Origin of the sequence: Salinicola endophyticus, from assembly GCF_040536835.1 — a bacterium.
GTDB classification, from domain to species: domain Bacteria; phylum Pseudomonadota; class Gammaproteobacteria; order Pseudomonadales; family Halomonadaceae; genus Salinicola; species Salinicola endophyticus_A.
This window is the reverse complement of sequence record NZ_CP159578.1, coordinates 225622-281810: the sequence shown is the minus strand read 5'-3', so window position 1 is coordinate 281810 and position 56189 is coordinate 225622. Positions and strand designations below refer to the sequence as shown.

Here is a 56189-nt window from a genome sequence, read left to right as displayed (position 1 = left end):
CCCTGACCATCGAGGGGCGCGGCTTCGACTCCAAGGTCGCCGCCGGGCAGAACGAGCCGTTCATGGACTCCGAATGCGTCTCCTGCGGCGCCTGCGTGCAGGCCTGCCCCACCTCGACGCTGATGGAGAAGAGCGTGATCGAGCAGGGCGTGCCCGAGCACAGCGTGGTCACCACCTGCGCCTACTGCGGCGTCGGCTGCTCCTTCGAGGCGCAGATGAAGGGCGATCAGCTGGTGCGCATGGTGCCCTACAAGGGCGGTGACGCGAACCACGGCCACTCCTGCGTCAAGGGTCGCTTCGCCTTCGGCTACGCCACCCACAAGGATCGCATCAAGGAGCCGATGATCCGCGACTCGATCGATCAGCCGTGGCGTGCGGTCTCATGGGAAGAGGCGATCGGTTTCGCCGCTCGGCGTCTGCGCGAGATCCAGACCCAGTACGGACGCGAAAGCGTCGGCGGCATCACCTCCTCCCGCTGCACCAACGAGGAGACCTATCTGGTGCAGAAGCTGATCCGCGCCGCCTTCGGCAACAACAACACCGATACCTGTGCGCGGGTATGCCACTCGCCCACCGGCTACGGGCTGAAGACCACTCTGGGCGAATCCGCCGGTACCCAGACCTTCGATTCGGTGATGAAGGCCGACACCATCCTGGTGATCGGCGCCAACCCCACCGACGCCCACCCGGTGTTCGCCTCGCAGATGAAGCGCCGCCTGCGCCAGGGCGCGACGCTGATCGTCGCCGACCCGCGGCGGATCGACCTGCTCAAGACACCCCACGGCGGCAAGAGCCTGCACCTGCCGCTCAAGCCCGGCACCAACGTGGCGCTGGTCAATGCCCTGGCCCACGTGGTGGTCACCGAGGGGCTGGAGGATCACGACTTCATCGCACGGCGCTGTGAAGACGGCGCCTACCAGCAGTGGCGCGACTTCATCAGCGAGCCGCGCAATGCCCCCGAGGCGCTGGAAGCCGAGACCGGCGTCGCGGCGGCCACGGTCCGCGAGGCCGCCCGCGCCTATGCCACCGCCGGCAACGGGGCGATCTACTACGGCCTCGGCGTGACCGAGCACAGCCAGGGCTCGACCATGGTGATGGGCATCGCCAACCTCGCCATGGCCACCGGCAACATCGGCCGCGAAGGGGTCGGCGTCAACCCGCTGCGCGGTCAGAACAACGTCCAGGGCTCCTGCGACATGGGCTCCTTCCCGCATGAGCTGCCCGGCTACCAGCACGTCGCCGACCCGGCGGTGCGCGAGAAGTTCGAGGCGGTCTGGCACACCCCGCTGGACGACGAGCCGGGGCTGCGCATCCCCAACATGTTCGACGCTGCGATCGCCGGCACCTTCAAGGCGCTCTACGTGCAGGGCGAGGATATCGCCCAGTCGGACCCCAACACCCAGCACGTGGAGTCGGCGCTGCGCTCGCTGGACTGCCTGATCGTGCAGGACATCTTCCTCAACGAGACCGCCAAGTACGCCCACGTGCTGCTGCCGGGAGCCACCTTCCTCGAGAAGAACGGCACCTTCACCAACGCCGAGCGGCGCATCAACCGGGTGCGCCGGGTGATGCCGCCGGTGGCCGGCAAGGAAGACTGGGAGGTCACCCAGGACCTGGCCAACGCCCTGGGCTACCCGATGCACTACACCCATCCGTCCGAGATCATGGACGAGATCGCCAGCCTCACGCCGACCTTCACCGGGGTCAGCTACGCCAAGCTGGAGAAACTCGGCAGCATCCAGTGGCCGTGCAACGATGCCTTCCCCGACGGCACGCCGACCATGCACGCGCTGGACTTCCCCATCGGCAAGGGACACTTCGCGATCACCGAGTACGTCGCCACCGAGGAGCGCACCAGCCGCCGCTACCCGCTGCTGCTGACCACCGGGCGTATCCTCAGCCAGTACAACGTGGGTGCCCAGACGCGGCGCACCGCCAACAGCGCCTGGCATGCCGAGGACGTGCTCGAGATCCACCCCAGCGACGCCGAGCTGCGCGGTATCGCCGATGGCGACTGGCTGGGCATCAGCAGCCGCGTGGGCCAGACCGTGCTGCGCTGCCGTATCAGCGAGCGCATGGCACCGGGGGTGGTCTACACCACCTTCCACCACCCCGGTAGCGGGGCCAACGTGATCACCACCGACAACTCCGACTGGGCCACCAACTGCCCCGAGTACAAGGTGACTGCGGTCCAGGTGGAGAAGGTGTCGCAGCCCTCGTCGTGGCAGCAGCACTTCCAGCACTTCGACGCGCGCCAGCAGCACTATCTGGCCGCCGCCGACGACGCCCCGGCCGCGCTCAAGTGAGCGCGGCAGGATTCGACCAACCGGGGAGAGACGGACATGAGCGATAACACGGCGTCGCTGATCAAGATGATCAATCAGATCAGCCTCAACAACCGCCATCACGGCGACGATGCCCAGGCGGCCGAACAGGTCGCCACCCATCTCAAGAAGTTCTGGGCGCGCCCCATGAAGCGCGACATCATCGCCTACGCCGACGAGGACGGCAGCCAGCTCGATCCGGTGTCGAAGCTGGCCGTCGACCGGCTCAAGGCGCTCTCGAGTACGGTCAAGGACTGGGAGGAGACCTCGGACGCGGGCTAGCCGCCGCGATCTGCGGGTCGGCACGACAGCGCCACCAAGACATCGCCACCAAGACAAAGCCCCCGTCGGACGAATCCGGCGGGGGCTTTCTCATGGACCTGCGAGCGGCGCCGAGGTCAAGGCTTCATGTCTTCGAAGAAGCGTTTGACGCCGTCGAACCAGCCCTCTTTCTTGGGCGAGTGGCGGCTGGCACTGCCCAGGCTCTCCTGGAACTTGCGCAGCAGCTCTTTCTGCTCCTCGGAGAGATTGACCGGAGTCTCCACCACGACCTTGCACAGCAGGTCGCCGGCGGGGCCGCCGCGCACCGGTTTCACGCCCTTGCCGCGCAGCCGGAACAGCTTGCCGGTCTGGGTCTCGGCGGGGATCTTGAGCTTGACCCGGCCCTCCAGGGTCGGCACCTCGAGCTCGCCGCCCAGGGCAGCGTCGACGAAGTTGATCGGCACTTCGCAGTGCAGATGACGCCCGTCACGCTCGAAGATCGGGTGGGACTTGATATCGGCCTGGACGTAGAGGTCGCCCGCCGGCCCGCCGTTGAGCCCGGACTCGCCCTCGCCGTTGAGACGAATACGGTCGCCGGTATCCACCCCGGCGGGGATCTTCACCGACAGCGTGCGCGTCTCGCGTACACGGCCCTCGCCGTGGCACTTGCGGCACGGCACCTTGATCACCTGGCCGCTGCCGTGGCAGGTCGGGCAGGTCTGCTGCACGGCGAAGAAGCCCTGCTGCATGCGCACCTGACCCTGGCCGTGACAGGTCGGGCAGGTCTCCTTGCTGGAACCGGGCTCGGCGCCATTGCCGTCGCAGTGCTCGCACTCGACGTGGCGCGGTACGCGGATATCGACCGTGGTGCCGAAGACGGCATCCTCGAGATCGAGCTCCAGGTTGTAGCGCAGATCGCTGCCGCGCTGGGGCGCGTTGGGATTGCGCCGACCACCGCCGCCACCGAAGATATCGCCGAAGACATCGCCGAAGATATCGCTGAAACCACCGGCCCCGGCACCGCCGAAACCGCCGCCACCGAAACCGCCGCCGGCCTGGCCGTCGACCCCGGCATGACCGAACTGGTCGTAGGCCGCGCGCTTCTGGTCGTCGGACAGCACCTCGTAGGCATCGGAGACCTCGCGGAATTTCTCCGCCGCCTGCTGATCGTCCGGATTGCGATCCGGATGGTACTTCTGTGCCAGCCGGCGATAGGCCTTCTTGATCTCCTTGCCGTCGGCGCCCTTGTCGACGCCCAGCACTTCGTAGTAGTCACGCTTGGACATGACGTTGTTCGCCTCCGTATCGATGCCGTGCAAACGACAACGCGGGAGTCGTGTCTGGCTCCCGCGCTGCTGCCGTCACACGACGTCAGACGTCGTGATTATTGCTTTTTCCGATCGTCGTTGACTTCCTCGAACTCGGCGTCAACCACGTCATCCTCTTTCTTGCCGCTGGCCTGGGCGTCGTCGGCCTGGGCACCCGCTTCCTGATCGGCGCCTTCGCCCTGCTCGGCGTACATCTTCTGCGCCAGGTTGCCGGAGGCTTCGGTGAGCGCGTCGAGCTTGGCCTGGATGGCGTCCTTGTCGTCACCCTTGAGCGCTTCCTCGAGCTCGCCGATGGCGCTCTCGATCTTGCTCTTCTCGTCGGCGTCGACCTTGTCGCCGGCCTCTTCCAGCGTCTTGCGCGAGGCGTGGATCATGCCGTCGGCCTGGTTGCGCAGGGCGACCAGCTCTTCGAACTTCTTGTCCTCGGCCTCGTGCGCCTCGGCATCCTTGACCATCTGATCGATCTCTTCGTCGGAGAGACCGCTGGAGGACTTGATCACGATCGACTGCTCTTTGCCGGTCGCCTTGTCCTTGGCCGTGATGTTGAGGATACCGTTGGCATCGAGATCGAAGGCGACTTCGATCTGCGGCACGCCGCGCGGTGCCGGCGGAATGTCGGCGAGGTCGAAGCGGCCCAGCGACTTGTTCTGCGCCGCCTGCTTACGCTCACCCTGCAGCGCGTGAATGGTCACGGCCGTCTGGTTGTCTTCGGCGGTCGAGAAGGTCTGGGTCTTCTTGGTCGGGATCGTGGTGTTCTTCTCGATCAGCGGCGTCATCACGCCACCCAGGGTCTCGATGCCCAGCGTCAGCGGGGTCACGTCGAGCAGCAGCACGTCCTTGACGTCACCGCCGAGCACGCCGCCCTGAATCGCGGCACCCATGGCCACGGCTTCGTCCGGGTTGACGTCCTTGCGGGCGTCCTTGCCGAAGAACTCGGCGACCTTCTGCTGCACCATCGGCATGCGGGTCTGGCCGCCCACCAGGATGACGTCGTGGATCTCGCTGTTGGAGAGACCGGCGTCTTCCATGGCGGTCTTGCACGGACCCAGCGAGCGGCTGACCAGATCTTCGACCAGCGACTCGAGCTTGGCCCGGGTGACCTTGATCGCCAGGTGCTTGGGACCGGTGTTGTCGGCGGTGATGTAGGGCAGATTGACTTCGGTCTGCTGGGCCGAGGAGAGCTCGATCTTGGCCTTCTCGGCGGCTTCCTTCAGACGCTGCATGGCCAGGCTGTCACCGGACAGGTCGATGCCCGAATCGCTCTTGAACTGCTGCACCAGGTAGTCGATCAGCTTGAGGTCGAAGTCCTCGCCACCCAGGAAGGTGTCACCGTTGGTGGCCAGCACCTCGAACTGCTTCTCGCCGTCGACGTCGGCGACTTCGATGATCGAGATATCGAAGGTACCGCCGCCTAGGTCGTAGACCGCGATGGTACGGTCGCCGGTGGAACGATCCATGCCGTAGGCCAGCGCGGCTGCGGTCGGCTCGTTGATGATGCGCTTGACCTCGAGACCGGCGATACGGCCGGCGTCCTTGGTCGCCTGACGCTGGGAGTCGTTGAAGTAGGCCGGCACGGTGATGACCGCTTCGGTCACTTCTTCACCGAGATAGTCCTCGGCGGTCTTCTTCATCTTCTTGAGCACTTCCGCGCTGACCTGCGGCGGTGCCAGCTTCTTGTCGTTCACCTGCACCCAGGCGTCGCCGTTGTCGGCCTCGACGATGCGGTAAGGCACCATCTTGATGTCCTTCTGGACGACGTCGTCCTTGAACTTGCGGCCGATCAGGCGCTTGACGGCGTAGAGCGTGTTGGTCGGGTTGGTGACCGCCTGACGCTTGGCCGCCTGGCCGACCAGGGTCTCTCCGTCGTCGGTGTAGCCGATGATCGACGGCGTGGTGCGAGCGCCTTCGGCGTTCTCGATCACGCGAGTCTTGTCACCGTCGAGCACGGCGACGCAGGAGTTGGTCGTACCCAGGTCGATACCGATGATGCGTCCCATAATTCCTCACCTCTAACAATTCGTTGACGATTCGATACGTTGTCTTGGCGGCGCGTGTGGCGCGATTGACTGCTATCTGGGGGCTTTCGGGCGCCTTTCAAGCCCCGTCGGCCCAGATTGCGTCAGGCCGACTTGCTGACGATGACCATCGCCGGCCGCACCAGACGCCCGTTCAGGGTGTAACCCTTCTGCATCACATCCATGACCGTGTTGGGGTCGAGCTCCGGATTGGGCACCATGCTCATCGCTTCGTGGAACTGCGGATCGAACGGTTCACCCTGCGGGTCGATCTGCTCGACGCCGAACTTGGCGAGCACGTCGAGCTGCATCTTCAGAGTCATCGACACCCCCTCACGGTGGGTCTCGTCGACCTCCTGCATGCTCTCCAGCCCCTTTTCCAGACTGTCGACCACCGGCAGCAGCTCCTTGACGAACTTCTCCAGGGCGAACTTCCGAGCCTTCTCGGCATCCTGCTCGGCGCGCCGGCGGGCATTCTGGGCCTCGGCGGCGGCACGCATCGACTGATCCTTGGCCTCGGTGAGCGCCTGCTCCAGCTCTTCGACCCGCGCGGCCAGCACTTCTGCCTCGGGGTTGGCGTCGCCGCCGGTCTCGCCAGGCTCATGCTCGAGTTCGTCGGCAACCGCGTCGAGATCACCCTCGAGCGGCGCCTGGGTCGGCTGCGGTTCGCCGTCGCGCTCGGCGCGCTCGATCTCTTCGTCGACGGGCTTCTGCGGATCTCTGGCCATGAGTCTCTCCCGATATGGATGTAATGAAAGCACCAGTATAAAGACGGCGTCGGCGTCATCGACGCTCGCTATTGATATCCAAGTGACTTCCTATATGGGGCTGCCCGCGACGATCTCAAGCGTTGGCGCGCTTTACGTGAATGCCGGAACGCACCACCCGCCTTTCAGGCACCGCGGGGTGGATTGAAGCGTCGAACCGACTACTGTATAAACGAACAGACTACTGTATGGCCGCCATCGATCCTCGGGAGGCAGCATGCTGATCCAACTCGCCATTCGCGACTTCGCCATCGTCGACACCCTCGATCTGGAGTTCCAGTCCGGCATGACCGCCATCACCGGTGAGACCGGGGCGGGCAAGTCGATCCTGCTCGGCGCCCTCGGGCTCTGCCTGGGCGAACGCGCCGATGCCGGCGGCGTGCGTCATGGCGCCGAACGCGCCGATCTCAGCGCGCGCTTCGACCTCAGCGGCCGCGCCGAGGCGCGGGCCTGGCTCGCCGCGCGCGAACTGCCGAGCGAGGATTGCCTGCTACGCCGAGTGGTCACCGCTTCCGGACGCTCCAAGGCGTGGATCAACGGCCAGCCCTGCACCATCGCCGACCTGCGCGAGCTCGGCGAGTGTCTGATCGACGTCCACAGCCAGCATGCCCACCAGGCGCTGCTCAACGAGGAGACCCATCGCCGCCTGCTCGACGACGCCGCCGGCCAGCGCCGCGCGGTCGACGATCTGGCGGCGCTGTACCGCCAGTGGCAGAGCCTGCGCAAGCAGTATCGTCAGCGCAGCGAGAACGACGAGGAGCGCGAGGCCAAGCGCCAACTGCTGCGCTATCAGGTGGAGGAGCTGGATCAGCTGGCACTGCAGGCAGACGAACTGGAGGCACTGGAACAGGAGCAGGAGACCCTGGCGCATCTGGAGGAGACCCTGCGCGAGGCGCAGTTCGCCGCCGACTGCTGCGACCACGACGAAGGCGGTGCACTGGGCCTGCTACTGCAGGCACACACGCGCCTGTCGCGTGTGCCGGGCAGCGACCGCGGCAGCCTGGCGGAAGCGCTCGGCATGCTCGGTGATGCCCAGATCCAGCTCGAGGAGGCGGCCCGGGAGCTACACCACTTCGTCGAGTCCACCGAGCTCGATCCGCAAAGACTGGCTTGGGTCGACGAGCGCCTCGGCGAGATCCACCGCATTGCGCGCAAGCACCACGTCATGCCCGACGAGCTGGTCGCGCTGCACCAGCGCCTGAGCGCCGAGCTGGCCGATCTCGATGGCGGCGATGACGACCTCGACAGCCTGCGCGCGCGGCTTGAGGAGACGCGCCAGCACTACCGCGACGCCGCCCGCCAGATCAGCGAGGCGCGCCAGACCAGTGCCACCGAATTCGCCCGTCAGGTACAGGAGCAGCTCGCTTTCCTGGGCATGGAGAAGGCGCGCTTCGCGGTCGAGGTCACCCCGCTGGAGACGCCGCAGCCCCACGGGGTCGACCGCGTCAGCCTCTTGATCAGCGCCAACCCCGGCCAGCCGCCGCGGCCACTGGCCAAGGTCGCTTCCGGCGGCGAGCTCTCCCGCGTCAGCCTGGCGATCCAGGTAGTCGCGGCCAGCCACAGCACCCTGGCCACGCTGGTGTTCGACGAGGTCGATGTCGGCATCTCCGGCGCCACCGCCGAGATCGTCGGCCAGCTGCTGCGCCGGCTGGGCCAGAAAGCCCAGATCATGACCGTGACCCACCTGCCCCAGGTTGCCGCCCAGGCGCACCAGCACCTGCACATCGAAAAGCAGTCCAGCGACGAGGCCACCCGCACCCAGATGGCGCAGCTCGACGAAGCGGGCAGAGTGCGCGAGATCGCGCGCATGCTCGGCGGCGTCAAACTCTCGGAGCGCACCCTGGCCCACGCCCGCGAGATGCTGGCGGCGAGCCAGACCGGGGCGCACTGAGCATCGCCAGCGCCTCGCGAGCGCACTCACCACACTGCACACAACGCAAAACGCCGACCCCTGGGGGTCGGCGTTCTGGTGATATCGCTTGTGCCCTGCAGGCGGGCCAGGGAGTCACTTCTTGCTGCTGTCCTGGCGCGTCGCCTTGGAGCCGCGCGGGCGGACGTAAAGCACCAGCGCATGCTCGACCAGCTCGTAGCCGTGCTCTTCGACGATCTCACGCTGGCGCCGCTCGATCTCTTCGTCGTAGAACTCGACGATATCACCGGACTCCAGGTCCACCATGTGGTCATGGTGCTCTTCCTGGGTCATCTCGAACACGGCATGGCCGCCGTCGAAATTGTGACGCACCACCAGGCCAGCGGCCTCGAACTGAGTCAGCACACGGTATACGGTAGCGAGGCCGACGTCTTCTCCCGACTCCAGCAGCGCCTTGTAGACGTCCTCGGCGCTCATATGGAGCTCTTCTTCCATACGTGTCGCTTCGAGAATCTGCAGGATCTTGACACGCGGCAGAGTGACCTTGAGTCCCGCCTTGCGCAATTCTTGGTTTTCGTCTGCCATGGTCGCTCTTCGCAGTGGCGTCCCGTGTCGGGTATGATCAATCCACGCAACGATAGTGAAAGACGGACTCAAATGCAAAACCTGATCAGAACGGCCGTACTCGTGCTCGCAGCGTCTCTCATCGCTGGCTGTAGCTACTTTGGCGTCTACAAACGCGACCTCGTCCAGGGCAACCTCATCACCCAGGACATGGTGTCTCAGCTCCATACCGGCATGAGCCGCGCCCAGGTCGTTCAGGTCATGGGAACGCCGCTGATGGAAGCGCCCTTCTCCTCCGACCAGTGGGACTACGTCTTCTATCTCGACAAGGCCTACGGCGGCACGGTGGAGAAGCGGGTCACGCTCACCTTCGCCAACGACCAGGTGGTCGACATCCAGAAGTCCGGTGACATGAATGCCGACGTCGAACTCGACCAGGACAGCGGCCCGGGGCCGGCGGTCGAAGGTGCCGGTGAAGGTGCTGCGGTGCCGCAGGTCGGCCCCACAGGCCTTTAACCCCTCTCTTTACCGAGTGCGAATCAGCGCGGCGGCCTGCGGGCCGCCCGCTCGCGTCGCGCCTGCTTGGGGTCGATGTGCAGCGGGCGGTAGACCTCGACCCGCTCCCCCGGCAGCAGTTCGCGCTGCTCGGGGTGGACAAGACGCTCGCCGAAGATCCCCAGCGGCGCACTCGCCAGCCAGGCCTCGTCGAGGTCGGCGAAATAGGTCGGCAGATCGGCACGCATCACCGCCTCCCGCGCGGTCAGCCCCGCCGACCACGCGAGCGTGACGATACGCTGATGCGCCGGCGTGGCGTAGGCCACCTCGACCAGCGCACTGTCTCCGGCCGGCGCCTCGCCCGACTCGGTACCGCTAATCTCGCGGGCATCGGCTGCGGGAGGCATGGCGTCAGCGCCCATAGACCTGATCGGCGCGCCGGGTGAAAGCGTCGATCAGCTGCCCCGCGACCTGCTGGAACAGACGGCCGAAGGCCATGCCCAGCAGCCGGTTGCTGAACTCGAACTCCATCTCCAGCTCCACCTTGCAGGCGTTCTCGCCCAGATCACGGAACAGCCAGCATCCCTCGAGGCGCTTGAACGGGCCGTCGACCAGCGACAGATCGATGCGCCCGGGGCGCTTGAGATCATTGCGCGTGGTCACGGTCTGCTCGACGCCGCCCTTGGCCAGGGTCATGCTGCCGATCAAGTAATCCTCTCCGCGTTCGATCACCCGGGCCCGACGGCAGCCGGGGAGGAATTCCGGGTAGCGTTCGAAGTCATTGACCAGCTCGAACATCTGTTCCGGGGTATGCCGGACAAAAGCAGACCGGTGCACGCTTGGCATGTAGCTCTCCACTGATTTATCGCCCCGATGCGCGTATCATGGGGGCTATTTCTCACATGCTTGAATGGTAGCACGCTCGCCCCCAGGTCTGCGGGCGTACCGGATATCGCCGCGAAGAGGTGTCATGGGTAAGAAGAAAGGCAACGCGCCCGGCAACAACACGATCGCCCAGAACAAGAAGGCTCGTTTCGAGTATCACATCGACGAAACCTTCGAGGCGGGTCTCTCGCTGAGCGGTTGGGAGGTCAAGAGCCTGCGTGCCGGCAAGGCCCAGCTCACCGACACCTATATCCTGATCAAGAACGGCGAGGCCTGGCTGCTGGGCAGCCACATCACGCCGCTCAACACCGCCAGCACCCACGTGGTGGCCGAGCCCGACCGCACGCGCAAGCTGCTGCTGCATCGCAAGGAGATCGCCAGGATCTTCTCGCGGACCCAGGAGAAGGGCCACACCTGTGTGCCGCTCAAGCTCTACTGGAAGAAGAATCTGGTCAAGTGCGAGCTGGCGCTGGTGCGCGGCAAGCAATTGCACGACAAGCGCGCCACCCAGAAGGAGCGCGACTGGAATCGCGAGAAGGCGCGGGTGATGCGCGACCACGCCTGAGGCGCAGCGTGAAGAGTGCAATTCGACGATTGAGATGGCGTGGGGTCATCCCCAACTGATAGAATATCGGGGTTCCAAGGGGGCGACATGGCTTCGACGCCGGTGACAATCCCTGAGGTGCATGCCGAGAGCGTAACGTATCTCGTAAATCCAACGTTACGATTAAATAGTCGCAAACGACGAAAACTACGCTCAAGGCGCACTGGCAGCCTAAGAACTGCTAGCTGTTGTCTGGCCTCGAAGCGATGTGCCCATTCATCGCGGAGAGGATACGAGCTAAAGCTGATGGGACCGCGTATGTCAGCGCTCTCCTGACATGCGTTAAACCTTAGAGAGATCGCAAGGTGTCATCCTGCCCGTCGGAGGTCACTGCGCTAAATCAAAAGACGGAACTAAGCATGTAGAGCCGATGGGTGAGTGCCGGCGGACGGGGGTTCAATTCCCCCCGCCTCCACCAACACCAGAAAAAAGCACCTCGAGAGAGGTGCTTTTTTTGTGTCCGGGCGTTTTGTGCCCGGACGTCTTGTGCACGACCATCGGGCCGTGGGCAGCTACAGCGCCGGGTGCCGCCCACCGCGGCGGGGCCCGGCTGCGGCCATGGCCCGCTCCAGGTCCTGATGCTTGCACTTGAAGGCCGAGCAGCCGGCACAGCGCACATCCTGTGACGATTCATCGAGCGTCGGCAGCAGAAAGCGCTCGCCGCCGCAGACGTTACAGCGCAGTTCGAGGGTCACGTTGAGCATGATCGATCCCTGACAGGGCTCCAGCGCAGGCTGGCGCCGGACTTGAGGTTGGAGGAGACAGCACGACGGCATCCGATCCGACGGCTCGACTGAGCGTGGCAAAGAATCGCGACTTGTCCAGCGATATCGCCACTGTCGCTGGCAAATCCATGGCGATCCAGTGGCAAGCGGGCACGGATTGACTAGCCTCAAGAGGTCCGGCGACTGCTGAATTTCCGTATGACGATAAAATGTTACCCTAAGGATGGTTAAGCTGGAGGCCGATCGTCGCCGCGCGAGCGCCCGGCCATCGCTCTGGCCTGACGACATTTTGAGACACAGCCCTTAAGACCCCGCCCTTCAGACAAGGAGGTTGAAGCGTGCCCACCCCTCGCCCCGATCGCTGGCCGAGCCGCTGGCTACTCTTGATACTGCTGTTCTTCGCCGCCCCGCTGATGGCGCAACAGGACGCCAGCTCAGATGCGTCGTCGAGCGCGCCCGCCGAGGAAGGCCCCGCCTACTCGACGATGGCCGACCTGCTGGAGAACGAGCAGTCGCGTCAGGCGCTGATCGATCAGCTGCGCAAGCTTGCCGCCGAGCAGCCCCAGGCCGGTGACGGGAAACCGCAGGGCAGCGCGCCCGCGGAGGCGAATACCAGCCAGGCCTCCGCCGACGGTGCCAAGAGCGCCGATAACGCCACGACTACCGAGGACGTCTCCTTCCCGCGGCGCATGGCGCAGATCACCAGCGCCTTCGCCGATGACATCGGCGGGCAGTTCACCGCCGTGGCGGCGCTGGTCAGCGGTTTCTTCGGCAGCGGCGACGCCGCCGCCAGCAGCGGCCCCGCCTTCAGCCTGAGCGACTTCCTCGATGCCGCGCTGGAGCTGGGCATGGTGATCGTCGCCACCGTGGTCGCGTTCTTCGTGCTGCGGCGCCTCGCCGGGCCGCTGTTCAACCGGTTCAGTCGCTGGTCACTGCAGGGTGATGGACGCGCCCACCTGCTGCGGGTGATCGTCAGCGTGATCCTGGCCGCAGTGGTCGACGTGGTGGTGGTGGTGCTGGCCTATGTCGCCGGCAACCTCGTCGCCACCTTCCTGGTCGGCGAGAGTGGCACCTTGAACACGCGCTTCTCGCTGTTCCTCAACGCCTTCCTGATGATCGAGCTGTTCAAGTGCGCGCTGCGCGCGCTGTTCGCCTCCAGCCACGAAGGCCTGCGCCTGGTGCCCATCAGCGCCGCCCAGGCACGCTACTGCAACGGCTTCCTGGCCAGCCTGGCCGGCTTCGTCGGCTACGGCATGCTGGTGGTGGTACCGATTCTGAGCCTCAACCTGTCGCCGGCCTTCGGCAAGGTGATCAGCGTGCTGATCATGCTGATCGCCCTGCTCGCGGCGATGACCGTGATCCTCAAGAAGCGCCTTGCGGTGCGCGATCTGATCCTGGGCAAGGCCGAGCAGGCCAGCATGGCCGCCTCCCGCGTCGCCCTGCGCATGCTGGCCGGCGTGTGGCACGTGATCGCCATTCTGTATGCGCTGATGGTGTTCGGCGTGACCCTGCTGCATCCGGAAACCGCGCTGCCGTTCGTGCTCATCGCGACCCTGAAGACGATCCTCTACATCGGCATCGGCATGCTGGTCTCGGGGCTGCTGACCCAGCTTATCGGGCGACGCATCACCCTCTCCGACGAGCTGCGCCGGCGCCTGCCGATGCTCGAGGGGCGGCTCAACGCCTATGTGCCGAGCTTCCTCAAGGTGATCCGCGTGATCATTCTGGTCGCGGTGGTGATGTACACCCTGGACGCCTGGGGCGTCTTCGACCTGGCCACCTGGTACGCCAGCGAAGCCGGCGCGCGCACCGTCGCTGCCGTGATCCAGGTGCTCCTGATTCTGGCCGTGGCCGCCATCGTATGGATCGGCCTGGCCAGCCTGATCGAGAACTATCTCAACCCGGAGACCGGCGGCGGCGCCCCGACTGCCCGCGCCCAGACCCTGATGAGCCTGTTCCGCAACGCCCTGGCGATCACCCTGATCATCATGACGGCGATGATCGTGCTGTCGCAGATCGGTATCAATATCGGCCCGCTGATCGCCGGGGCCGGGGTGCTGGGCCTGGCCATCGGTTTCGGTGCCCAGAAACTGGTCCAGGACGTCATCACTGGGGTCTTCATCCAGCTCGAGAACGCCATGAACACTGGCGATGTGGTCTCCGTGGGCGGCATCACCGGTACCGCCGAGCGCGTCAGCATCCGCTCGGTGGCGATCCGAGACCTCTCCGGTACCTACCATATCGTGCCGTTCTCGTCGGTGGGCACGGTCTCCAACTTCATGCGTGAATACGGCAACCATGTCGGCGAGTACGGCATCGCCTACCGCGAGAACATCGATTACGCCATCGAGCAGCTGCAGGCGGCGTTCGAGGAGCTCAAGGCGAGCGAGGAGCATGGCCACAAGCTGCTGGCCCCGATGACCGTGGCAGGCGTGGTCGCCCTGGCCGACAGCTCGGTCAATATCCGTGTGGTGATCAAGACCACCCCGGGCGACCAGTGGGGTGTGGGCCGCGCCTACAACCGCCTGGTCAAGCTCTACTTCGACAAGGCCGGTATCGAGATCCCGTTCCCGCACACCACGCTCTACTTCGGCGAGGATCGGGACGGCTCGGCGCCGCCGGCCCACGTGCGCGTGCTGCGCGACGACAAGCGCGACATTCCGGGTACCGCCCAGGCGGCCGCGTCCTCCGAGCAACCGGATACCCGGTCGCACGATGCCACGCACAACAAACCGACCCATGACGACGTCGACGACGATGCCGGTGACGATCCGCGCTGAACGCCACGACGTCAAAGCACAAGTGAGAGAGTAAAAGATAGAGGCCGCCCTTCGGGGCGGCCTCTTGCGTTCTGGGGAGACATGTCGGCGGGCGGCGCCTACCCCGCGTCGAGCAGGAATCCGGCACCGCGCATGGCCGCGCCGCGCACGCCGCTGGCAGCGCCCAGTTGCGAGGCTACCACCCGCGGCACGACGACACCGGGAAAGAGATGACGTCCGAGCGCCGCCGGCAGCGCGGCGACCAGTTCGGGCAGGGTGGAGAGCCCACCGCCGATCACGATCGCCGCCGGGGCCAGCAGCTTGGTGACGTTGGCCAGCGCCTCGCCGAGAAGATCGACGTGGCAGCGGTGGGCCAGCTCCGCCGCTGGGTCGCCCGCGCGCCAGGCGGCGTACCAGGTCTCGGCGCGCTCCGCCCTCCCGCCGAAGTGGCGAAACAGCTCCACCAGCCCAGGGCCGGCGATATAGCGCTCGAGACAGCCGTGCAGACCACAGCCGCAAGCCAGACGCGGCAGGTGGTAGCGCTCACTGGCCGCCGCCGAGAGCGGCAGATGCCCCCACTCGCCAGCCAGGCCACCACATCCGCCAAGCAGGCGCCCCTCGACGATCGCTCCGCCGCCGGCACCGGTACCCAGGATCGCGCCGAAGGCATGGCGCTCGCCGGCAGCGGCGCCGCCCGGGCCAACCTCCGAGAGGATGAAGCAGCGACTGTCGTTGTCGAACACCACCGGGCGGTCGAAGTGGCCTTGCAGCGAGGCCGTCAGCGGCAGCTCACGCAGGCCGGGCAGATTGGCGGCGACGAGGCAGCCGCGAGTATCGATCACCCCGGGCAGGCCGAGCCCCAGGGTGCCACGCGCGCCGAAGCGGGTGTCGGCCACGGCGACCATCGACGCCAGTCGCGCCAGCAGCGCCGGGCCATCCGCCGCGGGGGTCGCCTCGCGCCAGGTGGCAAGACGCTGCCATTGATGATCGAAGACCCCGAGCTCGATCTTGGTACCGCCGACATCGATGCCGTAGTGCATGCCCACTCCTCTGACGGACGCCACGTGGCGACAAAAAAGGGCGCCCGCGGGCGCCCAGGAGAGCAATCGGTGGTCGCGCTCAGCGCGTCACGTCGCTGGGCTGGGGCAGCGCCGGCAGCGACTTGTCCAGCAGCGTGACACTCTGACGGTAGTAGAGCTGGCTCTTGCTGTGGTCACCGAGGTTGGCATAGAGCCGCGCGAGTTCCGCACACACCACCCCGCTCGGGCGCTGACGCTGGCTCGCCTCGAAGTACTCCTGCGCCTTGCCCCAGTAGGCGTTGCGTAGCGAGAGCCGACCCAGGGTGAGCAGTAGATCCGGGTCGTTGGGCCGCTCCTGCAACCACTTCTCGGCGTACGCCAGCTGGCGCGCGGCGTCGACGTTGAGCAGGCCGTAGCGCAGCACCAGGCGCGTATCCCAGTGCTCCTTGAGGGCGTTGCGCAGCAGGCGTTCGGCGTCGCCCTCCTCGCCGCCCTTGATCAGCGCATCGCTGTAGAGCAGGACCAGCTCGACGTCGCCGCGCAGCGCATCGGGCATGTCTGCCCAGAGTGCCCGCACCCGCTGCAGGTTACCCTCCTGCTGAGCGGCGTGGATCAACAGCTCGCGGTTGGCACGCTGCTCGAGTTCGCGGCGCTCGTCGTCGGTGATCAGGCGGTGCTTGTCGAGCCGTGGCAGCAGCCGACGCAGGCCATCCCAGTCGTTGACGCTGAGATAGGCCTGCTTGAGCAGCTTGAGCACCTGCGGATGCTCCGGTAGCTGCTGTTCCAGACGGGTCAGGGTGGCCAGCGCCTCCTCGAACTGCTGGCGGTCGAGCATCAGCTGCGCCTGCACCAGGCCGACCGCGGTGTCGGCGCCCTCGGTACTGTGGTGGGCACGCTTGAGCAGCACGTCGGCCTGCTCGTAGCGGCCCTGATAGTGGGCCGCCAGCGCCGCCGAAAGGTAGTTGACCAGCGGCGTGCCGGAGTCGTCGGCGGCCTTGGTCAGCGCCTTTTCGGCACGCTTCCAGCGCCCCTCGGCCAGCGCCACCAGGCCACGCACGGTGCGCTTCATGGCGGTGCGGTGACGGGTGCGGCTGTTCCACACCTTGAGACGGCTCATCGGCCGGCGCAGGCGCATCAGCGCGCGCAGGCCAAAGTGCAGCACCAGAAAGGCGACCAGCAGCAGCACGCAGCCGAACCAGAACGAGGTCTGGATCGAGGTATCGCCGACACGGATGAACCAGTACCCCGGCAGCGACTGCATCAGCTGCCCGAACAGCGCGCCGACCGCCAGACCGAAGACGATCAGCAGGATCAGCTTTCTCATGCGCCCTCTCCCTGTGCCGATCCGTTCTGCGTCGCCTGACCGCCGTTCGCGTTACTACCACCCGTGCCGTTACCGAAGCGCTTCTCGATGAACTGCTTGAGCAGCTGCGACGACTGGCTGATGTCCGGCAGCTCCGGGCGCACGTTCTCGTCGCGCAGCGAGGAGAGCTTGTCGAGGGCGTTGGCCACGCCCTGGTTGTCGGTGTCGTAGTAGCCCTTGATCAGCTCGATCGCCTTGCCCAGGCTGGCCTGGTAGAGCTTGGGCTCGGCCTTGAGCAGCGCCAGCTGCGCCTGCTCCAGCAGCATGCGCACGTTCTGGCGCAGGTAGGACTCCTGCTCGGGGGTGATCAGCGCCTCCAGCGGCTGGTCGTGGCGCCGCACGGTGACCAGATCCTTGAGCTCGCGACCCAGGGTGGCGAGCTGCTCGCGCCAGCCGCCACTGGGCTGGGCGTCGCCCTTGCCGGCGGCGATCTGCTCGATGTCCTGTTTCAGCGGCAGGCGGGCCAGCTGCTCCTGCTGCGCCATCAGCGCCAGGTAGATACCGGTGCGGTCGATCACCGGCACCGAGTCGAGCGCCGCCAGCTCCGACTGGATCGCGCGGCGGATCGGCACCAGCGCCGGGTTGTCCGCGTCGCGCAGGCGGGCATCGGCGGCCTCGAGCAGCGCCTTGGCGCCGGGCACGTCGCGCTCCAGCTGCAGCCGCTGGTTGGCCAGGCGCAGCAGATACTCGGCTTCGGCGTGGAGCCACTCGCGCGGATCGGCCTGCTGCTGCTTGGCCAGCTCCGCCAGCACCTTGTCCAGGGTTTTGTCGAGGCTCTGGCGGTACTGATCGAACTCGCCGCGCATCATCTTCAGCGACTGCTGGCGGTTCTGGTCGAGATCACCGACGCGCGCGCTCAGATCGTCGATGGCGCCGCGGTTGGACTGTACCTGGTCCAGCTTCTGCTGCTGTTGTTGCAGCAGCTGCCAGCCGCGGTAGCCGATGGCCGCCACCGCGATCGCCAGCACGATGACCAGGATCAGCGCCAGCAGGCCTAGCTTGCTGCTCTTGCCGTTCTTGCTGCCACCGCCACTGCGGCTGCCCTCATGACTGCTGCCGCCTCCGCCGCTGCTGGCAGGCTTGGCGCGCGAAGACGCGGCCCCGCCGCCATCGCGCGACAGCGGCCCGCCCGGTTTGGCGGCCTTGGTGCTCGTCTTGCTCTTGCCCTTGGCGGCGTCGCGCTTGCCCTCACCGCCCTCGCTGGCGGTGCCAGCGCTCTTGGCAGCGTCAGTCTGGGGGCTCTCCTGTTTGGCAGCGCTGGCCGCCTTGCCACTAGCGCGGGAGGTGCTGGGTTCGCCGCTGGCGTCCGGCTGTGCCACGTCCGGTTTGACGGGGTCGGTGTGGCCGGCGGTATCGGCAGCGGTGTCGGGTGTCGACGCGGCAGTCGACGAAGCGGTCTTGTCCTGCTCGGCTTTCCGAGCGTCGCCGTCGGCCTGATTGTCGGAAGCGGAGGCCGACTGCGGTTGTTGATCGTTTCGTTGCTTGCTCATCTACGCTGCCTTTACTCGTGATCACCCTGATCGAAGGTGGCGCCCGGACGGCGCGTCGGGTTGGCGACGGTGCCATCGGAGCAGGATCGAACCGGCCCTGGGCGGCGGGCCGGGAGCCCGGCACTACCAGATGCGCGGGATCAGCTCGCGCGCAGCGCAGTCACCGCCGCCGCCAGCGCCTCCGGCGCAGGCCCGGACGCCACGTGAAGCGAGCCGAATCCCAGCTGTCTCGCCAGTGTAGCCAACCGTCCACTCGAGACGATTAGCGGTTGGTTCAACGCTATCGGGCCACACCCGGTGGCCAGATGTTGCAATATTTCCCCGCTGGTCACCACCAGCGCCGCATAGTCGCCCTGGGCCAGCCAGGTCGCCGCCGGGGGTGCCGGCGGACGGTAGCGGCGACGATAGAGCGTCAGCGTGTCGAGCAGCGCGCCGCGCGCCGTCAGCTGTTCGGCCAGCACCTCGCGCCCGCCCTCGCCGCGGGCCAGCAGCAGGCGCTTGCCCGCCACCGCCCGCAGCGACGGCGCCTCGAGCAGCCCCTCACTATGCTCGCCGGCCCCCGTCGGGGGCAGCACGCAGGGCACCCCCAGCTCTTGGTATAGCGTCTCCGCGGTGGCCTGGCCCACTGCATAGAAGCGTAGCCGTTGGGGTAGCTGCGGCCAGTATGACCCAATCGCCTCGGCCAGAGATACGCCCGCCTGCGGGCTCACCACGATGATGCCCTGAAAAGCGTCGAGGTCGAGCACCAGCGCCCGCGCGGCGGGCGACAGCGCCACCGGCTCGAACGCCAGCACATCCAGCGCCACCGGCTCGCAGCCGACCGCGCGCAGCGCCTGCGCCAGCACCGCGCCACGCTCACCGGGGCGCGTGATCAGGACCCGAGTCATCAGCCGTTACCGTAGACCTCGGCCAGAATGTCGCCGGCGCCCTGCTCCAGCAGTGACTCGGCGATACGAATCCCCAGCGCTTCCGGCTCCATCGCCGAGCCGCGCCCCTCGGCGCGCAGCACCTGCGAGCCATCCGGATGCCCGACCAGCCCGCGCAGCCACAGGGTATCGCCATCGTTCTCGAGCACCGCGTAGCCGCCGATAGGCACCTGACAGCCGCCGTCGAGACGCGTGTTCATGGCGCGCTCGGCGCGCACCCGGGTCGCCGTGGGGCCGTGATCCAGGGCCGCCAATAGCGCCACCAGCTCGGCGTCGTCATGGCGGCACTCGATGCCCAGTGCGCCCTGACCGCAGGCGGGCAGGCTCTCCTCCGGCGACAGCTCGGCGGTGATCCGCTCGCCCAGCTGCAGCCGCTGGAGACCGGCGGTGGCCAGGATGATCGCCTCGAAATCACCGGCATCCAGCTTGCCCAGCCGGGTCTGGACATTGCCACGCAGCGGCAGCACTTCCAGATCCGGGCGCCGCGCCGCCACCTGCAGCCCGCGGCGCAGGCTGGACGTGCCCACCCGTGCCCCCTCGGGCAAGGCATCGACGCTCGCATAGGTGTTGGAGACGAAGGCATCGGTCGGCGCCCCGCTCTCGAGAATCACCGACAGCCCCAGGCCATCGGGGAAGTGCATCGGCACGTCCTTCATCGAGTGCACGGCGAGATCGGCGCGGCCGTCGAGCATCGCCTCTTCCAGCTCCTTGACGAACAGCGCCTTGCCGCCGATCTTGGCCAGCGGGGTGTCGAGGATCTTGTCACCACGCGTGGAGAGCGGTACCAGCTCGATCTCCAGCTGCGGGTGCTGCTGCGCCAGCAGCGCCTTGACGTGTTCGGCCTGCCATAGCGCCAGCGCACTCTTGCGGGTGGCGATTCTCAATCTGTTAGCGTCGAGCACGCGGATCTCCGGAGTCTGGGGCACGGGGGCAAAGACCACCCGCCGCGCGATGTACGCTCGTCGCCACGAAGTACGCTCTTCGAGACCAAGAGCGTTCGTCGGCACGAATCTTGAAGGTATGATAAAGCAGTCACCCGGCCAGGAAAAATCACGCCCCCTTGACCTGGTACCGGCAGCGCTCGCCCCCGTCCCACGCGGCCACGACTCTGGTACACTCCAGACAGCGTTTCGCCGGCCCGCGCGCGCCATGCGCGACCCGCGATCACACCCGGCCACCCGGCACCCACATCCGGTCAACCTAGGCAGAGTTCGTATTCGATGACGCAGGCAACCAACCAATCCTGGGGCGGACGTTTCAGCGAGCCCACCGACGCATTCGTCGCCGCCTTCACCGCTTCGATCTCCTTCGACAAGCGGCTCTATCATCACGACATCCGCGGCTCCGTGGCCCACGCCACCATGCTGGCCCGGGTCGGCGTGCTGACCGAGGCGGAGCGTGATCGCATCATTCAGGGTCTGGGCGAGATCGAAGCCGAGATCGAACGCGGCGAGATCGAATGGTCGGTCGACCTGGAAGACATCCACATGAACGTGGAAGCGCGGCTCACCGACAAGATCGGCATCACCGGCAAGAAGCTCCACACCGGGCGCTCGCGCAACGATCAGATCGCCACCGACATCCGCCTCTACCTGCGTGACGAGATCGACGCCGTGGCGGCGGAGCTGGCGCGCCTGCGCCGCGGCCTGATCGAGCTCGCCGAAGCCGAGGCCGATACCATCATGCCCGGCTTCACCCACCTGCAGACCGCGCAGCCGGTGACCTTCGGCCACCATCTGCTGGCGTGGCAGGAGATGCTGGCGCGCGATCACGAGCGCCTCTACGACTGCCGCAAGCGGGTCAACGTGCTGCCGCTGGGCGCCGCCGCCCTGGCCGGCACCACCTACCCCATCGACCGCCACGTCACCGCCGAGCTGCTGGGCTTCGAGCGTCCGGCGGAGAACTCGCTGGACGCGGTCAGCGATCGCGATTTCGCGATCGAGTTCACCGCCTTCGCCAGCATCCTGTTGATGCATCTGTCGCGCATGAGCGAAGAGATGGTGCTGTGGGCCAGCGCCCAGTTCGACTTCGTCGACCTGCCCGACCGCTTCTGCACCGGCTCCTCGATCATGCCGCAGAAGAAAAATCCCGACGTACCCGAGCTGGTGCGCGGCAAGACCGGTCGCGTCTATGGCCACCTGATGAGCCTGCTGACGCTGATGAAGTCGCAGCCGCTGGCCTACAACAAGGACAATCAGGAGGACAAGGAGCCGCTGTTCGACACCCTCGACACGGTCAAGGGCTGTCTGCGCGCCTTCGCCGACATGGCGCCGGCGCTGCGCGCCAAGCGCGCCAACATGCTCGAGGCGGCGCGGCGCGGCTTCTCCACCGCCACCGACCTGGCCGACTATCTGGTACGCGCCGGGGTGGCCTTCCGCGATGCCCACGAGATCGTCGGCAAGGCGGTGGCCTACGGCATCGAGTCGGGCAAGGATCTCTCAGAGATGTCCCTCGACGAGCTCCAGCGCTTCTCCGACACCATCGGCGCGGACGTCTTCGAGGTGCTGACCCTGGAGGGCTCGGTGGCGGCGCGCAACCATATCGGCGGCACCGCCCCGGATCAGGTGCGCGCCGCGGCCAGCCGCGCTCGCACCGCGCTCGACGCGCTTCAGGAGGCCCCGCATGTCGCGTAATCTGCTTCTCGTTGCCCTGCTCGCCCTGACCGGGCTGTCGGCGGCCGGCTGCGGCCAGAAAGGCCCGCTCTATCTGCCCGAGAACGACCAGGCAGCCAAGACCTACGACCCCCAGGGCGCCCACGCCGAGGCACAGCCGGGTGATGCCGCAGCGCGCAGCGACGGCGCCAAGGCCCAGCCGCAGACTCAGCCCGAGACTCGGTCCCAGGAACCCCAGGCGGAGACAATGCCTTGACGTTCGAAGCTTTTCCCCGGCATGACGGCGAGCTGTACGCCGAAGCGGTCCCGCTGGCGCAGATCGCCGCCGACTACGGCACGCCCTGCTACGTCTACTCGCGCGCCGCGCTGACCCGGCAGTTCCGCGCCTACAGCGACGCCCTGGGCGATATGCCGCATCTGGTCTGCTATGCGTTGAAGACCAACTCCAACCTGGCGGTGATCGACCTGCTGGCGCGTCTCGGCGCCGGCTTCGACATCGTCTCCCAGGGCGAGCTGGAGCGCGTGCTGGCCGCCGGCGGCGATCCGGCCAAGGTGGTCTTCTCCGGAGTCGCCAAACAGGCCGACGAAATGGCGCGGGCGCTGGAGGTCGGCATCAAGTGCTTCAACGTCGAATCGCGCCCGGAGCTCGAGCGCCTCGAACGTGTCGCCGCCGAGCGCGGCCAGGTGGCCAACGTCTCGATCCGGGTCAACCCGGACGTCGACGCCGGCACCCACCCCTACATCTCCACCGGGCTCAAGGACAACAAGTTCGGCGTCGCCGCCGACGAGGTGCTCGACCTCTACACCTGGGCGGCCGAGCGCGAACATCTCAAGGTCGTGGGGGTGGACTGCCACATCGGCTCCCAGCTCACCGAGCTCTCGCCCTTCCTGGACGCCCTCGACCGCCTGCTGGCACTGGTCGATCGCCTCGCCGAGCGCGGCATCGTGCTCGAGCATCTCGACCTGGGCGGCGGTCTCGGCGTGGTCTACCAGGACGAAGTGCCGCCGCCGGCCGAGGCGCTGGTGGCCGCGGTGCGCGAGCGCCTGGCCGGGCGCGAGCTGACCCTGATCTTCGAACCGGGCCGCTCGATCGCCGCCAATGCCGGCGTGCTGCTGACCCGGATCGAGTATCTCAAGCCCGGCGAGAGCAAGAACTTCGCCATCGTCGATGCCGGCATGAACGACATGATCCGCCCCTCGCTCTATCAGGCGTGGCAGCGTATCGAGGCGGTCGACAGCCGCACGCCACGCCCCAGCGCCTGCTACGACGTGGTCGGCCCGGTGTGCGAGAGCGGCGACTTCCTGGGCAAGGCGCGCGAGCTGGCGGTGGCCGAGGGCGACCTGCTGGTGGTGCACGCCGCCGGCGCCTACGGTTTCGTCATGGCCTCGAACTACAACAGCCGCGGCCGCCCACCGGAGGTGCTGGTGGATGGCGAGATTTGCCACCTGGTGCGCCAGCGCGAGTCGCTGGCATCGCTGTGGGCGCTGGAGTCGCGGCTGCCGGAGACGTCGTGATGCTGTTGAATTTCACCAAGATGCACGGTCTCGGCAACGACTTCATGGTGGTCGACCTGATCAGCCAGCGCGCCTACCTGCGCGACGAGCAGATCCGCCGCCTCGCCGACCGCCACTTCGGGATCGGCTTCGACCAGCTGCTGCTGGTGGAGCCGCCGCGCCAGCCCGACATGGATTTTCGCTACCGTATCTTCAATGCCGACGGCGGAGAGGTGGAGAACTGCGGCAACGGCGCGCGCTGTTTCGCCCGCTTCGTGATCGACCAGCGCCTGACCCACAAGCGCGAGCTGCGCGTCGAGACCCTGGGAGGGCCGCTGACGCTCAAGGTCGACCCCGATGGCCGGGTACGGGTGGATATGGGCGCGCCGCGTTTCACCCCGGCCGCCGTGCCGTTCAGCGCCGAGCACGACGCCCCGCTGCATGAGCTTCAGGTCGAGGGCCAGACGCTGGCGCTGAGCGTCGCCTCGATGGGCAACCCGCACGCGGTGATCGAGGTCGAGGATGTCGACAGCGCCCCGGTGGAGAGGCTCGGCCCGGCGCTGCAGCGCCACCCCAGCTTTCCGCGCCAGGTCAATGTCGGCTTCATGCAGATCGAGTCGCCCCACGCCATCCGCCTGCGCGTCTTCGAACGCGGCGCCGGCGAGACCCTGGCCTGCGGTACCGGCGCCTGCGCGGCGGTGGCCTGCGGCATCCGCCGGGGCGTGCTCGCAAGCCCGGTCGAGGTGACCCTGCGCGGCGGGCACCTGACCCTGGAGTGGGCCGGGGGCGACGCGCCGATGATCATGACCGGCCCGGCCGAGCGGGTCTTCGAAGGGCGCGTACCGCTGAGCTGAGCGCGCCGGCGGCGTCGCCACCAGCGTGACGCCGACACCATAACAACGATGGGACAACCACCGGTGGGCGCGGATGCCGCCACGACGGCACCCAGCCGCGCGCTCACCAGGGACGACAGGAGAACAGCCGCATGTCACGTGTCCAGGTCCCCGAGCCGCGCCAGACGCTCGACCCCGACCGGGTCGCCGAGTGGCTGGCCCAGCACACCGACTTCTTCGTCGGGCGCGAGGGGCTGCTGCAGCAACTCAAGGTGCCGCATCCGCATATCCCCGGCGCCGTCTCGCTGCTCGAACGCCTGGTGGCCGATCTGCGCCAGCGCGCCGAGAGCGCCGAGTGGCGGCTGGAGAATCTACTCGAGTCGGCGCGCTACAACGAGGCGCAGTACCGGCGCACCCGCGAGCTGGTGCTGGGACTGATCGAGGCCGAGGATGCCGACGCCCTGGCCGAGGCGCTGTCGACCCAGCTCGCCGAGCGCTTCCGCACCCAGGCCATCGGGCTGTGGCTGGAGGCCGCGCCGGACTGCCACGCCACGCCACGCGACACGCGTCAGTGGCAGCCGCCGCGCTTTCGCCTCGACGCCGAGGCGCGCCGACGCCTGGAACTGCTGCTCAACGAGCAGAGCAGCCGCTGCACCACGCTCTCCAGCGCCGACTGGGCACACCTGCTGCCCCACTGCCAGGCCCCGGAGGGTGCCGGCTCCTGCGCCATCACCCGGCTCACCCAGGGCGAGACGCTGGGCTTTCTGATCCTGGCCAGCCACGACAGCGAGCACTTCCGGGCCACCCTCGACACCCTCTTCACCGAGTATCTCGGCGAAGTGGTCAGTCGCCTGCTCAAGCGCGCCGAGCGCCCCCATGCAGGCGACGCTTGACGCCTTTCTGGCGCGCCTGGCCCGGCGCGCCAGCCCGGCCACGCTCGACGCCTACCGGCGCGACGTGACCCAGCTCGCGGCCTGGCTCGAGGCCCAGGGCATCGCCACCTGGCGGGCGCTCGACGTCGCCCTGATACGCCGCTACCTGGCCCACGAGCGCACCCGCGGGCTGGCGCCGCGCACCCTGGCCCGGCGCCGCGCGGCGCTGTCGCGCTTCGCCGACTTCCTGGTCAGCCAGGGCGAGCTCGACCACAACCCGGTCAAGTTGACCCAGGCGCCGCGCCAACCGCGCCATCTGCCCAGCCCGGTCGATGTCGACCTGCTCGGTCGCTTTCTCGATACGCCCCACGACGGCGATCCGCTGGCCATCCGCGATCAGGCCATGCTCGAACTCTTCTACGCCTGCGGGCTGCGCCTGGCGGAGCTGGCGGGGCTCGATCTGGACGCCCTCGACGCGCGCCACGTGCGCGTACTGGGCAAGGGCGGCAAGCCGCGCCAGGTGCCGGTAGGGCGGCGCGCGGCGGCGGCCATCCACGACTGGCTGGGGATACGCAGCACGCTCGCCGGCGACGGCGAACGCGCACTGTTCGTGGCCCAGCATGGCGGCCGACTCGGCCACCGTGCGATCCAGAGCCGGCTGGCCGAGTGCGCCAAGCGCCGCGGCCTGCCCGAACACCTGCACCCGCACCGCCTGCGCCACTCCTTCGCCAGCCACCTGCTCGAATCGAGCCAGGACCTGCGCGCGGTGCAGGAGCTGCTGGGACACGCCAATCTCTCGACGACCCAGATCTACACCCGGCTCGACTGGCAACAGCTCGCCGAGGTCTACGATCAAGCCCACCCGCGTGCCCGGCGCAAGCCGAGTGCCCCCCACGACGAAACCTGATCGCCATGCCGCTCGACGCCATCACCTTCGATCTCGACGACACTCTGTGGCACAACGGGCCGGTCATGGCCCATGCCGAACCCACCCACTACGCCTGGCTGCTGGAGCAGATCGACGCCCGCCCGCAGGCCGACGGCCGGCGCCTGGCCGAGACCTTTCCGCTGGAGGCCTACCAGCAGGTGCGTCAGCGCCTGATGCAGCGCTTCCCGCTCAGCCGCGGCGACCACAGCTGGATTCGCGAGCGCGCCATGCTCGAGCTGCTGCGCGAGCACGGCCTGCCCGAGGCGGAGGCGCAGCGCTGGGCCACCGCCGGCTTCGAGCGTTTCATGCAGCTGCGCCACGCGGTGGAGCCCTTCCCGGAAGTGGTACCGATGTTCGAGGCGTGGGCGCGGCGCTACCGCCTGGGGGTGATCACCAACGGCAACGTCGACGTACGCCGCCTGGCGCTGGGTGACTATTTCGACGTGATCATCCTGGCTGGCGAGATGCACGCCCCCAAGCCCGACACCCGCCCGTTTCTCACCGCCATGGCGCGTCTCGGCACCCAGCCGCACCGGGCGCTGCACGTGGGCGACCACTGGCAGGAGGACGTGCTCGCGGCGCAGCGCCTGGGCATGCATGCGGTATGGATCGATGCCAAGCAGGAGGGAGAGCGCGAATTGCCCCCGCGGGTGACGCGGATCACCCACGTCAGGGAGCTACCGGCGGTGGTCGAACGGATCGATCGAGAGGCGTAAGGCGCCCCGGGCTCAGCGCGCGGCCAGCCAGCGATCCATCACCGCGTAGGTCTGATCGAGGCCCTGGCGCTTGAGCGCGGAGAACAGCTGCACGCTGACCAGATCCTCCCACTCGGCGAGCTGACGCTTGACCTGCTGCAGCGATGCCTTCGCCGGCCCCTGCTTCAGCTTGTCGGCCTTGGTCAGCAGGATATGCACCGGCAGTTCGCGGGCATCGGCCAGCTCCAGCAGCTGGATATCGAAGTCGCTCAGCGGGTGGCGCACGTCCATCAGCAGAATCAGGCCGGCGAGGCCGCTGCGCCGCCGCAGATAATCGGCGAGATGCGACTGCCACTCCTTCTTCATCGCCTCGGGCACCTTGGCATATCCATAGCCGGGCAGGTCCACCAGACGCAGGGTGTCACCGTTCTCCAGACCGAAGAAGTTGATCAGCTGAGTGCGCCCCGGGGTCTTGGAGGTCCGCGCCAGCGCATTCTGCTGGGTGAGCGCGTTGATCGCGCTCGACTTGCCGGCGTTGGAGCGCCCGGCGAAGGCGATCTCGACGCCATCGTCCGGCGGGCACAGCGCCAGCTTGGGGGCGCTGATCAGAAAGCGGGCCGTCTGGTAGTTGCGGCGCGGGGGCGTCGAGGTCATGGCAAGGGCTCTGCGGGCGGGCGTGATCGGTCGCGCGCAGTGTATCACGCCTGTGCCGCCGACGAATGCGGCGCCAGCGTGTGGCGCGCCGGGCGTCTCCCCGGCTGTGCCGCTCTACTTTTCCCTGTCATTCTGGCAGGCTACCCTCAGTGACATGGGGAGACGTCGGCCGCGATGGGCAGGGAACCTCCTTCCCCCCGGGCGCTCAAACCCGAGTAGCTCGTCGCCGCAACGACCCCGCGTCGAGACGTCCGTTTTCGATCCATCAGGAGCAGTACACGCATGATCAAGTCGCTTGTGGCGCTAATGGCAGGTCTCACCTTCTCCGGCGCCGTAATGGCCGCCGGCATCGTCGAAGGCAAGGATTATCAGGTCATCGATCAGCCGATGAAGTCCGAAGCCCCGGCGGACAAGATCGAAGTCACCGAGGTGTTCTGGTACGGCTGCCCGCACTGCTACGCGCTGGAGAAGCCGCTCAACGAGTGGGTCGCCACGCTCCCCGACGACGTCGAGTTCGACCGCATGGCGGCGCCGCTGGGCAAGGTGTGGGAGCAGCATGCCAAGGCCTTCTACGCCGCCAAGTCGCTGGGTATCGAGCACGAAATGCGCCAGGACTTCATGGATGCGATCCACAAGCAAGGCAAGCGCCTGACCGACGAGGATGACATCGCCGAATTCTTCACCCACTACGGGGTGACCAAGGAGCAGGCGCTCAAGGCGCTCGACTCCTTCGGCGTCAAGAGCCAGATCCAGCAGGCGGTGGCCAAGATGCGCTCGTATCAGCTGATGGGCGTGCCCGACCTGATCGTCGATAACCACTATGTGGTGACCCCGGACTCCGCCGGCTCGCTCGAGAACATGCCGAAAATCGCCAGCGCGCTGATCGAGAAGGTGCGAGAGGAGCGCCAGGAGGCCAAGTGACACCATGTCCGTAGCCGCCTCGACACCCGCCAGCGAGATCGCGCCGACACTGAAGCTGCTGACCTGCAATCTGCAGGTCGGCATTCACACCTCGGCCTACCACCACTATGTGACCCGCAGCTGGCAGCACCTGCTGCCGCACCCCAAGCGCAGTTCGCGCCTGGACCGGGTCGCCGGCGCGCTGGCCGGCTTCGATATCGTCGGCCTGCAGGAGGTCGACGGCGGCAGCTTCCGCTCCAACCATGTCAATCAGGTCGAGTACCTGGCCCGGCGCTCGGCCTTCGAGTACCACTTCCAGCAGCTCAACCGCAACCTGGGGCGAGTCGCCCAGCACAGCAACGGCCTGCTCTCGCGCTTCTCGCCCACGCATATCGACGAGCACCGCCTGCCCGGGATGCGCGGCCGCGGCGCCATCCACGCCCGCTACGGCAGCGGCCCCGATGCGCTGCACGTGTTCGTTGCCCATCTCGCCCTGAGCCAGCGCGGGCGCGCTCGCCAGCTCGACTATCTCGGCGAGATCATCCGCCCGCTGCGCCACGTGGTGGTGATGGGCGATCTCAACTGCACCCCCGAGCAGCTGCAGAGCCATGCCCGTTTCTGCCACGCCCTCGAGCTCGAACCGCTCAAGCCGCTGCCGAGCTATCCCGCCTGGCAGCCGCGACGCGCGCTCGACCATATCCTGCTGTCAGCCTCGCTCAAGCCGGAAGGCTCGCGGGTGCTCGACGCCATGTTCTCGGATCACCTGCCGGTCGCCGTCGACGTCCATCTGCCCGCCGCCTGCCGCGTCAGTATCGGCCTGTCACGTCACGAACGGCGCCACGACGACCCTGCCTGAACGCGCCTCAGAGCACCTTTCACAACCGCTAGACGACGTGAGCTCATCCGGCGGCAGGGTGTCGCGAGGGCGCTGTGAACCCGTCCCTGGGCGCTACCTTTGCCATCCCTGGCAAAGGACCCTCGCTTTGCCCTGCCCCCAGCGCCCATCGTCAGCGGGTTTGGATGTGCCCGATTTATTCGTCTGAACCGCTGAACGCCCAAGAAAAAGCGCCTCCGAAGAGGCGCTTTTGCGTGGGTGCGAGAACAGCGCCGCGGCGTCAGTAGGCGCTGTTGCCGGCGACCCAGTGGACCCAGTCGATCATCGGTGTGGGGTAGAGCCCCAGCAGGATTACCAGCGTGGCCACCCCGAGCACCACCATGCCCCCGGCGCGTTCGGCCCAGTCGTGGGTGGCATCCCGGCTCTGCATGCCCGGCTCGTGCAGGAACAGCGTCACCATCACCCGCAGGTAGTAGTAGAGGCCGATGGCACTGCCCAGCACCACGGCACCGACCAGCCACCAGCGATGCGCCTCCACCCCCACCGCAATGATGTAGAACTTGCCGATAAAGCCGGCGGTGAAGGGAATCCCCGCCAGCGACAGCATCGACACGGTCATCACCGCGGTCAGGTAGGGGCGGCGCCAGAACAGGCCACGGTAGTGGTGCAGCGGGCTGGCATCGGCGCTACCCCCGGTGGGCGTGTAGGGGCTGGAGACCAGCGTGACCACACCGAAGGCGCCCAGAGTGGTGATCACGTAGGTCACCAGATAGACCCCCACCGTCTCCACCGCCAGACCGTCGTTGACCACCAGCGCCACCAGCAGATAGCCGAAATGGGCGATCGAGGAGTAGCCGAGCAGCCGCTTGAGGTCGTTCTGGGTCAGCGCCAGCAGGTTGCCCACCAGCATGGTCACCACGGCGATGAACCCGAGCAGGTCGTGCCACCAGTTCTCGTGCAGCGCCAGCGCCGACTGGAACAGCCGCAGCAGGACCAGGAATACCGCCACCTTGCTCGCGGTGGCGAGGAAGGTAGTCGCCGGCCCCGGCCCGCCCTGATAGACGTCCGGCGTCCACAGGTGAAACGGCACGATCGACAGCTTGAACGCCAGCCCCACCAGCAGCAGCCCGGCACCGGCCAGCAGCCAGGGGTCACTGCCCTGGGTCGCCAGCGCCTGGCCCAGGGCGTCGAAATCGAGGGTGCCGGTCATCGCATAGAGCAGCGCCATGCCGAAGAGCAGAAAGGCGGTGGCCGCCGCCGACAGCACCATGTACTTGATGCCACTCTCCAGCGCACCGCGATCGCGCAGGGTATAGGCGAGCATCCCGAACAGCGGCATCGACAGCAGCTCGATCCCGAAGAACAGCGTGGCCATGTGACGCGCCGAGACCAGTACCAGGCCACCGGCCGCAGCGCTCGTCAGCAGCAGGTAGAACTCGTCTCGTGGCCCCTCGTAGCCCTCCAGATAGTGGTGCGCCAGGGTCACGCAGGCGAGCGTCGACATCAGCACCAGCACACCACCGAACCGCGCCAGGTCGTCGACCACCAGCAGATCGGTGACCGCCACCGTGCCCTGGGACCAGCCGAACAGCAGCGCAAGCAGCGCCGCGTTGAGGCCGACCGCGGTGAGAATCGCACTCAGCGCATGGTGCCGTCGCCAGGCGATCGAGAGCATCACCACGATGACGGTGAGACAGACCAGAATCAGCGGAGAGATCGCCATCAGCGCCGCCATCATTGTGCACCTCCCATCATCGCACCGGCTTGCTGAACGCTCTGCTGCACCACCTGCATCGCCCCGGCCGAGGTCTCCAGCAGCGGCTGCGGATAGACCCCGAAGAAGATCACCAGCGCCACGATCCCGAACAGCAGCGCCAGCTCACGTCGATCCAGCCCGCCCAGCGAGCTCTCCTCCTTGGGTGGCCCGTAGTAGACCCGCTGCATGATGAACAGCGAGTAGATCGCGGCCAGGATCAGCCCGACGCTGGCGATCGCCACGGTCCAGGGGGCGACACCGAAGCTGCCGAACATGACCATGAACTCACCGACGAAGTTGGCGGTACCCGGCAGCCCCAGCGAAGCGGCGACGAATACCAGGGCGAAGCCCGGCAATCCACGGATGCGCCCCCAGAGCCCCCCCATCTGGCGCATGTCGCGGGTATGCAGGCGCTCGTAGAGCTGACCGGAGAGAATGAACAGGCCGGCGGCGGAGAAGGCGTGGGCCACCATCAACGCGACCACGCCCTGCAGCGCCAGCTCGGTGCCGGCATAGATACCGATCAGCACGAAGCCCATGTGGGAGATACTGGTGTAGGCGATCAGGCGCTTCAGGTCCTGCTGGCCACAGGCCAGGATGGCGCCGTAGAAGATGCCGATCAGCCCCAGCGTCATCGCCACCGGCGCGAACGCCTGCGACGCTTCTGGGAATAGCGGCAGAGCGAAGCGCAGCATGCCGTAGGCCGCCGTCTTGAGCAGAATACCGGCGAGGTCGACGCTACCCGCGGTGGGGGCCTGGGCGTGGGCATCGGGCAGCCAGCCGTGCAGCGGCACCACCGGCAGCTTGACCGCGAAGGCAACGAAGAAGCCGAGCATCAGCCACCACGCCACCTGCGGGTCCATCGGCGTATCCAGCAGGTCACCGTAAGCGAAGGTGTAGACCCCGGTGGCCGCGTGGTGGACGAACACCAGCCCGAGGATCGCGATCAGCATCATCAGGCCGCTGGCCTGGGTGTAGATGAAGAACTTGGTCGCCGCCCCGATGCGCGAACTCCCCTTGGAGCCGCTGTGGCCCCACAGCGCAATCAGGAAGTACATCGGCACCAGCATCATTTCCCAGAACAGGAAGAACAGGAACAGGTCGATGGAGAGGAACACCCCGACCACCCCGCCCAGGATCCACAACAGGTTGAGGTGGAAGAAGCCGACCCGACGCACGATCTCGTTCCACGAGCAGACCACCGCCATCGCCCCGAGCAGCCCGGTCAGCGCGATCATCAGCAGCGACAGCCCGTCCAGCGCCAGATGCAGCTTGATCCCGAAGCGCGGGATCCAGTTAGCCTGCCACTCCAGCACCCAGGCGTGGGTGGCGCCCTGGGCGGGCAGCGGGAAGTCACTCCCGGCCCAGATCCCGAGCACCATCACCAGCTCCAGGAGCATGGTAGCCAGCGCGATCCAGCGCGGTGCCCGGTCGCCGAAGCGTTCGGCCTGCCAGCACAGCAGCCCGCCGATGAAAGGGATCAGAATCAGCCAGACCAGAATCATGAATCAGCCACCCGCGATGATGTGAAAAGCGTCGTTCGAGCGTTCACCGCCAAACGTCCCGTCTCTCTTGCTTGCTGCGCGCGCATCGCCTCACCCCACCAGCAGATAGACGAGCAGCAGCGTGGCGCCGAGCACCATCGACACCGCATAGTGGCGCAGTCGCCCGGTCTGGGTCAGACGCAGCCCGTCATGCGAGAGCCGCGCCAGCCACGGCAGCAGATTGCACAGCGAGTTGATCCAGTCGCCGCGGTTGAGCCGCACCAGACCGCGATAGGGGCGTACGAACAGCCAGTCGTAGAGCGCATCGAAACCCCAGGCGTTGTGCCAGAAGTGCCACAGCCAGGCGCCGCGGGGGTCGGCCACGCCACGCCGGACCAGATCGCGCCGGCGCCGGAACAGCCACAGCGCCAGCAGTACACCGCCCACCGACACCGCCATGGCCACCAGTTCGAGCACGTGTTCGCCGCCACCTTCGGTATTCGGACCGGCCGGCAGTACGTTGCTCAGCGGCGGGGTCAACTGGGCGCCGATCGCGGTCGACATCACGATCAGCACCACCAGTGGAATGCCATGGACCAGCCCCTTGTCGGCGCGCGCCTCGCGGGCGTGATCGCTCTTGGGCTGACCGTGGAAGGTACCCAGGATCAGACGCACGGTGTAGATCGAGGTGAGCAGCGCGCCGAACACCCCCGCCAGCATCAGCACCCAGTGTCCGGCGCCCAGCGCCGAGACCAGGATCGCGTCCTTGCTGTAGAAGCCGGCGGTTACCAGCGGCAGCGCCGCCAGCGCCGCCCCGCCCACCACGAAGCCGGCGTAAGTCAGCGGCAGCTTGCGCCACAGCCCGCCGAGCCGGCGCATGTCCTGCTCGTGATGGGTGCAGATGATCACCGAACCGGCGGAGAGGAACAGCAGCGCCTTGAAGAAGGCGTGGATCATCAGGTGGAAGATCGCCGCGCTGTAAGCGCCCACGCCCAGCGCCAGGAACATGTAGCCGATCTGGCTCATGGTCGAGTAGGCCAGCACGCGCTTGATGTCGGTCTGTGCCAGCGCCGCGAAGCCGGCGAGCGTCAGCGTCAGCGCGCCGACCACCCCGACCAGCAGCAGCACGTCCGGGGCCAGCTCGAACAGCCCGTGGGTACGCGCGATCAGATAGACCCCGGCGGTGACCATGGTCGCCGCGTGGATCAGCGCCGACACCGGGGTGGGGCCGGCCATGGCGTCGGCGAGCCATGTCTGCAGCGGCAGCTGAGCCGACTTGCCCACCGCACCGCCGAGCAGCATCAGCGCCGTCAACTGAGCCATCGGGTCGCCCTGGACCCACAGCTCCGGCGCCCGCGCCAGCAGCGTCTGCAGGTTGAGCGAGCCGAGCTGGACGAACAGCAGGAACATGCCAATGGCGAGGAAGACATCGCCGGTACGGGTGATCACGAACGCCTTGAACGCCGCCCAGCCGTTGGCCGGCGTGCGGTAGTAGTAGCCGATCAGCAGATAGCTGCACAGCCCCACGCCCTCCCAGCCGAAGTAGAGCAGCAGCAGGTTGTCGCCCAGCACTAGCAGGATCATGCTGAACACGAACAGGTTCATGTGACAGAAGAAGCGCGTCACACCGTCCTCGCCGCGCATGTACCAGGCGGCGAAGAGGTGGATGAAGAAGCCGACCCCGGTGATCACCCCGAGCAGGGTCAGCGACAGGCCATCGAGCATCAGCCCTACGGTGGGCTGGAAGTTGCCCACCGAGATCCAGTGCCACAGGGTCAGCGTGTGCGCCGCCTGGCCGTGGTCGTAGAAGTCGAGGCCCACCCCCAGGGTGCAGAGCGCGGCCAGCCCGATCGAGACCACCCCGACCGTGGCGCTGGCACGCTCGCTCAGGCGCCCGAAGGAGAGCGCCAGAATCACCCCGCCCAGCAGCGGGAAGAAAAAGGTGCCCGTCAGCAATATGTCTGTGAAGTGGTTCATCCGCGCAACCTGCTCGCCGCATCGATATCGAGAGTCTTGAAGCGCCGGTAGAGCTGCATCAGCAGCGCCAGCCCCACGCTCGCTTCCGCCGCCGCCAGGGTGATCACCATCAAAAACATCACCTGGCCGTCGGCCTGGTGCCAGTGGGTGCCACCGACAATGAACGCCAGCCCCGCGGCGTTCATCATGATCTCCAGGCTCATCAGCACGAACAGCATGTTGCGCCGCGTCATCAGTCCGGCCAGCCCCAGCACGAACAGAATCGCCGCCAGTAGCAGGCCATGCTCCATGGGTATGCCGCTCATGCCCCTCTCCCCTGTCGATCCGCCGTCTCGTCGCCGGCCGCCGCGCCGGGCCGTGCGCCAGCCGCTGCGCTGCGGGGCGCGCTGTTGGCCGCGGCCATCTTGTCGGCCCGCTCGCGCTGGCGTTCGCGCGCCAGATCCGCTTCATCGTGGGCCTCGCTGCGCCCCAGGTGCGAGGCGGCCACCAGCGCTGCCAGCAGCAGCATCGCTGCCAGCTCGACCACCACCATATAGGGGCCGAACAGCGTGATCCCGACCATCTTGGCGGTCAGCGTCTCGCCGCTGATGATGCCGTCATAGCCGCCGCGAACCAGGGTCACCACCATCACCACCAGCAGCACCGCAGCGAGCACCGCCGGCCCCACCCACAGCCGGGGCGCGAGCCAGGCGCGCTCCTGCTCCACCGCCGACTCGCCCAGATTGAGCATCATCACCACGAACACGAACAGCACCATGATCGCGCCGGCATAGACGATGATCTCGAGCGCCCCGGCGAAGGGCGCGCCCAGGGCGAAGAACACCATCGCCACGCTGATCAGCGACACGATCAGATAGAGCAGCGCGTGGACCGGATGGGTCCCGGTGACCACGCGCAAGGTCGCGAGTATCGCGACCAGACCGCTCAAGTAAAACGCGAGTTGCATGACTCTCTCCCGGCAAACTGGCTACCCGACAAACTGGCTACCCGACTCTCGACTGCCCCGCAGCGTCGCGCTCAGCGGCGCTGGCGCGACTCGCCACGCCCACCACCGGCCGACGCACGGCAGCGCGTGGATAACGCCTCACGGTAGCAGCGACTTGACATCGATCGGCTCGGCCTCGTTCTGCGCCTGCCCCTTGTCCTTGCCCGCGATGGACAGTCCGGCGACACGGTAGAAGTTGGTGTTGTGATCCTTGCCCGGCCCGTCGATCAGCAGATCCTGCTTCTCGTAGACCAGCTCCTGACGTCTGAACTCGCTCATCTCGAAGTCCGGCGTCAGCTGGATCGCCGAGGTCGGACACGCCTCCTCGCACATGCCGCAGAAGATGCAGCGCGAGAAGTTGATGCGGAAGAACTCCGGGTACCAGCGGCCATCGTCACGCTCGCCCTTCTGCAGCGAGATACACGCCACCGGGCAGGCCACCGCACACAGGTTGCAGGCGACACAGCGCTCCTCGCCATCGGGGTCGCGGGTGAGCACGATGCGCCCGCGGTAGCGCGGCGGCAGATAGACCTGCTCCTCGGGGTACGACAGCGTCTCGCGCTTGCGCCAGGCGTGGCTGAACACCATCCACAGGGTGCGCAGCTGCGTGCCGGTACCGGTGACGATCTTCTTGATCTGACTCAGCATGAGCTCCCTCCCTTATGCGCTCGGGTCGATGAGCAGAATCATCGCCCCGGTAACCAGCAGATTGATCAGCGTCAGCGGCAGGCAGACCTTCCAGCCGAAGCTCATCACCTTGTCGTAGCGCGGCCGCGGCAGCGCCGCGCGCAGCAGCACGAACAGCACGACGAAGAACACCGTCTTGAGCAGGAACCAGACGATCGGCGGCAGCAGCGGGCCGTGCCAGCCGCCGAAGAACAGCGTCACCAGCAGCGCCGAGATCAGCACGATACCGATGTACTCGCCGACGAAGAACATGCCCCACTTCATCCCCGAATACTCGATGTGGTAGCCGTCGGCCAGCTCCTGCTCCGCCTCCGGCTGATCGAACGGATGGCGGTGGGTGACCGCGATACCGGCGATGACGAAGGTACAGAAGCCGAAGAACTGCGGCACGATGAACCACAGGTTCTCCTGGGCGTTGACGATGTCGCGCATGTTGAACGAGCCGGTCATGGCGACGATGCCCATCAGCGCCAGGCCCATGAAGACCTCGTAGGAGAGCGTCTGCGCCGAGGCGCGCAGGGCCCCCAGCAGGGCGTACTTGTTACCGCTCGACCAGCCGGCGAAGAGCACCGCATAGACGTTGATGCCGGCCATGGCGAAGAAGAACAGGATGCCGATGTTGAGATCCGCCACGCCCCAGCTCGGGGTGATCGGGATCACCATGAACGACAGCAGCAGCGAGGCCATGGCGATCGCCGGCGCCAGCACGAAGAAGGTGCGATCGGCGAACGGCGGGATCCAATCCTCCTTGAAGAAGATCTTGAGCATGTCGGCGGCGATCTGCAGAAGCCCGAACGGACCGACCCGGTTGGGGCCGTAGCGGTCCTGCCACAGTGCCAGCAGGCGCCGCTCGATCATGCTCAGCAGCGCTCCGGAGACCACCACCACTAGCAGGATCACCACCGCCTGGATCATCGCGATCAGGCTCGCCTCGATCTGAGGTGTCCACCAGCTCATGCCTGCGCCTCCCCATCAGCGGCCGCGGTGTCGAGGGCGACACGCCCCCAGCCGAGTGTGGCCGGCAGCGCCCCCACCAGCGGCGCCAGCGTGCCCTGAGGCAGCGCCACCAGGCCCCGCGGCAGGTCACGCCCGAGGCGCGCCGGCAGTGTGATGCGGGTGTCGCCGAAGCTCACCGCCACCGGGTCGTCGGCGGCAATACCCAGCGCCTCGGCGTCGGCGTCGTTGAGCGTCACCGCCGGCGGCGCCATGCGCGCCTGGATCGGCTCGGCGCGGCGCGAGGTCTCGTCGCCGCCGAACAGCTGCGGCAGCGCGACCATCTGCCACTCGCCGTCGCGCGCGGCAAAGGCCGCGGGGATCGCATCACAGTAGCTCGCCTCGCCGGCGCCGGCGTCCCGGAACAGGCGGATGCCCGGATCGCCGGCGCGCAGATGGCCGCCGACCTCGTCCTGGAACTTGTTCCACGCCTGCGGCGAGTTCCAGCCCGGCGCCCAGGCGAACGGCACCTCGCGGCGGGGCTCGCGGTAGCCGGCGTAGCCCTCCATCGAGAACGCGAAGGGGGTGTCCAGATCCACCGGCGCCCGCGGCTCGTTGACATCGAGGTTGGCACGCATGGCGGTGCGCCCGCTGTAACGGTGCGGCTCACGCGCCAGCTTGAGACCGTGGATGCGGAACTGGGCCTCGGGCATGGCGTGGTGCAGCGGGGCGAAGACCGCCGCCGCGCCGGCCACCGCCTCGGTGAGATCGTCGAACAGTACCGGGGTCATCGGCTGACGCTCGAGAGTCGCCTGCAGCGCGTGCAGCCAGCGCCAGCTCTCGCGGATGCGCGTGTCGGGGCGCAAGTAGCTGGGATCGAAGACCTGATAGAAGCGCTGGGCGCGGCCTTCCAGACTGACCAATGTGCCATCGCTCTCGGCGAAGGTGCCCGCCGGCAGGCCGATGTCGGCCTGCTCCCAGGTCGCGGTGCGCTGGTGGTCGATCACCACCAGTGCGCTGGCCCGGGCCAGGGCGGCATCGATCCGCGCCGCCGGCAGGCGTGCATAGAGATCGTTCTCCAGGATCACCACGCCGTCGGCCTCGCCCTGCTCGAGCTGGGCCAGGGCCCAGTCGAGGGACTCGCCGCCGAGCAGGCCGAGGCCGACGCTGTTGGCCTCACGCCGCACCAGGGTGAGCCCGGCGCCGGCCTTCTGCCGCCGCGCCAGCGCCCGGGCCACGTTGCCAGCGGCCTCGATCACCGCCAGCGAGGCGAGCGCCTCGCCGGCGATCACCAGCGGCCGCTCGGCGGCCAGCAGCGCATCGGCGATCTCACCGACCAGCGCCCGGGTCTCGTCATCGAGCCCTTCGACCGCCGGTGCGGTGGGGTCGAGGGCGTGGGCCACGGCGAAGCCCAGCCGCGCGATGTCGTCGGGTGCGGCACGCCGGGTGCGGGTGGCGATGGCGTCGAGCTTGGTCGCTTCCGGTGTGGCCAGGAACAGCGGATGCGCCGCGTCCTGGGCGATGGTCTTGACCGCTTCGGCGTTCCACTCGGGGATACCGCGCTCGGCCCCCAGCTCGACGCCCTTGCCGCGCACCGCCTGGCGCACCGACAACGCCAGCCGCGCGGCGCTCTGGAGCAGATCCTCGCCGAGCACCAGCACCGCATCGCACGCCTCGATCTCGCGCAGGCTCGGGGTGGCCACACCGCTGTCTCGATTGAGCGCCTGCATGCGCTGCAGGCGCTCGAGCTCGCCGGCCTCGATACCGGTGGAGAAGCGCTCCGCGCCGACCAGCTCGCGCAGGCGGTGGTTGCTCTCGAGGCTGGCCCGCGGCGAGCCGATTCCGATCAGCCGCTTGGCACCGCGCAGGGCGTCGGCGGCGCGGTCGAGCGCTTCGTCGATCTCCATCAGGTTCACGCCCTGGGCGGCAACGCCGCGCTGGCTGCGCTGGAACAGCTCGGGCCGGGTCGGGCGATCCTTGCGGTTGACGTAGCCGTAGCCGAAGCGCCCGCGGTCGCACAGGAAGTAGCGATTGACGTCGCCGTTGTAGCGATTCTCGATGCGCCGAATATCGCCGTAGCGCTCGCCGGGGCTGATGTTGCAGCCGCTGGCGCACTGGTGGCAGATGCTGGGGGCGAACTGCAGATCCCACTTGCGGGTGTAGTGATCGGAGTGGGTCTGGTCGGTGAACACCCCGGTCGGGCACACCTCGGTGAGGTTGCCGGAGAACTCGCTCTCCAGCGTGCCCTCTTCATAGCGCCCGAAGTAGACGTTGTCGTGGGCCCCGAAGGCGCCGAGATCCTCGCCGCCGGCATAGTCCTGGTAGAAACGCACGCAGCGGTAGCAGGTGATGCAGCGGTTCATCTCGTGGGCGACGAAGGGCCCCAGATACTGATTGCGGTGGGTGCGCTTCTTGAAGCGATAGCGGCGCCGGTCGTGGCCGGTCATCACCGTCATGTCCTGCAGGTGGCAGTGGCCGCCCTCCTCGCACACCGGGCAATCGTGCGGGTGGTTGACCATCAGCCACTCGATCACCGTCTCGCGGAAGGCCTTGGCCTCCTCGTCGTCGATCGAGATGTAGGCGTCGTCCTTCACCGGCGCCATGCACGACATCACCAGCATGCCGCGGGTGTCGTCGGCGTCCTTGTACTGTTTCACCGCACACTGGCGGCAGGCCCCCACACTGCCCATCGCCGGGTGCCAGCAGAAATAGGGGATGTCCAGGCCCAGCGAGAGGCAGGCGTGGAGCAGGTTGTCGCTGTCTTCGACCTCGTAGTCGTTGCCGTCGACATGAATGGTGGCCATAGCGTCACGCGCCTCCTAGATGCTGCCGACCGGAATCGGGTCCGCGTGCGCTTCGCCCCGGGGCCGGGTGATGCCGCGCTCGAACTCGTCACGGAAATAGTGGATCGCCGAGGAAAGCGGCATCGCCGCGCCTGGCGCATGAGCGCAGAAGGTCTTGCCGGGGCCAAGGTCCCGCGCCATCTGCTCGAGCAGCTCGATATCGCCGGGCTCGCCCGTGCCCGCCTCCAGCGCGCGCAGCAGCTTGACACTCCACGGCAGGCCATCGCGGCACGGGGTGCACCAGCCGCAGGACTCGCGGGCGAAGAACTCCTCCAGATTGCGCGTCAGCGAGACCATGCTCTGGTCGTCGGCGACCACGGTGATCAAGCCGGTGCCGAGGCGGCTGCCGGTCTTGCCGATGGTGTCGAAATCGAGCGCCAGGTCGAGGTGCTCCGGCAGCAGGAAGCCGGTACTGCCACCGCCGGGGAGCCAGCTCTTGAGCGTGAGCCCATCGCGCATGCCCCCGGCGAGCTCGAACAGCTCACGCCCGGTGGTGCCCATCGGCAGCTCCCACAGCCCCGGGCGCTGGACCTTGCCCGAGGCGCCGTAGAGCTTGGTGCCGCCGTCGCTGCTGCGCTCGCCGGAGAGCGCTTGGAACCAGTCGGCGCCGTGGTTGACGATGCCCGGCACGTTGCACAGGGTCTCGACGTTGTTGACCACGGTGGGCAGCCCCCAGGCGCCGGACTGCCCCGGGAAGGGCGGTTTGGCCCGCGGGTTGGCGCGTTTGCCCTCCAGCGAGTTGATCAGCGCGGTCTCTTCGCCGCAGATGTAGCGCCCGGCGCCGGTGTGCAGGGCGATATCGAAGTCCCAGCCGCTGCCGCGCACATCACTGCCCAGCCAGCCATCGGCGCGGGCGTCGTCGAGCGCACGCAGGATCGAGGCGGCGGCGCGGTGGTACTCGCCGCGCAGGAAGATATAGCCCTGCTTCGAGCGGTTGGCGTAGCCGGCCAGGATCATGCCTTCGATCAGCAGGTGCGGCTGCTGCTCCATCAGCAGGCGATCCTTGAACGTTCCCGGCTCCATCTCGTCGGCGTTGCAGACGATATAGCCGCGCGGCACGTCATCGCCCTTGGCGGTCAGGCTCCACTTCATGCCGGCGGAGAAGCCAGCGCCACCGCGTCCGCGCAGGTTGGCGCCCTTCACCTCGGTGGTCAGGCTCTCGTAGGTGTGCTGCTCCAGCGCCTTGGTCACCGCGGCGTAGCCGCCGGTGTCGCGATACTCGGCGAACAGCACCGGGCTTGCGTCGTCGTGCAGGCGCCAGGTCAGCGGATGGGTCTCGGCACGGCGTTCGCTGGCCGGCTGCAGAATGCGGCTCATCTCGGATTCTCCCGCGTCTTGGGCATCGGGCTCATGCGTAGGCCTCCAGCAGCGCCGGCAGCGCCTCGGGTGTGACCGGGCCGTGCAGGTCCTCGCCGATCAGCAGCGTCGGCCCGCGGTCGCAGGCCCCCAGGCAGCACACCGGCAGCAGGGTGAAGCGCCCGTCCGCCGTGGTCTGGCCCATCTGAATGCCGAGGTGATCGATCAGCGCGTCGCGCAGCTGCTCGTAGTCGGTGAGAAAGCACGAGCTGCTGTCGCAGATCAGGATCACGTGGCGCCCCACCGGCTGCCGGAAGATCAGGCTGTAGAAGGTGGCCACGCCTTCGACGTCGGCGACCTTGATGCCCAGGGTCGCGGCGATCGCCGGGATGGCGCCGTCGGGCACGTAGCCGTGGCGCTTCTGCACGATCTTGAGCGCCTCGATGCTGGCTGCCTGCGGATAGGGGTAGTGCGCACGCTCCTCGAGGATCGCCGCACGGTCGGCGGGGTCGAGAACGAAGGCGTCGCTGGCGATGGTGGCTGTGTTTTGCGTCATAACGGTCTCTCCAGCGGCCTCACCGATCCACGTCGGCCATGACGAAGTCGATACTGCCCAGGTGCGCGATCAGATCCGGCACGAAACCGCCGCGCATCACCGCCGGGATCTGCTGCAGATGGGGGAAGCTCGGCGTGCGGATCCGCGTGCGGTAGCTCATGGTGCTGCCGTCGCTGGTCAGGTAGTAGCTGTTGATGCCCTTGGTCGCCTCGATCATCTGCATCGACTCGTTGGCCGGCAGCACCGGGCCCCACGAGACCTGCAGGAAGTGGGTGATCAGGGTCTCGATGTGCTGCAGCATCTTCTCCCGCGGCGGCGGCGTGGTCAGCGGATGGTCCGCCTTGTAGTCACCGGCGGGCATGTGATCGATGCACTGCTGCAGGATGCGCACGCTCTGGCGCATCTCTTCGATGCGCATCATGCCGCGATCGAAGGCGTCGCCGTTGGCCGCCGTGGGCACTTCGAAGTCGAAGTTCTCATAGCCGGAGTAGGGGCGCTTCTTGCGCAGGTCGAAGTCGAGCCCGGTGGCGCGCAGGTTGGGGCCGGTAACGCCCCAGTCGAGTGCATCGCGGGTATTGAAGGCGGCGACGAAGCGGGTGCGGTCGCGCACGATGGCGTTCTCCATCATCGCCTTCTCGTACTCGGCCAGACGCTTGGGCATCCAGTCGACAAAGCCCTGCACCAGCTTCTCCCAACCCTTCGGCAGGTCGTGGGCGGTGCCGCCGATGCGGTACCACGCCGGGTGCATGCGGAAACCGGTGATCGCCTCGATCACCTCGTAGGCCTTCTGGCGGTCGGTGAAGGTGAAGAACACCGGGGTCATCGCCCCCAGATCCTGCAGGTAGGTGCCCAGGAACAGCAGGTGGCTGTTGATGCGGAACATCTCCGCCATCATCACGCGGATGGTCTTGGCGCGATCGGTGACGGTAATGCCGGCCAGCTTCTCCACCGCCAGCACGTAGGGCAGGTTGTTCATCACCCCGCCGGTGTAGTCGATGCGGTCGGTATAGGGGATGAAGCTGTGCCACGACTGGCGCTCGGCCATCTTCTCGGCGCCGCGGTGGTGATAGCCGATGTCCGGCACACAGTCGACCACCTCTTCGCCGTCGAGCTGCAGCACGAGGCGGAAGGCGCCGTGGGCCGAGGGGTGGTTGGGCCCGAGGTTCAGGAACATGAACTCGGTCTCTTCGCCCTGGCGCTTCATGCCCCACGCCTCGGGGTCGAAGCGCAGCGCCTCCTGCTCCACCTCCTGGCCCTTGACGGTCAAGGTGTAGGGGTCGAACTCGGTGGCACGGGCGGAGTAGTCCTTACGCAGCGGATGTCCGCTCCAGGTCGGCGGCATCATGATCCTGGTCAGATGCGGGTGGCCACCGAAGTGGATACCGAAGAGATCGAAGACCTCGCGCTCGTACCAGTTGGCGTTGAGGAAGATATCGCTGATCGAGGGTAGCGTCAGATCGCGCTCGGAGAGCGCCACCTTGAGCATGATGTCGGCGTTACGCTCCACCGAGAGCAGCTGGTAGAAGACGGTGAAGTCCGCCGGCGGCAGGCCGCGGCGGTGGGTGCGCAGGCGCTCGTCGACCGCGCTCAGATCGAAGAGCATCGAGAACGGCCCGTCGAGCCGGCGCAGGCGGTCGAGCACTTCGCGCAGGCGCTCACGGGCGACCCATACCACCGGCATGCCGGTGAGCGTCTCCTGCGGCGTGAACACGGCATCGCCGAAGTGCCGGCAAAGCTCCGCCACTACGTCGGCGGCGGGCGCGGCGGCACGGGAATTCATGGTGTCATCGGCTGCGGTCATGGCAGGCGGTCCCGGTCAATAAATCAACCAACGGTCATCTCGGAAGGTGTCTATCAGCTGCCTGCGCTCGACAGCCTGATACCTCCGGCAATGGCCACGAAAAACAGCGTCAGTGCTGCACGCCAGGCGTTGCCTAGATGCCGTCCGGGGTCCGCAGCTCCTTGACCGCAATCCGCCGGTCGCGATGCTTCTCGCGCTGAGAGGGCATCTCCGCGCGGTAGACGCCCTGGTCGCCGACCACCCAGGAGAGCGGCCGCCGCTCCTCCTGAATCGAGTCTTGGAGCAACTGCAGCCCCTGCAGGAAGGCCTCCGGCCGCGGCGGGCAGCCGGGCACGTAGACGTCGATGGGCAGGAACTTGTCGACGCCCTGAACCACCGAATAGATGTCGTACATACCACCGGAATTGGCGCAGGAGCCCATCGAGATGACCCACTTGGGTTCGAGCATCTGGTCGTAGAGCTGCTGGATGACGGGGGCCATCTTGATGAAGCAGGTGCCGGCGATGACCATGAAGTCGGCCTGACGCGGGGAGGCACGAATGACCTCGGCGCCGAAGCGGGCGACGTCGTGGGGCGCGGTGAACGCCGTGGTCATCTCCACGTAGCAGCAGGAGAGACCGAAGTTGTAGGGCCACAGCGAGTTCTTGCGGCCCCAGTTCACCGCCGAGTTGAGCACGTCTTCGAGCTTGCCCATGAACACGTTGCGATGAACCTGTTCGCGCATGGGGTCGTCGACGCGTTGGCGTTGATCGAGGGGATAGCGATCAGACGCGTTGTCGCCTCCCTCCGCTCGGGTCAGGGTGTATTGCATGGTCAGCCTCGACAAGCCGGATAAAGTAGCGGTCATGGGCATGTCGGCCGGTCAGGACGCCGGCATGCCGAATAATCGTTGATCGACGACCGTTCATGCGGTCGTTCTCGCCCGGGTCAGCGCGCATGGCGCTCGGCACCGGGAACGGCAGCCAGTTCACGCGCACGCGGCGCGTCTTCGCGCCCGCGCTTGCGCGGCGCCCAGTCGAGTGCGCCGACGCGGGCGTCATAGACCAGGCCTGCCAGTAGAATGAGGATGAATACCGCCGCCCCGGCGAATCCCGTCCAGCCCACCTCACGCACGGAGACGGCCCAGCCGAACAGGTAGACGGCCTCGATATCGAAGATCACGAAGAGCATGGCGACGAGGTAGAACTTGACCGAGAAGCGCTGGCGCGCGCTGCCGGCACCGACGATGCCGGACTCGAACGGGAGGGACTTGCTGCGTCCGTGACTCTTGCCGCCGAGCAGGCTGGCGGCGCCGATCATGAAGCCACACAGTGCAATGACCGCGACCACGAACAACCCCGTGGCCCAATATTCAGCGATCCAGGCGGTGACTTGGTCGGACATGTGCTCCCTCACACGGTGATCCCGCGGCGCCTGCGGGCGCTGACGAGACAAGACGGCTGACAGAACGACGCTTCGACGCGCGGATGCGTATTCGTAATTTTACTACTTTACGCCTATTCCCATGCGCCGTCAGCTTGCTAATTCGTCCAATTGCAAAACTTTCAAAAGGCCGCGCAAACGACCCGGCAATCGCTCTAAAACAAGCGCCATGTCCACGATAGGCATCATGATGAAGCCCATGGCAGCGACGACGCTCTGTCGCGGCAGCGGACCGTGCGGCGAACGATCTAGCAGCGAGCTATCTATCGGCCGTGCGGCGCTTTGCTTTACCTTAGGCTAGTCCTTTTAGCCACTGTTGCAACGACCCGACATGCTTTTTTCCCGCCCGCCCAACGTCCTCACCATCGCCGGTTCCGACCCCTCCGGCGGCGCCGGCCTGCAGGCCGACATCAAGACCTTTTCCGCCCTCGGCGTCTATGCCACCAGCGTGATCACCGCAGTCATCGCCCAGAATACCTGTGGCGTCGCGCGGGTCGAGCCGGTCTCTGCGACGATGATCCGCACCCAGCTCGACAACCTGCTCGACGACGTCGCCATCGACGCGGTCAAGATCGGCATGGTCGCCAGCCGCGAAGTGGCCGAAACCCTGGCCGCCGGGCTTGCCGCGCGGCGCCCGCGCTGGATCGTGCTCGACCCGGTGATGGTGGCCAAGAGCGGCGACCGCCTGGTCGACGACACCGGGCTGGCGGCGGTGCGCGATATCCTGGTGCCGCTGGCCGACGTGATCACCCCCAACCTGCCGGAGGCCGCCGCCCTGCTCGGGCGCGATACGCCGCGCTCGGCGGCGGACATGGAGGCGCTGCTCGGCGAGCTGGCCGCACTCGGCGCCCCCTATGGCCTGCTCAAGGGCGGCCATCTGTCGCAGGCGCGCTGCCCCGACCTGTTGTGGACGCCCCACGGCAGCCGCTGGCTGGACGCGCCGCGGCTGGAGACGCGCCACCTGCACGGCGCGGGCTGCGCGCTCTCCTCGGCGATCGCCGCCGAGCTGGCACGGGCAAGCGTGGCGGCCGAGCGCGCGACGCCGCGGACGCAGCCTCAGGTCGAGCGCGCCATCGAGGCCGCCAAGCAGTGGCTGCACGCGGCGCTGGCAGCCGGCGAGCGTCTCGAGGTGGGTCAGGGCAAGGGGCCGCCGCATCATTTCCACGCCTGGTGGTGATACCGGGTTCGGGTCACCTGGCGACCCGGTGGCCGTCGCCGGGCACGACCGGCAGATAGCGGCTAACGTGATACAGTGAAACAGCGCGATCACGGGAAGCCATCATCGCGTCACGCGATTTGACACTTCGGGCTTCCTGTTATCTTCTGAAATGGGATTGAAAGAACGATTAAATACAACGACCTACTAGAGGTATCCGTATGCAGACGCGACATATCGCCACCGGCATTCTGGCCCTGAGCATGATGGGCAGCGCTTCGGTCGCCCTCGCCGACACCTGGCGATTCGGCCTCGAAGAGACGGAAGGCAGCGTGCAGTACGAATACGCACAGGCTTTCAAACAGCTCATCGAAAAGAAGAGCGACGGTGACATTACCGTACAGATCCTGCCCTACGGCGTCTGGGGCTCGAGCTACTCGACGCTCTACGATGCCATTCAGAACGGCTCCATCCCGCTCTCCTTCGGCTCGGGCTTCCTCGGCGGCACGGTACCCGAGAGCCAGCTGATGAGTCTCAACTACGTCATGCCCAACGACCAGTTGGAGACGGCCGAGATTCTCAACTCCGACGCCTTCATGAAGAGCGACGCCTGGCAGCAGTCGTTCCGCACACGCGACCTGGTGCCGCTGGCGGCACTGCCCGAGGGCTACCAGGTGTGGACCGCCAACAAGGCCATCCATACCCCGGCGGACATGAAGGGGCTACAGATCCGGGTGATGGACAACAGCCTGCTGCGCGCGACCTATCAGGCCTACGGCGCCTCGCCCATCACCATCGCTTACGGCGAGCTCTACAGCGCCCTGCAGCAGGGCCAGGCCGAGGGCAATATCCAGCCGGTCTGGGCCCACGAGAACATGGGTTTCTACGAAGTTCAGGACTACATGATCTTCGCCGAGCAGTCGCAGTTCATCGCCAACCTGATCGCCAACGAAGATTGGTATGACGCTCTCTCCGACGACCAGCGCCAGCTGCTCGACGCCACCATCCACGAGATGGTCAAGAAAGGTGACGAGATCCAGAAGCAGCTCAACCAGGATCGTCTGAAGACCATCGAGGAGAAGAGTGACATCAAGATCATTCGTCTCGATCAGGCGCAGCGCGACGAGTTCCGCAAGCTCGCCAAGCCGATCCGCGACGACTTCGTCAATATGGTCGGCGAGCGTGGCGGCAAGGCACTGGACATCCTGCTCGAGCAGGAGAAGGCGCGCGGCGACAAGTCGGGCGACGGCAGCCAGAGCAGCTGAGCCGCTCGCACCAACTACCCAAAACCTGAAGCGCCCCGCCAGCATCATGCTGGCGGGGCGCTTTTCTTGCCGTCTCGTCTAGCTGGCTCCGTCAGGGGGATCGCCGGACGCGCGCCCCCCTTGGCTCCCTAGGTGCGCTAGTCGCCGCCCAGCGACGGCAGCAGCAGCGAGATCTCGGGGAAGGCGATCAGGATCAGCGTCGCCAGCAGCAGGATGACGATGAACGGCGGCGTGCCGCGGATCACGTCGATATAGGGGCGCCGGAACACCGCGATGGCGGTGAAGATATCGCAGCCGAAGGGCGGCGTCGCCGAGCCGATCGCCGCCTGCAGGGTGACGATCACGCCGACATGGATCGGGTCGAGACCGGCGGACTGCACCAGCGGCTTGAAGATCGGCACCAGGATCAGGATCACCACGATCGGATCGACGAACATGCAGCCGACGAAGAACGCCGCGGCGATCAGCGACAGCGCCAGGAACTGATTGTCGCCGATCGAGTCGATCAGTGGCCCGAGGATCTGATTCGGCACCCCGGCGGTCGCCAGCGCCTGGGAGAAGGCGGCACCGATCGCCACCAGGATGAACACCACCGCGGTGATCAGACCGGTGGAGAGGGCGATGCTGCCGAGATCCCGGATCGACACCTGGCGGTAGATCACCACCTCCAGCAGCAGCGCATAGGCCACCGCCACCGCCGACGCCTCGACCGCGCTGAAGAAGCCACCGTAGATGCCGCCCACCACCAGCAGCGGGAAGCCCATGGGCAGGATCACCCGCTTCAGCGCCCGGGCACGCTCGCCCCAGCTCGCCCTGGGCTCGGGGTCGATACCCTTGACCCGCGAGTCGATCCAGCAGTAGACCGCGAACAGCATCAGGATCAACAGCCCCGGCAGAATGCCGGCGAGGAACAGATCGCCGATCGAGGTCTGCATCGCCACGCCGTAGATGATGAAGCCGATACTCGGCGGGATCAGCAGCGCGATGTCGCTGGCATTGATGATCAGTGCCAGGGTGAAGTCGTCCGAATAGCCCTTTTTCAACAGGCGCGGGCGCATCGGCCCGCCCATCGCCACCACCGTCGCCTGGGTCGAGCCGGAGACCGCGCCGAACAGTGCACAGGAGGCCGCGGTGGTAATCGGCAGCCCGCCGCGCAGATGCCGGGTGAAGGCATCGACCACGTCGAGCAGGCGATTGGCGGTGTGCCCCTTGGTCAGGATATCCGCGGCGAAGATGAACATCGGCACCGCCGCCAGCACCCAGCTGCCGACCCCGCTGATCATCCAGCTGACCGCCTGATCGGGGCCGAAGAACGTCATGCCGGTGAACATCATGTAAAGCGTACCGGCCGCCAGTGGCACCATCATGGGAAAGCCCAGCAGGAGCAGCACCAGCATGATCAAGCCCAATCCCATCAGCATGAGAGGCATCCTTCTTCGATTGTCTTTATTGGCGTGGTCTTCGTTGGTGGCGTCAGCCGTCGGATGATACGGCCCTGCCCCGCCACCCTCACGGTTGGGTGTCGGCGGCGCGCTCGGCGGCCGCGTCGTCCAGCACGCTGTCGTCGTAGCCTTCACGCTCGGTGAGCGAGCGCCACACGCCGGGACTGATCATGTTGCGCAGCGCGGTGAGCACGTACTGGATACCCGCCAGCAAGAAGCCGATCGGCAGCGCGGTATAGACCATCCAGAAGGGAATGTGCAGCGCCGCGCTGGTGCGACCACGATCGTGCAGCGCCACCACGTACTCGAAAGACTTGAAGCAGAAGTAGAACATCAACAGCGCCGTGCCCAGCGAGATCACGATCAGCAGCGCCTTGCGCGCGCGCCCCCCGAGCTGGTCGTAGATCGCGGACATGCTGATGTGGCGGGCGTGACGGGCGGCGTAACTCACCCCGACGAAGGTGATCACCACGATCAGCATTTCGGTGATCTCGTAGGTGCCGGCGATGCCCTGGCTGAACAGCAGGTTGCCGACCACATGGGCGCTCATCAACAGCGCCATGGCCAGAATGCAGCCGCCGATCACCACGCGTTCGAGCAGCCCCAGCAGCCGGTCCAGCGCCAGCAGGGCCCCGAGAAACCCGCCGCGGGAGCGCTGCTCGTCGCGCTTGGCAGAAGTCGAGTTCATGACGTTGTCCTTATTATCAAGGGGAGTCGTTGCCCGCGCTACCGCCCTCGTGCCCACCGTCGGCGGCGTCCTCCGGAGACCTCGCCGGGGCGCACAGCGCGACGCCACGAATGCGGGGCGCTTACCCAAGGTTAGCGCGTAAAGCCCGGTGTCTGCCACGTAACACCGTGTCTTACCCCACCCGGAGGCCGTTCGGGCGCGTCATGCGCACGGCCTGCCGTCGGCGCCGGGCGATGCTAAGCTTGGGTATCGTTCAGCGACCCCTGATGGAGCCCCGCCCTACCATGCGAGCCCTGATTCAACGCGTCACCCACGCCAGCGTAGCGGTCGACGGCGAGCGCATCGGCGCGATCGACCACGGGCTGCTGGCCCTGATCGGCGTCGCCGCAGACGACGATCGTGCCCGTGCTGACCGCCTGCTGCACAAGCTGCTCCACTACCGGGTGTTCAGCGACGCCGAGGGACGCATGAACCGTAACCTGCAGCAGGCCGAGGGCGGACTCCTGCTGGTGTCGCAGTTCACCCTGGTGGCGGCCACCGACAAGGGGCTGCGGCCGAGCTTCTCCAGCGCCGCACCGCCGGCGCTGGGGCGCGAGCTGTTCGACTACCTGCTGGATCAGGCGCGTGCTGCCTGGCCGCAGGTCGCCAGCGGCGAGTTCGGCGCCGACATGCAGGTGTCGCTAACCAACGATGGACCGGTCACCTTTCTGCTGGAGACCTGAGAGGGTGTTTACCCCATGCCGGCACGCCCGGCCTCCGGTGCGCTGCCGCCGCGACTACAGTCAGGCAGATAGTCGCAAATACAGACACGCAGACAGCCACGCATAAAACGGCGGCATCTCGACGCTGCCACACAGGGCAATAGCCACAGGGAACGCGGCCACGGCCGCCACGCAGAGGAAGCCAACACATGACCACACCGCTCGCCATCATCACCGGCGGCGCCCAGGGTATCGGCCGCGCCACGGTCGAGCTGCTGCTGTCGGAGGGCTGGCGCGTCGCCGCCCTGGATCGCGACCCCGAAGCGGTCGCCGAACTCGACGAGGCCTACATCGACGCGCCACTACTGGCGATGGTGGTCGACGTCAGCGACGAGCTCCAGGTGCAGGAGGCGTTTGCGCATATCAACGGCTGGCAGCAGGAGCACGGCAAGGCCGATGGCTTCGACCTGCTGGTCAACAATGCCGGGATCGCCGACCCCGAGTGCGGCCCGCTGGAGGCGCTGGCGTTGGCCGACTGGCGCCGCTGGCAGGAGAGCCATCTGACCGGCGCCTTCCTGTGCACCCGCGCCGCCATCCCCGGGCTGCGTCAGCGCCACGGCGCCATCGTCAATATCGCCTCGACCCGCGCGCTGCAGTCGGAGCCCCACTGCGAATCCTATGCCGCAGCCAAGGGCGGATTGCTGGCGATGACCCACGCGCTGGCGGTCAGCCTGGGGCCGGAGGTTCGGGTCAATGCGATCTGCCCCGGCTGGATCGAGACCGGGCCGTGGCAGAAGGCGGCGCAGCGCAGCCAGCCCGAGCACCGCGAGATAGACCGCACGCAGCACCCGGTGGGACGTGTGGGCGAGCCGCAGGACGTGGCTGCCACCGTGGCCTTCCTGGCCAGCGACAAGGCAGGGTTCATCACCGGGCAGCACATCAGCGTCGATGGGGGGATGACCAGGAAGATGATCTACGCCGAGTGAGCCGGACGGAAAGCCATCGCGCTTGCCGAACCTCTCACCATTTAACAAAACCTCCCGACAAGCACTTATCCCGGCGGGGTGGCGTCATGCCTTGGGATGCCACTTGCCGTCGTCGCCCTTGGCGTACTTGGCTTCGACGGCCTTCCACGCTACGGCGTGGGCGACCTCCTCGCGGGAGCTGTCGCCGCGCCGATCCTCGGGGTTCTTGTACTGCTCCCAGGCGCTGTTGAACGCCTCCTGGTAGATGGTCCGGGCGTGGGGCGGCAGCACCTTGCGCGCGCTCTCGGGAATATCGTCACGGCTGTCGTAGGGCATGGGTCATCACCTGGCTGCGGAATCCGCCTTCCAGTGTAGCGCCGTCATGGCGGTGTCAACGCCAGTCATCGACAGTCGGCTCGCGACGCGCCTCAGGAGGCGGTCTGCAGCTCGGCCTCGAGCGTCTCCAGTGCCTCCTCCGCCGCCAGCCACTCGCCTTCGAGCGCCTCGACCCGCCCCTGCAGTTCGCCCTGCTCGCGCACCAGCCGGGTCAACTCCTCCTTGCGCGCGGCCTCGTAGAGCGTGGGGTCGGCGAGCTGGGTCTCCAGCGCGGAGAGTTCGCCCTGGGCGCGCTCCAGGGCTTTCTCCGCGGCGTCGCGGCGCTTGCGCAGCGGCTTGGTCTGTTCGCGCAGCTCGGCGGCGGCACGCCGCGCCGCCTTGCGGTCGCCGCTGTCGCTGGGGCGGCGCTCGTCGCGGGCGGCCTGGCGCTGCTCGCTCTCGCGCGCCTTGAGCCACTGGTGATAGTCGTCGAGATCGCCATCGAACGGCGTCACCCGGCCGTCGACCACGCGCCAGAACAGATCGACACTGGCACGCAGCAGGTGGCGGTCGTGGGAGACGATCACCACCGCGCCCTCGTAGGCGGCCAGGGCCTCGGCCAGGGCCTCGCGCATGTCCAGATCGAGGTGGTTGGTGGGCTCGTCGAGCAGCAGCAGGTTGGGTTTTTCCCACGCCACCAACGCCAGCGCCAGGCGCGCCTTCTCGCCCCCGGAGAAGCGTGAGACATCACCGAAGACGTCATCGCCGCGGAAGCCGAAGCCGCCCAGGAAGTCGCGGATCGACTGGTCGCTGGCGGTGGGCGAGAGCCGCTGCACGTGGGTGAAGGGCGTGGCGCCGAGATCGAGGTGCTCCAGCTGATGCTGGGCGAAATAGCCCACCACCAGGTTCTCTCCCGGCACCCGCGCGCCCGCCTGGGGCGCAAGCTCGCCGATCAGGGTCTTGATCAGGGTCGACTTGCCGGCGCCGTTGGGGCCGAGCAGCCCGATCCGCTCCCCCGGCAGGATCGAGACGTTGACGCCTTCGAGAATGCGCGCCTCGGGATAGCCGAGATCGGCGCGATCCAGCGACAGCAGCGGGCTGGAGATCTTGTCGGCGCAGGGCAGCTCGAAGCGGAACGGCGAGTCGGCCCGCGCCGCGGCAATGGTTTCCATACGCTCGAGCATCTTGAGCCGACTCTGGGCCTGGCGCGCCTTGGTCGCCTTGGCCCGGAAGCGCTCGACGAAGCGCTCGATCTCGGCGCGGCGTGCCTGCTGCTTCTCGAACTCGGCCTGCTGCTGGGCCTGGCGTTCGGCGCGGGCGCGCTCGAAGGCGCTGTAATTACCGCGATAGAGGGTCAGCCGCGCCTGATCGATATGCAGGATGTGATCGCACACCGCATCCAGGAAGTCACGGTCATGGGAGATCAGCATCAGGGTGCCGGGATAGCGGGTGAGCCACTGCTCCAGCCACAGGAGCGCATCGAGATCGAGGTGGTTGGTGGGCTCGTCGAGCAGCAGGATCTCCGACGGCGTGAACAGGGTCCGCGCCAGCCCCACACGCATGCGCCAGCCGCCGGAAAAATCCGCCAACGGGCGGTAGAGATCGCGCTGGGCGAAACCCAGCCCGGCCAGCAGCTGTTCGGCCCGGGCCCGCGCGGTGTAGCCGTCGAGCGCCTCGATCTGGCCATGCAGCGCCGCCTCGCGGTCATGCTCGCCCGCGGCCTGGGCCGCCGCCAGCGCCTGCTCTGCCTGGCGCAGGGCGACATCGCCGTCGAGCACGAACTCGACCAGAGCGCGCTCGATCGCCGAGACCTCCTGCGCCATGTGGGCGATACGCTTGCCGCCGGCGATCTCGACGCTGCCGGCGTCGGCGCCGAGCTCGCCGCGGATCAGCGCGAACAGGCTCGACTTGCCGGCACCGTTGGCGCCGACGATGCCCACCTTGTGGCCCTCGTGCAGCATCAGGTCGGCACCTTCGATCAGCCGGCGCGTGCCGCGTTGCAGGGCGAGTTGGCGGAATGCAATCATGCCGGGCTCCAGAGCGCATCGAATGGGCGCTCATTCTATCAGCCAACGCCGCCGACACGGAGTGCCGATGACCACCGCCGACGCCGCGGACGACCTGTGGGATTTCGCCCTGGGACGCTACGCCCGCCCCGGCGCCCAGGCGCGCTGCCTGAGCCTGCAGGACGACCACGGCTATGACGTGTGCGAGCTGCTGTGGCTCGCCTGGCTCGCCGAGCACGGCCGTGAACCCGCCCCCGACGCCACCCAAGGGCTGGCCGAGATACGCCACTGGCAGGAGACGATGACCCGCCCGCTACGCCAGCGCCGGCGTGAGCTCAAGGCCGCGCTCGAGACCCGCCCGCGTCTGAGCGAGCTGCGCCAGCGCCTGCAGCAGGCGGAACTGCTGGCGGAGCGCGAGACGCTTATCCGCCTGGCCGAGCTGCCGAGCCGCCGCGTCGCGTCGCCGACGCCGTACGATCCGCTCGCCGCGGCGCTGGCGCTGTGCGCCGCCTGGGCCGCGCCGACGCGGGCAGCGCAACCGACCACGGACCTCGGCACGACGTCATCGGCTTACGCCACGTTACAGCCACTACTGGCACTGTGGCTGGCCGCCGCGCCGGATGCGGAACCAAATCCCAGCTGTTAGAGTCCCAACAGCAGCGCCACACCGATGCCTGAGGCGTTTTCACCCCGAGCCAGCATCGGCTTCAACCCCGACTCCCCAAGGAGACTGCATGAAACGTTTGGTAACCGCCGTCGCGATCGGCAGCATGATGACGCTGCCGCTGGCGGCTTTCGCCCAGGACAAGGTCGACCTCGACAGCGACCAGGCCAAGCTGAGCTACAGCATCGGCGCCACCCTGGGCCAGGGTCTGTCGCAGGACGTCAAGAACCTGGATGTCGACGCCTTCGCCGCGGCGATTCGTGACGTCTATGGCGATCACAAGCTGCAGATGAACGACGAGGCGATCAGCAAAGCGCTGACCCAGTACCAGCAGCAGAAGATCGCCGAGCAGAAGGCCGAGCAGAAGAAGGTCGCCGACGCCAACCGCAAGGAGAGCGAAGCCTTCCTCGCCGCCAACGCCAAGAAGAAGGGCGTGAAGACCACCGACTCGGGCCTGCAGTACCAGGTGCTGAAGTCCGGTGACGGCGCCTCGCCCAGCGACGACGACACGGTCAAGGTCAACTACGAAGGCAAACTCCCCGACGGCACCGTGTTCGACAGCTCCTACAAACGCGGCGAGCCGATCTCGTTCAAGGTCGGCCAGGTCATCCCGGGCTGGCAGGAAGCGCTCAAGATGATGCATGTCGGTGACACCTGGCTGATCACCGTGCCTTCCGACCTGGCCTACGGCGCAGCCGGCACCGGCGGCCCGATCGGCCCCAACCAAGCGCTGCAGTTCAAGGTCGAACTGCTCGGCATCAACCCCGACGAGGGTGACGCCAAGGGCGACAAGGCGGCCAAAGGCAGCGACGCCAAGACGAGCAGCGACGGCAAGTAAGCCGCGCTCCCCCCGCCCTACCCCTTTAGACGCCGGCCATCAGGCCGGCGTCTGAAAAGTCGACGAGCGAAGTCCAGGCAAGACAAAAATCGGCGAAAGAGCGGACCGGGCTGGCGTTCCAGTTTACGCGGTATAAATGAGCATCTGGAGCCGATTTTTAACGCCGGATGGGCAAGCGCAGTACTTTTCAGACCTGGCCTAGGCCGGCGTCTGCGTCCACAAGCAGTCCTTCTCATCCGCACTGCGCTTGGCCTCGCGCCGCGACAGCGCATCGGCCAGCCCGGCGCTGTCGAAATCGAACCAGCTGCCCTTGAGGCCGTGGTTGCTGACCACCACCACCTGGGCCCGCCACGCCTCCACGTAGCCGCTGCACAAACCCAGATCGCCGAAGCCGACGAAACGCTCGCGCTCCCCCGGCATCCGCGTCAGGGTGAAGCGCTGGGAGCGAATGTTCATGTGACGCCCGATGAACTCCACGTAGACCTGCTTGGCCGCCAGCCCGTAGACATCGACCTCGAAGCGCAGGCCGTCGCGCCCGGACGCCTCGTGCAGTGAATAGGTCAGCCCGGAATCGAGCCCCAGCCCCGCCTGGCAGCCACCGTCGAGCAGCACGCAGCCATGCTCCGGCGGATACCAGGTGACCTCGCTATCGGACTCGCGCAAGTAGTAGTCGAGCAGATACCACAGGGCGACGACGATGGTCGCCAGGGTGACACCGATCAGCAGCGTGAGCATGCGTGGCCGCGCGGTATCTTCGTCGTAGACAGCCATGGACGTTATGGGGCTCCCGGCAGAGACAGTGGATCGCTACCATGGGCGTTCGAGGCGGCGTGACGACAACCACACTCAGGACGCTAGATGAGCGATATCGCAGGGGCACTCGGCCCACTTTTCCTTCTGATTCTACTCGGTGCGGGCCTGGGTTGGGCACGTTTTCCCGGCGCCGATTTCTGGCCCCAGCTGGAACGCCTGATCTACTACCTGCTGTTCCCCGCCATGCTGGTGGCGACCCTGGCCGCTGCCGATGTCGCCCGGGTGCCGGTACTGCGCCTGGGCGTGGCGCTGCTCGGCGGGATGCTGGCGCTGGCGCTGGCGGTGTGGCTGGCGCGCCGACGCCTGGCGCTGGATGCCGCCGCCTTCACCTCTCTCTTCCAGGGGGTGGTGCGCTTCAACACCTATGTCGGGGTGGCC

At 67.1% G+C, this 56189-nt stretch carries 52 protein-coding genes, 1 other RNA gene and 1 pseudogene (2 of these 54 only partly in view); 23 read left to right on the top strand and 31 right to left on the bottom strand.

The features are described 5' to 3' along the window. A protein-coding gene (gene fdhF / locus ABV408_RS01290; RefSeq protein WP_353980747.1) for a formate dehydrogenase subunit alpha crosses the window boundary here: on the top strand, positions 1-2306 show its 3' portion. Its footprint begins 583 nt before the window's first position; the window shows 2306 of its 2889 coding nt (coding positions 584-2889); the start codon falls outside the window, past its left edge; the stop codon is at positions 2304-2306. A 36-nt stretch (positions 2307-2342) separates the two neighbouring features. Further along, positions 2343-2606, top strand: coding sequence for a formate dehydrogenase subunit delta (locus ABV408_RS01285; protein WP_353980746.1), 264 nt, complete (start codon positions 2343-2345; stop codon positions 2604-2606). Positions 2607-2722: 116 nt separating this feature from the next. On the opposite strand, the gene dnaJ is transcribed toward ABV408_RS01285, so the two are convergent. The 3 genes from dnaJ to grpE all read right to left on the bottom strand — a co-directional run bounded on the left by dnaJ (position 2723) and on the right by grpE (position 6656). Continuing rightward, positions 2723-3871 carry a molecular chaperone DnaJ gene (gene dnaJ / locus ABV408_RS01280; RefSeq protein ID WP_353980745.1) on the bottom strand — a complete coding sequence of 383 codons (1149 nt, stop codon included), beginning with the start codon at positions 3869-3871 and terminating at the stop codon, positions 2723-2725. Between the two features lie 98 nt (positions 3872-3969). Further along, the gene (gene dnaK, locus ABV408_RS01275; RefSeq protein ID WP_353980744.1) at positions 3970-5910 is read right to left on the bottom strand and encodes a molecular chaperone DnaK; all 1941 of its coding nucleotides are present in this window, start codon (positions 5908-5910) and stop codon (positions 3970-3972) included. Between the two features lie 122 nt (positions 5911-6032). Further along, on the bottom strand, positions 6033-6656 hold the full coding sequence (gene grpE / locus ABV408_RS01270; RefSeq protein ID WP_353980742.1) for a nucleotide exchange factor GrpE: 624 nt from the start codon (positions 6654-6656) through the stop codon (positions 6033-6035). A gap of 256 nt (positions 6657-6912) precedes the next feature. Here grpE and recN point away from each other — a divergent pair, with 256 nt between their 5' ends. Next, a complete protein-coding gene (gene recN, locus ABV408_RS01265; protein WP_353980741.1) occupies positions 6913-8586 on the top strand; it encodes a DNA repair protein RecN in 1674 nt (557 codons plus the stop codon). A gap of 114 nt (positions 8587-8700) precedes the next feature. On the opposite strand, the gene fur is transcribed toward recN, so the two are convergent. Next, positions 8701-9150: a ferric iron uptake transcriptional regulator gene (gene fur, locus ABV408_RS01260; protein WP_035476150.1), complete on the bottom strand. Its 450-nt coding sequence runs from the start codon at positions 9148-9150 to the stop codon at positions 8701-8703. A 102-nt stretch (positions 9151-9252) separates the two neighbouring features. Between fur and ABV408_RS01255 the strand changes: the two genes are divergently transcribed. After that, positions 9253-9645 carry an outer membrane protein assembly factor BamE gene (locus tag ABV408_RS01255; protein WP_353980740.1) on the top strand — a complete coding sequence of 131 codons (393 nt, stop codon included), beginning with the start codon at positions 9253-9255 and terminating at the stop codon, positions 9643-9645. A gap of 23 nt (positions 9646-9668) precedes the next feature. On the opposite strand, the gene ABV408_RS01250 is transcribed toward ABV408_RS01255, so the two are convergent. Then, positions 9669-10031, bottom strand: a complete 363-nt coding sequence (locus ABV408_RS01250; RefSeq protein ID WP_353980739.1) for an RnfH family protein — start codon at positions 10029-10031, stop codon at positions 9669-9671. A 4-nt stretch (positions 10032-10035) separates the two neighbouring features. Continuing rightward, positions 10036-10470: a type II toxin-antitoxin system RatA family toxin gene (locus tag ABV408_RS01245; RefSeq protein WP_353980738.1), complete on the bottom strand. Its 435-nt coding sequence runs from the start codon at positions 10468-10470 to the stop codon at positions 10036-10038. A 124-nt stretch (positions 10471-10594) separates the two neighbouring features. On the opposite strand from ABV408_RS01245, the gene smpB reads away from it, so the two are divergent. Beyond that, positions 10595-11074, top strand: a complete 480-nt coding sequence (smpB, locus tag ABV408_RS01240; protein ID WP_035476147.1) for an SsrA-binding protein SmpB — start codon at positions 10595-10597, stop codon at positions 11072-11074. A 78-nt stretch (positions 11075-11152) separates the two neighbouring features. After that, positions 11153-11531, top strand: a transfer-messenger RNA (tmRNA) gene (ssrA, locus tag ABV408_RS01235). Between the two features lie 94 nt (positions 11532-11625). Here the strand turns inward: ssrA and ABV408_RS01230 are convergent. Next, positions 11626-11817: a hypothetical protein gene (locus ABV408_RS01230; protein ID WP_353980737.1), complete on the bottom strand. Its 192-nt coding sequence runs from the start codon at positions 11815-11817 to the stop codon at positions 11626-11628. 359 nt (positions 11818-12176) lie between these two features. Here ABV408_RS01230 and ABV408_RS01225 point away from each other — a divergent pair, with 359 nt between their 5' ends. Then, positions 12177-14618, top strand: coding sequence for a mechanosensitive ion channel domain-containing protein (locus ABV408_RS01225; RefSeq protein WP_405049922.1), 2442 nt, complete (start codon positions 12177-12179; stop codon positions 14616-14618). Between the two features lie 98 nt (positions 14619-14716). Here ABV408_RS01225 and ABV408_RS01220 read toward each other — a convergent pair whose 3' ends face one another. From ABV408_RS01220 to hemC, 5 genes are all read right to left on the bottom strand, one after another. After that, on the bottom strand, positions 14717-15637 hold the full coding sequence (locus ABV408_RS01220; protein ID WP_353980735.1) for an ROK family protein: 921 nt from the start codon (positions 15635-15637) through the stop codon (positions 14717-14719). 79 nt (positions 15638-15716) lie between these two features. Next, positions 15717-16940, bottom strand: coding sequence for a heme biosynthesis HemY N-terminal domain-containing protein (locus ABV408_RS01215; RefSeq protein ID WP_353980734.1), 1224 nt, complete (start codon positions 16938-16940; stop codon positions 15717-15719). Further along, the gene (locus ABV408_RS01210; protein WP_353980733.1) at positions 16937-18469 is read right to left on the bottom strand and encodes a uroporphyrinogen-III C-methyltransferase; all 1533 of its coding nucleotides are present in this window, start codon (positions 18467-18469) and stop codon (positions 16937-16939) included. The genes ABV408_RS01215 and ABV408_RS01210 overlap by 4 nt, the downstream gene beginning before the upstream one ends. A gap of 140 nt (positions 18470-18609) precedes the next feature. Then, positions 18610-19356, bottom strand: a complete 747-nt coding sequence (locus ABV408_RS01205) for a uroporphyrinogen-III synthase (RefSeq protein ID WP_353980732.1) — start codon at positions 19354-19356, stop codon at positions 18610-18612. Next, on the bottom strand, positions 19356-20297 hold the full coding sequence (gene hemC, locus ABV408_RS01200; RefSeq protein WP_353980731.1) for a hydroxymethylbilane synthase: 942 nt from the start codon (positions 20295-20297) through the stop codon (positions 19356-19358). Before hemC ends, ABV408_RS01205 begins: the two co-directional genes overlap by 1 nt. Positions 20298-20615: 318 nt before the next feature. On the opposite strand from hemC, the gene argH reads away from it, so the two are divergent. From argH to ABV408_RS01165, 7 genes are all read left to right on the top strand, one after another. Next, positions 20616-22028 (top strand): argininosuccinate lyase, encoded by a 1413-nt coding sequence (gene argH / locus ABV408_RS01195; protein ID WP_353980730.1) that lies wholly within the window; start codon positions 20616-20618, stop codon positions 22026-22028. Continuing rightward, positions 22018-22263 carry an LPS translocon maturation chaperone LptM gene (locus ABV408_RS01190; RefSeq protein WP_353980728.1) on the top strand — a complete coding sequence of 82 codons (246 nt, stop codon included), beginning with the start codon at positions 22018-22020 and terminating at the stop codon, positions 22261-22263. Before argH ends, ABV408_RS01190 begins: the two co-directional genes overlap by 11 nt. Continuing rightward, positions 22260-23522: a diaminopimelate decarboxylase gene (lysA, locus tag ABV408_RS01185; RefSeq protein ID WP_353980727.1), complete on the top strand. Its 1263-nt coding sequence runs from the start codon at positions 22260-22262 to the stop codon at positions 23520-23522. The genes ABV408_RS01190 and lysA overlap by 4 nt, the downstream gene beginning before the upstream one ends. Further along, the gene (gene dapF, locus ABV408_RS01180) at positions 23522-24355 is read left to right on the top strand and encodes a diaminopimelate epimerase (protein ID WP_353980726.1); all 834 of its coding nucleotides are present in this window, start codon (positions 23522-23524) and stop codon (positions 24353-24355) included. The genes lysA and dapF overlap by 1 nt, the downstream gene beginning before the upstream one ends. Positions 24356-24486: 131 nt before the next feature. Then, on the top strand, positions 24487-25227 hold the full coding sequence (locus ABV408_RS01175; protein WP_353980725.1) for a DUF484 family protein: 741 nt from the start codon (positions 24487-24489) through the stop codon (positions 25225-25227). Further along, positions 25211-26113 (top strand): tyrosine recombinase XerC, encoded by a 903-nt coding sequence (locus ABV408_RS01170; RefSeq protein WP_353980724.1) that lies wholly within the window; start codon positions 25211-25213, stop codon positions 26111-26113. Before ABV408_RS01175 ends, ABV408_RS01170 begins: the two co-directional genes overlap by 17 nt. Before the next feature lie 5 nt (positions 26114-26118). Next, on the top strand, positions 26119-26850 hold the full coding sequence (locus tag ABV408_RS01165; protein ID WP_353980722.1) for an HAD family hydrolase: 732 nt from the start codon (positions 26119-26121) through the stop codon (positions 26848-26850). A 12-nt stretch (positions 26851-26862) separates the two neighbouring features. Here ABV408_RS01165 and yihA read toward each other — a convergent pair whose 3' ends face one another. Continuing rightward, a complete protein-coding gene (gene yihA, locus ABV408_RS01160) occupies positions 26863-27483 on the bottom strand; it encodes a ribosome biogenesis GTP-binding protein YihA/YsxC (RefSeq protein WP_353980721.1) in 621 nt (206 codons plus the stop codon). Between the two features lie 282 nt (positions 27484-27765). On the opposite strand from yihA, the gene ABV408_RS01155 reads away from it, so the two are divergent. After that, positions 27766-28404, top strand: a complete 639-nt coding sequence (locus ABV408_RS01155; RefSeq protein ID WP_035476132.1) for a thiol:disulfide interchange protein DsbA/DsbL — start codon at positions 27766-27768, stop codon at positions 28402-28404. A gap of 4 nt (positions 28405-28408) precedes the next feature. Continuing rightward, complete coding sequence (locus tag ABV408_RS01150; RefSeq protein ID WP_353980720.1) at positions 28409-29239, top strand: endonuclease/exonuclease/phosphatase family protein; 831 nt, start codon at positions 28409-28411, stop codon at positions 29237-29239. 259 nt (positions 29240-29498) lie between these two features. Here the strand turns inward: ABV408_RS01150 and nuoN are convergent, their stop codons facing one another. The 13 genes and pseudogenes from nuoN to ndhC all read right to left on the bottom strand — a co-directional run bounded on the left by nuoN (position 29499) and on the right by ndhC (position 44919). Further along, positions 29499-30956 (bottom strand): NADH-quinone oxidoreductase subunit NuoN, encoded by a 1458-nt coding sequence (gene nuoN / locus ABV408_RS01145; protein WP_353980719.1) that lies wholly within the window; start codon positions 30954-30956, stop codon positions 29499-29501. After that, a complete protein-coding gene (gene nuoM / locus ABV408_RS01140) occupies positions 30953-32479 on the bottom strand; it encodes an NADH-quinone oxidoreductase subunit M (RefSeq protein WP_353980718.1) in 1527 nt (508 codons plus the stop codon). The genes nuoN and nuoM overlap by 4 nt, the downstream gene beginning before the upstream one ends. 90 nt (positions 32480-32569) lie before the next feature. Then, positions 32570-34435 carry an NADH-quinone oxidoreductase subunit L gene (nuoL, locus tag ABV408_RS01135; RefSeq protein ID WP_353980717.1) on the bottom strand — a complete coding sequence of 622 codons (1866 nt, stop codon included), beginning with the start codon at positions 34433-34435 and terminating at the stop codon, positions 32570-32572. After that, positions 34432-34740, bottom strand: coding sequence for an NADH-quinone oxidoreductase subunit NuoK (nuoK, locus tag ABV408_RS01130; RefSeq protein ID WP_035476129.1), 309 nt, complete (start codon positions 34738-34740; stop codon positions 34432-34434). Before nuoK ends, nuoL begins: the two co-directional genes overlap by 4 nt. A gap of 140 nt (positions 34741-34880) precedes the next feature. Beyond that, positions 34881-35381, bottom strand: a pseudogene (gene nuoJ, locus ABV408_RS01125) (NADH-quinone oxidoreductase subunit J); the annotation flags it as partial. A 138-nt stretch (positions 35382-35519) separates the two neighbouring features. After that, positions 35520-36068, bottom strand: coding sequence for an NADH-quinone oxidoreductase subunit NuoI (nuoI, locus tag ABV408_RS01120; RefSeq protein ID WP_035476127.1), 549 nt, complete (start codon positions 36066-36068; stop codon positions 35520-35522). Positions 36069-36080: 12 nt separating this feature from the next. After that, complete coding sequence (gene nuoH, locus ABV408_RS01115) at positions 36081-37064, bottom strand: NADH-quinone oxidoreductase subunit NuoH (protein ID WP_353980715.1); 984 nt, start codon at positions 37062-37064, stop codon at positions 36081-36083. Further along, positions 37061-39844 carry an NADH-quinone oxidoreductase subunit NuoG gene (gene nuoG, locus ABV408_RS01110; RefSeq protein ID WP_353980714.1) on the bottom strand — a complete coding sequence of 928 codons (2784 nt, stop codon included), beginning with the start codon at positions 39842-39844 and terminating at the stop codon, positions 37061-37063. The genes nuoH and nuoG overlap by 4 nt, the downstream gene beginning before the upstream one ends. A gap of 15 nt (positions 39845-39859) precedes the next feature. Continuing rightward, positions 39860-41200 carry an NADH-quinone oxidoreductase subunit NuoF gene (gene nuoF / locus ABV408_RS01105; protein WP_353980713.1) on the bottom strand — a complete coding sequence of 447 codons (1341 nt, stop codon included), beginning with the start codon at positions 41198-41200 and terminating at the stop codon, positions 39860-39862. 31 nt (positions 41201-41231) lie between these two features. Next, the gene (gene nuoE, locus ABV408_RS01100; RefSeq protein WP_285951296.1) at positions 41232-41735 is read right to left on the bottom strand and encodes an NADH-quinone oxidoreductase subunit NuoE; all 504 of its coding nucleotides are present in this window, start codon (positions 41733-41735) and stop codon (positions 41232-41234) included. Positions 41736-41754: 19 nt separating this feature from the next. Then, positions 41755-43536: an NADH-quinone oxidoreductase subunit C/D gene (nuoC, locus tag ABV408_RS01095; protein ID WP_353980712.1), complete on the bottom strand. Its 1782-nt coding sequence runs from the start codon at positions 43534-43536 to the stop codon at positions 41755-41757. 133 nt (positions 43537-43669) lie between these two features. Further along, a complete protein-coding gene (locus ABV408_RS01090; RefSeq protein WP_207036277.1) occupies positions 43670-44347 on the bottom strand; it encodes an NADH-quinone oxidoreductase subunit B family protein in 678 nt (225 codons plus the stop codon). A 116-nt stretch (positions 44348-44463) separates the two neighbouring features. Further along, positions 44464-44919, bottom strand: coding sequence for an NADH-quinone oxidoreductase subunit A (gene ndhC, locus ABV408_RS01085; protein ID WP_207036279.1), 456 nt, complete (start codon positions 44917-44919; stop codon positions 44464-44466). A 370-nt stretch (positions 44920-45289) separates the two neighbouring features. Here ndhC and thiD point away from each other — a divergent pair, with 370 nt between their 5' ends. Beyond that, positions 45290-46135: a bifunctional hydroxymethylpyrimidine kinase/phosphomethylpyrimidine kinase gene (gene thiD, locus ABV408_RS01080; RefSeq protein WP_353980711.1), complete on the top strand. Its 846-nt coding sequence runs from the start codon at positions 45290-45292 to the stop codon at positions 46133-46135. A 200-nt stretch (positions 46136-46335) separates the two neighbouring features. Further along, on the top strand, positions 46336-47379 hold the full coding sequence (dctP, locus tag ABV408_RS01075; RefSeq protein ID WP_353980709.1) for a TRAP transporter substrate-binding protein DctP: 1044 nt from the start codon (positions 46336-46338) through the stop codon (positions 47377-47379). 137 nt (positions 47380-47516) lie between these two features. Here dctP and ABV408_RS01070 read toward each other — a convergent pair whose 3' ends face one another. Further along, on the bottom strand, positions 47517-48800 hold the full coding sequence (locus ABV408_RS01070; protein ID WP_353980708.1) for a TRAP transporter large permease: 1284 nt from the start codon (positions 48798-48800) through the stop codon (positions 47517-47519). 88 nt (positions 48801-48888) lie between these two features. Next, positions 48889-49509: a TRAP transporter small permease gene (locus ABV408_RS01065; RefSeq protein WP_353980707.1), complete on the bottom strand. Its 621-nt coding sequence runs from the start codon at positions 49507-49509 to the stop codon at positions 48889-48891. A 284-nt stretch (positions 49510-49793) separates the two neighbouring features. Between ABV408_RS01065 and dtd the strand changes: the two genes are divergently transcribed. Both dtd and ABV408_RS01055 read left to right on the top strand, forming a co-directional pair. After that, complete coding sequence (gene dtd, locus ABV408_RS01060; protein WP_353980706.1) at positions 49794-50231, top strand: D-aminoacyl-tRNA deacylase; 438 nt, start codon at positions 49794-49796, stop codon at positions 50229-50231. Between the two features lie 188 nt (positions 50232-50419). Then, on the top strand, positions 50420-51196 hold the full coding sequence (locus ABV408_RS01055) for an SDR family oxidoreductase (RefSeq protein ID WP_353980705.1): 777 nt from the start codon (positions 50420-50422) through the stop codon (positions 51194-51196). 84 nt (positions 51197-51280) lie between these two features. On the opposite strand, the gene chaB is transcribed toward ABV408_RS01055, so the two are convergent. After that, positions 51281-51511 (bottom strand): putative cation transport regulator ChaB, encoded by a 231-nt coding sequence (chaB, locus tag ABV408_RS01050; RefSeq protein WP_353980704.1) that lies wholly within the window; start codon positions 51509-51511, stop codon positions 51281-51283. 92 nt (positions 51512-51603) lie between these two features. Further along, positions 51604-53517, bottom strand: coding sequence for an ATP-binding cassette domain-containing protein (locus ABV408_RS01045; RefSeq protein ID WP_353980703.1), 1914 nt, complete (start codon positions 53515-53517; stop codon positions 51604-51606). Between the two features lie 67 nt (positions 53518-53584). Here ABV408_RS01045 and ABV408_RS01040 point away from each other — a divergent pair, with 67 nt between their 5' ends. Together ABV408_RS01040 and ABV408_RS01035 are read left to right on the top strand one after the other, a co-directional pair. Next, the gene (locus ABV408_RS01040; protein ID WP_353980702.1) at positions 53585-54142 is read left to right on the top strand and encodes a TIGR02444 family protein; all 558 of its coding nucleotides are present in this window, start codon (positions 53585-53587) and stop codon (positions 54140-54142) included. 88 nt (positions 54143-54230) lie between these two features. Beyond that, positions 54231-54998: an FKBP-type peptidyl-prolyl cis-trans isomerase gene (locus ABV408_RS01035; protein WP_353980701.1), complete on the top strand. Its 768-nt coding sequence runs from the start codon at positions 54231-54233 to the stop codon at positions 54996-54998. Between the two features lie 198 nt (positions 54999-55196). Here the strand turns inward: ABV408_RS01035 and ABV408_RS01030 are convergent, their stop codons facing one another. Beyond that, on the bottom strand, positions 55197-55769 hold the full coding sequence (locus ABV408_RS01030; protein ID WP_353980700.1) for a hypothetical protein: 573 nt from the start codon (positions 55767-55769) through the stop codon (positions 55197-55199). Positions 55770-55856: 87 nt separating this feature from the next. On the opposite strand from ABV408_RS01030, the gene ABV408_RS01025 reads away from it, so the two are divergent. Beyond that, positions 55857-56189: the beginning of an AEC family transporter gene (locus tag ABV408_RS01025; protein WP_353980699.1), read on the top strand. 588 nt of this gene lie beyond the right edge of the window; the window shows 333 of its 921 coding nt (coding positions 1-333); its start codon is at positions 55857-55859; the stop codon falls past the right edge of the window.

Excerpts from the sequence above, each read along its gene's own strand:
- ABV408_RS01285 (WP_353980746.1), top strand. The coding sequence starts at position 2,343 with ATGAGCGATAACACGGCGTCGCTGATCAAGATGATCAATCAGATCAGC.
- dnaJ (WP_353980745.1), bottom strand. The coding sequence starts at position 3,871 with ATGTCCAAGCGTGACTACTACGAAGTGCTGGGCGTCGACAAGGGCGCC.
- dnaK (WP_353980744.1), bottom strand. The coding sequence starts at position 5,910 with ATGGGACGCATCATCGGTATCGACCTGGGTACGACCAACTCCTGCGTC.
- grpE (WP_353980742.1), bottom strand. The coding sequence starts at position 6,656 with ATGGCCAGAGATCCGCAGAAGCCCGTCGACGAAGAGATCGAGCGCGCC.
- recN (WP_353980741.1), top strand. The coding sequence starts at position 6,913 with ATGCTGATCCAACTCGCCATTCGCGACTTCGCCATCGTCGACACCCTC.
- fur (WP_035476150.1), bottom strand. The coding sequence starts at position 9,150 with ATGGCAGACGAAAACCAAGAATTGCGCAAGGCGGGACTCAAGGTCACT.
- ABV408_RS01250 (WP_353980739.1), bottom strand. The coding sequence starts at position 10,031 with ATGCCTCCCGCAGCCGATGCCCGCGAGATTAGCGGTACCGAGTCGGGC.
- ABV408_RS01245 (WP_353980738.1), bottom strand. The coding sequence starts at position 10,470 with ATGCCAAGCGTGCACCGGTCTGCTTTTGTCCGGCATACCCCGGAACAG.
- smpB (WP_035476147.1), top strand. The coding sequence starts at position 10,595 with ATGGGTAAGAAGAAAGGCAACGCGCCCGGCAACAACACGATCGCCCAG.
- ABV408_RS01230 (WP_353980737.1), bottom strand. The coding sequence starts at position 11,817 with ATGCTCAACGTGACCCTCGAACTGCGCTGTAACGTCTGCGGCGGCGAG.
- ABV408_RS01220 (WP_353980735.1), bottom strand. The coding sequence starts at position 15,637 with ATGCACTACGGCATCGATGTCGGCGGTACCAAGATCGAGCTCGGGGTC.
- ABV408_RS01215 (WP_353980734.1), bottom strand. The coding sequence starts at position 16,940 with ATGAGAAAGCTGATCCTGCTGATCGTCTTCGGTCTGGCGGTCGGCGCG.
- ABV408_RS01210 (WP_353980733.1), bottom strand. The coding sequence starts at position 18,469 with ATGAGCAAGCAACGAAACGATCAACAACCGCAGTCGGCCTCCGCTTCC.
- ABV408_RS01205 (WP_353980732.1), bottom strand. The coding sequence starts at position 19,356 with ATGACTCGGGTCCTGATCACGCGCCCCGGTGAGCGTGGCGCGGTGCTG.
- argH (WP_353980730.1), top strand. The coding sequence starts at position 20,616 with ATGACGCAGGCAACCAACCAATCCTGGGGCGGACGTTTCAGCGAGCCC.
- ABV408_RS01190 (WP_353980728.1), top strand. The coding sequence starts at position 22,018 with ATGTCGCGTAATCTGCTTCTCGTTGCCCTGCTCGCCCTGACCGGGCTG.
- dapF (WP_353980726.1), top strand. The coding sequence starts at position 23,522 with ATGCTGTTGAATTTCACCAAGATGCACGGTCTCGGCAACGACTTCATG.
- ABV408_RS01175 (WP_353980725.1), top strand. The coding sequence starts at position 24,487 with ATGTCACGTGTCCAGGTCCCCGAGCCGCGCCAGACGCTCGACCCCGAC.
- ABV408_RS01170 (WP_353980724.1), top strand. The coding sequence starts at position 25,211 with ATGCAGGCGACGCTTGACGCCTTTCTGGCGCGCCTGGCCCGGCGCGCC.
- ABV408_RS01165 (WP_353980722.1), top strand. The coding sequence starts at position 26,119 with ATGCCGCTCGACGCCATCACCTTCGATCTCGACGACACTCTGTGGCAC.
- yihA (WP_353980721.1), bottom strand. The coding sequence starts at position 27,483 with ATGACCTCGACGCCCCCGCGCCGCAACTACCAGACGGCCCGCTTTCTG.
- ABV408_RS01155 (WP_035476132.1), top strand. The coding sequence starts at position 27,766 with ATGATCAAGTCGCTTGTGGCGCTAATGGCAGGTCTCACCTTCTCCGGC.
- ABV408_RS01150 (WP_353980720.1), top strand. The coding sequence starts at position 28,409 with ATGTCCGTAGCCGCCTCGACACCCGCCAGCGAGATCGCGCCGACACTG.
- nuoN (WP_353980719.1), bottom strand. The coding sequence starts at position 30,956 with ATGATGGCGGCGCTGATGGCGATCTCTCCGCTGATTCTGGTCTGTCTC.
- nuoM (WP_353980718.1), bottom strand. The coding sequence starts at position 32,479 with ATGATTCTGGTCTGGCTGATTCTGATCCCTTTCATCGGCGGGCTGCTG.
- nuoL (WP_353980717.1), bottom strand. The coding sequence starts at position 34,435 with ATGAACCACTTCACAGACATATTGCTGACGGGCACCTTTTTCTTCCCG.
- nuoK (WP_035476129.1), bottom strand. The coding sequence starts at position 34,740 with ATGAGCGGCATACCCATGGAGCATGGCCTGCTACTGGCGGCGATTCTG.
- nuoI (WP_035476127.1), bottom strand. The coding sequence starts at position 36,068 with ATGCTGAGTCAGATCAAGAAGATCGTCACCGGTACCGGCACGCAGCTG.
- nuoH (WP_353980715.1), bottom strand. The coding sequence starts at position 37,064 with ATGAGCTGGTGGACACCTCAGATCGAGGCGAGCCTGATCGCGATGATC.
- nuoG (WP_353980714.1), bottom strand. The coding sequence starts at position 39,844 with ATGGCCACCATTCATGTCGACGGCAACGACTACGAGGTCGAAGACAGC.
- nuoF (WP_353980713.1), bottom strand. The coding sequence starts at position 41,200 with ATGAGCCGCATTCTGCAGCCGGCCAGCGAACGCCGTGCCGAGACCCAT.
- nuoE (WP_285951296.1), bottom strand. The coding sequence starts at position 41,735 with ATGACGCAAAACACAGCCACCATCGCCAGCGACGCCTTCGTTCTCGAC.
- nuoC (WP_353980712.1), bottom strand. The coding sequence starts at position 43,536 with ATGACCGCAGCCGATGACACCATGAATTCCCGTGCCGCCGCGCCCGCC.
- ABV408_RS01090 (WP_207036277.1), bottom strand. The coding sequence starts at position 44,347 with ATGCAATACACCCTGACCCGAGCGGAGGGAGGCGACAACGCGTCTGAT.
- ndhC (WP_207036279.1), bottom strand. The coding sequence starts at position 44,919 with ATGTCCGACCAAGTCACCGCCTGGATCGCTGAATATTGGGCCACGGGG.
- thiD (WP_353980711.1), top strand. The coding sequence starts at position 45,290 with ATGCTTTTTTCCCGCCCGCCCAACGTCCTCACCATCGCCGGTTCCGAC.
- dctP (WP_353980709.1), top strand. The coding sequence starts at position 46,336 with ATGCAGACGCGACATATCGCCACCGGCATTCTGGCCCTGAGCATGATG.
- ABV408_RS01070 (WP_353980708.1), bottom strand. The coding sequence starts at position 48,800 with ATGCTGATGGGATTGGGCTTGATCATGCTGGTGCTGCTCCTGCTGGGC.
- ABV408_RS01065 (WP_353980707.1), bottom strand. The coding sequence starts at position 49,509 with ATGAACTCGACTTCTGCCAAGCGCGACGAGCAGCGCTCCCGCGGCGGG.
- dtd (WP_353980706.1), top strand. The coding sequence starts at position 49,794 with ATGCGAGCCCTGATTCAACGCGTCACCCACGCCAGCGTAGCGGTCGAC.
- ABV408_RS01055 (WP_353980705.1), top strand. The coding sequence starts at position 50,420 with ATGACCACACCGCTCGCCATCATCACCGGCGGCGCCCAGGGTATCGGC.
- chaB (WP_353980704.1), bottom strand. The coding sequence starts at position 51,511 with ATGCCCTACGACAGCCGTGACGATATTCCCGAGAGCGCGCGCAAGGTG.
- ABV408_RS01045 (WP_353980703.1), bottom strand. The coding sequence starts at position 53,517 with ATGATTGCATTCCGCCAACTCGCCCTGCAACGCGGCACGCGCCGGCTG.
- ABV408_RS01040 (WP_353980702.1), top strand. The coding sequence starts at position 53,585 with ATGACCACCGCCGACGCCGCGGACGACCTGTGGGATTTCGCCCTGGGA.
- ABV408_RS01035 (WP_353980701.1), top strand. The coding sequence starts at position 54,231 with ATGAAACGTTTGGTAACCGCCGTCGCGATCGGCAGCATGATGACGCTG.
- ABV408_RS01030 (WP_353980700.1), bottom strand. The coding sequence starts at position 55,769 with ATGGCTGTCTACGACGAAGATACCGCGCGGCCACGCATGCTCACGCTG.